General features: G+C 68.1%; 51 protein-coding genes, 1 tRNA gene and 2 riboswitches (1 of these 54 cut by a window edge). Of the genes, 26 read left to right on the top strand and 26 right to left on the bottom strand.

Annotated elements, in window-relative coordinates; genetic code table 11:
* The 5 genes from queA to ACFFDA_RS13390 all read right to left on the bottom strand — a co-directional run.
* On the bottom strand, positions 1–655 hold the 5' portion of the coding sequence (gene queA, locus ACFFDA_RS13410) for a tRNA preQ1(34) S-adenosylmethionine ribosyltransferase-isomerase QueA (RefSeq protein WP_404480954.1). The gene continues 386 nt to the left of window position 1, outside the view; 655 of the gene's 1041 nt are visible here — the first part of the coding sequence; the start codon lies at positions 653–655; its stop codon lies beyond the left edge, outside the window.
* Between the two features lie 178 nt (positions 656–833).
* Complete coding sequence (locus ACFFDA_RS13405; protein ID WP_404480953.1) at positions 834–1514, bottom strand: peptidylprolyl isomerase; 681 nt, start codon at positions 1512–1514, stop codon at positions 834–836.
* 130 nt (positions 1515–1644) lie between these two features.
* On the bottom strand, positions 1645–2169 hold the full coding sequence (gene coaD, locus ACFFDA_RS13400; protein WP_404480952.1) for a pantetheine-phosphate adenylyltransferase: 525 nt from the start codon (positions 2167–2169) through the stop codon (positions 1645–1647).
* Positions 2169–3077 (bottom strand): polyprenyl synthetase family protein, encoded by a 909-nt coding sequence (locus ACFFDA_RS13395; RefSeq protein WP_404480951.1) that lies wholly within the window; start codon positions 3075–3077, stop codon positions 2169–2171. The genes coaD and ACFFDA_RS13395 overlap by 1 nt, the downstream gene beginning before the upstream one ends.
* Positions 3074–3319 carry an exodeoxyribonuclease VII small subunit gene (locus ACFFDA_RS13390; protein WP_404480950.1) on the bottom strand — a complete coding sequence of 82 codons (246 nt, stop codon included), beginning with the start codon at positions 3317–3319 and terminating at the stop codon, positions 3074–3076. Before ACFFDA_RS13390 ends, ACFFDA_RS13395 begins: the two co-directional genes overlap by 4 nt.
* A 337-nt stretch (positions 3320–3656) precedes the next feature.
* Here ACFFDA_RS13390 and purL point away from each other — a divergent pair, with 337 nt between their 5' ends.
* Positions 3657–5828 carry a phosphoribosylformylglycinamidine synthase subunit PurL gene (purL, locus tag ACFFDA_RS13385; RefSeq protein WP_404480949.1) on the top strand — a complete coding sequence of 724 codons (2172 nt, stop codon included), beginning with the start codon at positions 3657–3659 and terminating at the stop codon, positions 5826–5828.
* 41 nt (positions 5829–5869) lie between these two features.
* On the opposite strand, the gene ACFFDA_RS13380 is transcribed toward purL, so the two are convergent.
* Both ACFFDA_RS13380 and serB read right to left on the bottom strand, forming a co-directional pair.
* Positions 5870–6496: a DUF1345 domain-containing protein gene (locus ACFFDA_RS13380; RefSeq protein WP_404480948.1), complete on the bottom strand. Its 627-nt coding sequence runs from the start codon at positions 6494–6496 to the stop codon at positions 5870–5872.
* 109 nt (positions 6497–6605) lie between these two features.
* Positions 6606–7418, bottom strand: a complete 813-nt coding sequence (gene serB / locus ACFFDA_RS13375) for a phosphoserine phosphatase SerB (protein WP_404480947.1) — start codon at positions 7416–7418, stop codon at positions 6606–6608.
* Between the two features lie 62 nt (positions 7419–7480).
* On the opposite strand from serB, the gene miaA reads away from it, so the two are divergent.
* The 4 genes from miaA (at position 7481) to ilvC (ending at position 12084) form a co-directional block, all read left to right on the top strand.
* Positions 7481–8461: a tRNA (adenosine(37)-N6)-dimethylallyltransferase MiaA gene (gene miaA / locus ACFFDA_RS13370; protein ID WP_404480946.1), complete on the top strand. Its 981-nt coding sequence runs from the start codon at positions 7481–7483 to the stop codon at positions 8459–8461.
* 194 nt (positions 8462–8655) lie between these two features.
* On the top strand, positions 8656–10398 hold the full coding sequence (gene ilvB / locus ACFFDA_RS13365; RefSeq protein ID WP_404480945.1) for a biosynthetic-type acetolactate synthase large subunit: 1743 nt from the start codon (positions 8656–8658) through the stop codon (positions 10396–10398).
* 16 nt (positions 10399–10414) lie between these two features.
* Complete coding sequence (gene ilvN / locus ACFFDA_RS13360; RefSeq protein ID WP_404480944.1) at positions 10415–10933, top strand: acetolactate synthase small subunit; 519 nt, start codon at positions 10415–10417, stop codon at positions 10931–10933.
* A 131-nt stretch (positions 10934–11064) separates the two neighbouring features.
* Positions 11065–12084 (top strand): ketol-acid reductoisomerase, encoded by a 1020-nt coding sequence (ilvC, locus tag ACFFDA_RS13355; protein WP_404480943.1) that lies wholly within the window; start codon positions 11065–11067, stop codon positions 12082–12084.
* Between the two features lie 99 nt (positions 12085–12183).
* Here ilvC and ACFFDA_RS13350 read toward each other — a convergent pair whose 3' ends face one another.
* Positions 12184–12462, bottom strand: a complete 279-nt coding sequence (locus tag ACFFDA_RS13350) for an HNH endonuclease (protein ID WP_404480942.1) — start codon at positions 12460–12462, stop codon at positions 12184–12186.
* Positions 12463–12601: 139 nt separating this feature from the next.
* On the opposite strand from ACFFDA_RS13350, the gene ACFFDA_RS13345 reads away from it, so the two are divergent.
* Positions 12602–14134 carry a CpaF family protein gene (locus ACFFDA_RS13345; protein ID WP_404480941.1) on the top strand — a complete coding sequence of 511 codons (1533 nt, stop codon included), beginning with the start codon at positions 12602–12604 and terminating at the stop codon, positions 14132–14134.
* Positions 14135–14178: 44 nt separating this feature from the next.
* Here ACFFDA_RS13345 and ACFFDA_RS13340 read toward each other — a convergent pair whose 3' ends face one another.
* Together ACFFDA_RS13340 and ACFFDA_RS13335 are read right to left on the bottom strand one after the other, a co-directional pair.
* Complete coding sequence (locus tag ACFFDA_RS13340) at positions 14179–14787, bottom strand: YceI family protein (protein ID WP_404480940.1); 609 nt, start codon at positions 14785–14787, stop codon at positions 14179–14181.
* A 209-nt stretch (positions 14788–14996) separates the two neighbouring features.
* Complete coding sequence (locus ACFFDA_RS13335) at positions 14997–15203, bottom strand: hypothetical protein (protein ID WP_404480939.1); 207 nt, start codon at positions 15201–15203, stop codon at positions 14997–14999.
* Positions 15204–15248: 45 nt separating this feature from the next.
* Between ACFFDA_RS13335 and ACFFDA_RS13330 the strand changes: the two genes are divergently transcribed.
* The 3 genes from ACFFDA_RS13330 to ACFFDA_RS13320 all read left to right on the top strand — a co-directional run bounded on the left by ACFFDA_RS13330 (position 15249) and on the right by ACFFDA_RS13320 (position 16686).
* Entirely contained in the window at positions 15249–16202 is a 954-nt protein-coding gene (locus ACFFDA_RS13330; RefSeq protein ID WP_404480938.1) for a DMT family transporter, read from the top strand.
* Positions 16203–16274: 72 nt separating this feature from the next.
* Positions 16275–16409 (top strand): entericidin A/B family lipoprotein, encoded by a 135-nt coding sequence (locus tag ACFFDA_RS13325; protein WP_404480937.1) that lies wholly within the window; start codon positions 16275–16277, stop codon positions 16407–16409.
* A gap of 145 nt (positions 16410–16554) precedes the next feature.
* Complete coding sequence (locus ACFFDA_RS13320) at positions 16555–16686, top strand: entericidin A/B family lipoprotein (RefSeq protein WP_404480936.1); 132 nt, start codon at positions 16555–16557, stop codon at positions 16684–16686.
* Between the two features lie 36 nt (positions 16687–16722).
* Here ACFFDA_RS13320 and ACFFDA_RS13315 read toward each other — a convergent pair whose 3' ends face one another.
* From ACFFDA_RS13315 to ACFFDA_RS13275, 9 genes are all read right to left on the bottom strand, one after another.
* Positions 16723–17250: a DUF1453 domain-containing protein gene (locus tag ACFFDA_RS13315; RefSeq protein WP_404480935.1), complete on the bottom strand. Its 528-nt coding sequence runs from the start codon at positions 17248–17250 to the stop codon at positions 16723–16725.
* Positions 17251–17254: 4 nt separating this feature from the next.
* On the bottom strand, positions 17255–18856 hold the full coding sequence (gene gcvPB / locus ACFFDA_RS13310) for an aminomethyl-transferring glycine dehydrogenase subunit GcvPB (RefSeq protein ID WP_404480934.1): 1602 nt from the start codon (positions 18854–18856) through the stop codon (positions 17255–17257).
* A complete protein-coding gene (gene gcvPA, locus ACFFDA_RS13305; RefSeq protein ID WP_404480933.1) occupies positions 18853–20223 on the bottom strand; it encodes an aminomethyl-transferring glycine dehydrogenase subunit GcvPA in 1371 nt (456 codons plus the stop codon). Before gcvPA ends, gcvPB begins: the two co-directional genes overlap by 4 nt.
* A 175-nt stretch (positions 20224–20398) precedes the next feature.
* Positions 20399–20770 carry a glycine cleavage system protein GcvH gene (gcvH, locus tag ACFFDA_RS13300; protein WP_404480932.1) on the bottom strand — a complete coding sequence of 124 codons (372 nt, stop codon included), beginning with the start codon at positions 20768–20770 and terminating at the stop codon, positions 20399–20401.
* Positions 20771–20780: 10 nt separating this feature from the next.
* Positions 20781–21938, bottom strand: coding sequence for a glycine cleavage system aminomethyltransferase GcvT (gene gcvT / locus ACFFDA_RS13295; protein WP_404480931.1), 1158 nt, complete (start codon positions 21936–21938; stop codon positions 20781–20783).
* 35 nt (positions 21939–21973) lie between these two features.
* Positions 21974–22093: riboswitch (glycine riboswitch) on the bottom strand.
* Between the two features lies 1 nt (position 22094).
* Positions 22095–22204: riboswitch (glycine riboswitch) on the bottom strand.
* Between the two features lie 68 nt (positions 22205–22272).
* Positions 22273–22953: an NAD(P)H-binding protein gene (locus ACFFDA_RS13290; protein WP_404480930.1), complete on the bottom strand. Its 681-nt coding sequence runs from the start codon at positions 22951–22953 to the stop codon at positions 22273–22275.
* 12 nt (positions 22954–22965) lie between these two features.
* Positions 22966–24126, bottom strand: coding sequence for a deoxyguanosinetriphosphate triphosphohydrolase (locus ACFFDA_RS13285; protein ID WP_404480929.1), 1161 nt, complete (start codon positions 24124–24126; stop codon positions 22966–22968).
* Positions 24127–24271: 145 nt separating this feature from the next.
* Entirely contained in the window at positions 24272–24589 is a 318-nt protein-coding gene (locus ACFFDA_RS13280; RefSeq protein WP_404480928.1) for a hypothetical protein, read from the bottom strand.
* Between the two features lie 127 nt (positions 24590–24716).
* On the bottom strand, positions 24717–24842 hold the full coding sequence (locus tag ACFFDA_RS13275; RefSeq protein ID WP_404480927.1) for an aa3-type cytochrome c oxidase subunit IV: 126 nt from the start codon (positions 24840–24842) through the stop codon (positions 24717–24719).
* 303 nt (positions 24843–25145) lie between these two features.
* Here ACFFDA_RS13275 and ACFFDA_RS13270 point away from each other — a divergent pair, with 303 nt between their 5' ends.
* Both ACFFDA_RS13270 and ACFFDA_RS13265 read left to right on the top strand, forming a co-directional pair.
* The gene (locus ACFFDA_RS13270; protein WP_404480926.1) at positions 25146–26570 is read left to right on the top strand and encodes a sigma-54-dependent transcriptional regulator; all 1425 of its coding nucleotides are present in this window, start codon (positions 25146–25148) and stop codon (positions 26568–26570) included.
* A 144-nt stretch (positions 26571–26714) separates the two neighbouring features.
* Positions 26715–27470 (top strand): SDR family NAD(P)-dependent oxidoreductase, encoded by a 756-nt coding sequence (locus ACFFDA_RS13265; protein ID WP_404480925.1) that lies wholly within the window; start codon positions 26715–26717, stop codon positions 27468–27470.
* Positions 27471–27480: 10 nt separating this feature from the next.
* Here the strand turns inward: ACFFDA_RS13265 and ACFFDA_RS13260 are convergent, their stop codons facing one another.
* Entirely contained in the window at positions 27481–30654 is a 3174-nt protein-coding gene (locus ACFFDA_RS13260) for a hypothetical protein (protein WP_404480924.1), read from the bottom strand.
* A 355-nt stretch (positions 30655–31009) separates the two neighbouring features.
* Between ACFFDA_RS13260 and infA the strand changes: the two genes are divergently transcribed.
* The 8 genes from infA (at position 31010) to ACFFDA_RS13220 (ending at position 39219) form a co-directional block, all read left to right on the top strand.
* Entirely contained in the window at positions 31010–31261 is a 252-nt protein-coding gene (infA, locus tag ACFFDA_RS13255; protein ID WP_103729615.1) for a translation initiation factor IF-1, read from the top strand.
* A 46-nt stretch (positions 31262–31307) separates the two neighbouring features.
* Positions 31308–31877 (top strand): Maf family protein, encoded by a 570-nt coding sequence (locus ACFFDA_RS13250; RefSeq protein WP_404480923.1) that lies wholly within the window; start codon positions 31308–31310, stop codon positions 31875–31877.
* Positions 31870–32844, top strand: a complete 975-nt coding sequence (locus ACFFDA_RS13245) for a ribonuclease (RefSeq protein ID WP_404480922.1) — start codon at positions 31870–31872, stop codon at positions 32842–32844. Before ACFFDA_RS13250 ends, ACFFDA_RS13245 begins: the two co-directional genes overlap by 8 nt.
* On the top strand, positions 32841–33008 hold the full coding sequence (locus ACFFDA_RS13240) for a DNA gyrase inhibitor YacG (RefSeq protein WP_404480921.1): 168 nt from the start codon (positions 32841–32843) through the stop codon (positions 33006–33008). Before ACFFDA_RS13245 ends, ACFFDA_RS13240 begins: the two co-directional genes overlap by 4 nt.
* A 100-nt stretch (positions 33009–33108) precedes the next feature.
* Positions 33109–33184 (top strand) — tRNA-Phe (locus ACFFDA_RS13235).
* Positions 33185–33426: 242 nt separating this feature from the next.
* Positions 33427–34602: an efflux RND transporter periplasmic adaptor subunit gene (locus ACFFDA_RS13230; protein WP_404480920.1), complete on the top strand. Its 1176-nt coding sequence runs from the start codon at positions 33427–33429 to the stop codon at positions 34600–34602.
* 7 nt (positions 34603–34609) lie between these two features.
* Positions 34610–37810, top strand: a complete 3201-nt coding sequence (locus ACFFDA_RS13225; protein WP_404480919.1) for an efflux RND transporter permease subunit — start codon at positions 34610–34612, stop codon at positions 37808–37810.
* Complete coding sequence (locus ACFFDA_RS13220) at positions 37807–39219, top strand: efflux transporter outer membrane subunit (protein WP_404480918.1); 1413 nt, start codon at positions 37807–37809, stop codon at positions 39217–39219. The genes ACFFDA_RS13225 and ACFFDA_RS13220 overlap by 4 nt, the downstream gene beginning before the upstream one ends.
* Before the next feature lie 87 nt (positions 39220–39306).
* Here the strand turns inward: ACFFDA_RS13220 and ACFFDA_RS13215 are convergent, their stop codons facing one another.
* From ACFFDA_RS13215 to ACFFDA_RS13205, 3 genes are all read right to left on the bottom strand, one after another.
* The gene (locus ACFFDA_RS13215; RefSeq protein ID WP_404480917.1) at positions 39307–40347 is read right to left on the bottom strand and encodes a dihydrodipicolinate reductase; all 1041 of its coding nucleotides are present in this window, start codon (positions 40345–40347) and stop codon (positions 39307–39309) included.
* Positions 40348–40454: 107 nt separating this feature from the next.
* The gene (locus tag ACFFDA_RS13210; RefSeq protein ID WP_404480916.1) at positions 40455–42686 is read right to left on the bottom strand and encodes a TonB-dependent receptor; all 2232 of its coding nucleotides are present in this window, start codon (positions 42684–42686) and stop codon (positions 40455–40457) included.
* A gap of 158 nt (positions 42687–42844) precedes the next feature.
* Positions 42845–44530, bottom strand: coding sequence for an MFS transporter (locus ACFFDA_RS13205; RefSeq protein ID WP_404482909.1), 1686 nt, complete (start codon positions 44528–44530; stop codon positions 42845–42847).
* A 255-nt stretch (positions 44531–44785) separates the two neighbouring features.
* Here ACFFDA_RS13205 and ACFFDA_RS13200 point away from each other — a divergent pair, with 255 nt between their 5' ends.
* A complete protein-coding gene (locus tag ACFFDA_RS13200) occupies positions 44786–46039 on the top strand; it encodes an acetyl-CoA C-acetyltransferase (protein ID WP_404480915.1) in 1254 nt (417 codons plus the stop codon).
* Between the two features lie 23 nt (positions 46040–46062).
* Positions 46063–46551, top strand: coding sequence for a MarR family winged helix-turn-helix transcriptional regulator (locus tag ACFFDA_RS13195; protein ID WP_404480914.1), 489 nt, complete (start codon positions 46063–46065; stop codon positions 46549–46551).
* A 100-nt stretch (positions 46552–46651) separates the two neighbouring features.
* On the opposite strand, the gene ACFFDA_RS13190 is transcribed toward ACFFDA_RS13195, so the two are convergent.
* Positions 46652–46960 (bottom strand): hypothetical protein, encoded by a 309-nt coding sequence (locus ACFFDA_RS13190; RefSeq protein WP_404480913.1) that lies wholly within the window; start codon positions 46958–46960, stop codon positions 46652–46654.
* Positions 46961–47309: 349 nt separating this feature from the next.
* On the opposite strand from ACFFDA_RS13190, the gene ACFFDA_RS13185 reads away from it, so the two are divergent.
* The 4 genes from ACFFDA_RS13185 to ACFFDA_RS13170 all read left to right on the top strand — a co-directional run bounded on the left by ACFFDA_RS13185 (position 47310) and on the right by ACFFDA_RS13170 (position 52047).
* The gene (locus ACFFDA_RS13185) at positions 47310–48539 is read left to right on the top strand and encodes a CaiB/BaiF CoA transferase family protein (RefSeq protein ID WP_404480912.1); all 1230 of its coding nucleotides are present in this window, start codon (positions 47310–47312) and stop codon (positions 48537–48539) included.
* Between the two features lie 40 nt (positions 48540–48579).
* The gene (locus ACFFDA_RS13180) at positions 48580–48870 is read left to right on the top strand and encodes a hypothetical protein (protein ID WP_404480911.1); all 291 of its coding nucleotides are present in this window, start codon (positions 48580–48582) and stop codon (positions 48868–48870) included.
* 19 nt (positions 48871–48889) lie between these two features.
* Positions 48890–50404, top strand: a complete 1515-nt coding sequence (locus ACFFDA_RS13175) for a class I adenylate-forming enzyme family protein (protein ID WP_404480910.1) — start codon at positions 48890–48892, stop codon at positions 50402–50404.
* A 170-nt stretch (positions 50405–50574) separates the two neighbouring features.
* Positions 50575–52047: an amidohydrolase family protein gene (locus ACFFDA_RS13170; RefSeq protein ID WP_404480909.1), complete on the top strand. Its 1473-nt coding sequence runs from the start codon at positions 50575–50577 to the stop codon at positions 52045–52047.
* Here the strand turns inward: ACFFDA_RS13170 and ACFFDA_RS13165 are convergent.
* Positions 52005–52952, bottom strand: coding sequence for an enoyl-CoA hydratase/isomerase family protein (locus tag ACFFDA_RS13165; protein WP_404480908.1), 948 nt, complete (start codon positions 52950–52952; stop codon positions 52005–52007). The genes ACFFDA_RS13170 and ACFFDA_RS13165 overlap by 43 nt on opposite strands.
* Before the next feature lie 321 nt (positions 52953–53273).
* Here ACFFDA_RS13165 and ACFFDA_RS13160 point away from each other — a divergent pair, with 321 nt between their 5' ends.
* A complete protein-coding gene (locus ACFFDA_RS13160) occupies positions 53274–54089 on the top strand; it encodes a helix-turn-helix domain-containing protein (protein ID WP_404480907.1) in 816 nt (271 codons plus the stop codon).
* A 189-nt stretch (positions 54090–54278) separates the two neighbouring features.
* On the opposite strand, the gene ACFFDA_RS13155 is transcribed toward ACFFDA_RS13160, so the two are convergent.
* A complete protein-coding gene (locus tag ACFFDA_RS13155; protein WP_404480906.1) occupies positions 54279–55619 on the bottom strand; it encodes an amidohydrolase family protein in 1341 nt (446 codons plus the stop codon).
* Positions 55620–55825: the final 206 nt, after the last annotated feature.

The raw sequence follows: 55825 nt of genomic DNA, 5'->3' as shown, positions 1-55825 counted from the left end.
TGACCGGCAGGAACGTGCCCGCGCCGACGTGGAGAGTCAGCGTTTCGCGCGCGATCCCGGCAGCGTCGAGCGCCTCGACCAGTCCGGGCGTGAAGTGCAGCGCCGCCGTGGGGGCGGCGACGGCGCCCTTCTCGCGGGCGAACATCGTCTGGTAGTCGCTGGCGTCGGCCTCGTCGGTAGGGCGCTTGCCGGCGATGTAGGGCGGCAGCGGCATGCGGCCGGCGCGTTCGAGCAGGACTTCGACCGGCTCGTCGCCGCCGAAAGCCAGCGTCCAGCTACCGTCGTCGTGGCGTTCCTCGGCGATGGCGGTGACGTTGGCGGGGAAGGCGATGACGTCGCCAGCCTTCAGGCGCTTGGCGTTGCGGATGAACGCCTGCCAGCGACGCAGGTCGATGCGCTTGTGCAGGGTGGCGCCGATGCGGGCCTCGCCCTGGGCACTGGGGCGCACGCCTTCGAGCTGGGCGGGGATGACGCGGGTGTCGTTGAACACCAGCACGTCGCCGGGACGCAGTGCCCCGGGAAGGTCACAGACCTGGCGGTCGAGGAAATCGCCCTGCCCGTCCACCACCAGCATCTTGGCGGCATCGCGCGGGCGCGCGGGGCGCAGGGCAATGCTCTCGGGCGGAAGGTCGAAGTCGAAAAGGTCAACGCGCATGGCCGGGCGCGCTAGACCAGTGGGGGGCATTGGGCAAGCGAGCGCGCGCGTCGTCCCGGGTGCGACCCGGGCCCCTGGGCCGTTCCCGAGGAAAATCGCGCGCTGGTACGCGCTGCCGCGCGTGATCGCCTCGAGGGTCGCCCACGGTCCCGGGTCGAGCCCGGGACGACGCAAACCTTCAGTTCGAGGTCGAGTTGTTCAACTGCGCCGCGGTCGGCACTGCGGGCGCCGCCGGGGCGACCGGCGCGGCCGGGGCCGGCTTGTTCTCCGAGGCGAGCGAGGCCTGGAGCACCTTGGTCGGGTTCTGCGGCGGTTCGCCGCGCTGGATCGCGTCGACGTAGTTCATGCCGGCGATCACGCGGCCGAACACGGTGTACTTGTGATCGAGCGCGAAGCGCGGGTAGAATACGATGAAGAACTGGCTGTTGGCGCTGTTCGGCTCGTTGGTGCGGGCCATCGACACGGTGCCGCGCAAGTGCGGCATCGAATTGAACTCGGCCTCGAGGTCGGGCAGCGGCGAGCCGCCTTGGCCGGTTCCGGTCGGATCGCCGGTCTGCGCCATGAAGCCTTCGATCACGCGGTGGAAGATCACCCCATTGTAGAAGCCCTGCTTGGTCAGCGTCTTGATCCGCTCGATATGGTGCGGGGCCCACTGCGGCATCAGGCGGATGGCGACGCGGCCCCCGTCCGACAGGTCGAGCAGCAGGACATTGTCGGGATCGTGGGTGATGTCGGTGTCGATCACCGTCGGCAGCGCGGTAGGCGTCGGCGTGACCGGCTCCTTGTCCTTCGCGAAAGCCGGTGCGCCCACGAGCGCAGCGCCGAGCATCAATGCAGTCAGGGGGAGACGAAACTTCATGGATTACTCACTGGCCAATTATGTGAAGGACCCGGCCGATCCCAGGATTGGGGCGATAGAGCGCGGCCGCTGTCGATACAATGAACGAATTTGCGAATGAATTCGGCCAGGCCCGCCAACCTGCGCAAACTCAGTAGTCCCCGAGGAGCCCGTTCTGGGCGATCCGCGACACCACGTCCTCGCGCACCGCGGGGCTTACGAACTTGGCGATGTCCCCCCCGAACATCGCGATTTCCTTCACCAGCTTGGAGGCGATCGGCTGCAGGCCGACGTCCGCCATCAGGAATACCGTCTCGATGGTGGAGTTGAGCTGCTGGTTCATGCCCGCCATCTGGTATTCGTATTCGAAGTCCGCCACCGCGCGCAGGCCGCGCACGATCACGTTGGCGCCCTGCACTTGCGCGAACTTCATCAGCAGCGCGTTGAACCCCACCACCGAGACGTTCTCGATACCCAGCGCCGCCGCTTCGCGCTCGACCATGGCGATGCGCTCCTGCGGCGTGAACAGCGGGTTCTTCGACGGATTGGTGGTGACGCCGATAATCAGCTTGTCGACCAGCTTGGCGCCGCGCCGGATGATGTCGGCATGACCCAGGGTGATAGGGTCGAACGTGCCGGGATAGACGCCGATACGCCCGGATTCCTTGACGCTCATCAGTGATCCCTCTCGATGATGTAGCGCGCCACGGCACGCAGCAGGTCGGCCTCGCGCCCGTGCTGGGCGAGATGCCCGACCGCCTGTTCGACGAGCATCCGCGCCTGCTCCCGCGCGCGCTCGGGGCCGAGCAGGGACACGAAAGTCTCCTTGCCCGCCACCGCGTCCTTGCCCACCGCCTTGCCGGCGACGGCAGCGTCGCCCTCGTGGTCGATGAGGTCGTCGGCGATCTGGAAGGCCAGGCCAATGTCGCGGGCGTAGCCGCGCAAGTGCGTGCGTGCCTCGGGCTGGATGCGCCCCAGGATAGCGCCCATCTCCACCGCCGCGCCGAGCAGCGCGCCGGTCTTGAGCTGTTGCAGGCGAGTGACGGTCTGCAGGTCGAACTCGCTGGTTTCCGCCACGAGGTCCATCATCTGGCCACCCGCCATCCCCTGCGCGCCGCTGGCGTGCCCGAGCGTGCGGACCAGTTCGATCTGGGTGAACGGATCGGGGCTGGTGGCGGGATCGGCGAGCACCTCGAAAGCGAAGGCATGGAGCGAATCGCCCGCCAGCACCGCCGTCGCCTCGTCGAAGGCCAGGTGGAGCGTCGGCTTGCCGTGGCGCAGGGCATCGTCGTCCATGCACGGCAGGTCGTCGTGGATCAGCGAATAGACGTGGATCGCCTCGATCGCGATGCCGGCCCGGATCGCCGCCTCGCGCTGGACGCCGTACATTTCGGCCACCGAGGCCAGCAGCAGCGGCCGCAGCCGCTTGCCGCCGCCGATCGCGGCATAGCGCATCGCCTCGACAAGGCGCGCACGGGCATCGTCGGGAACGGGAAGCAGCGCGTCGAAGGCGCTGTCGATCTCTTCGGCGATGCGCGCGAGGCCTTCGGCCAACAGCGAATCGGTGACGCCCACGGCGTTCACAGATCGAAGGGCTGAGTGCCGGTCGCCGTACCGTCCGGCCCGGCGACGATCCGCTCGATGCGCGCCTGGGCAGCGTCGAGCCGCTTCTGGCAGTGGAGGCGCAGCTTCTCGCCCTTTTCGTAGAGCGAGATCGAATCCTCCAGCGGCACGTCGCCGCTCTCGAGCTGGCGCACGATGGTTTCCAGCGCCCTCAGGGCGTCTTCGAAGCTCAGGGTATCGATGGTTTGCGGTTGGGAAGCCATGCCGCAGCAATGGCGGGCCGGATGGGGCCGGTCAAGGTGGCAGCCGGGGAAATTACCAGCAGTGGGGGTACGGGAAGACGGGTCTCGCGCCAGGACGCAAACAGTTCGTCCGGCCCGGCGCGGCCGTTTTTCATGCGAACGCAGCACGACCCGCCGCGCTCGGGAGAGCGGACCAAGGGCTGCGGCGCGGCACGCCGTCTCTGCGCCTTCACGCCTTCGCGTGAGCTCCTCTCTCCTTTCATGCTCGCGTGAAAAGCACGGCCCGGCCGAACATCGTCGCGCCTCGATGCCAAAGCCATCTAGCGCAGCCGCACCGACATGGCTAAGGCGCACCCCCATGAGCACGATCACCCCTGAAGTCGTCGAGGCACATGGCCTCAACCCCGAGGAATACGAGCGCGTCCTGCATGCGCTGGGACGAGAGCCGAACCTCGTCGAACTCGGCATCTTCTCGGTCATGTGGTCGGAGCACTGCTCCTACAAGTCGAGCCGCTTCCACCTCAAGAAGCTCCCCACCGAGGCGCCCTGGGTGATCTGCGGCCCCGGCGAGAACGCCGGCATCATCGACATCGGCGACGGCCAGGCGGCGATCTTCAAGATGGAGAGCCACAACCACCCCAGCTACATCGAGCCCTACCAGGGCGCGGCGACGGGCGTGGGCGGCATCCTGCGCGACGTCTTCACCATGGGCGCGCGCCCGGTGGCGAACATGAACGCACTGCGCTTCGGCCGGCCCGACCACCCGAAGATGAAGCACCTCGTCAAGGGCGTGGTCGCAGGGATCGGCGGCTACGGCAACTGCGTGGGCGTGCCCACCGTCGGTGGCGAGACCAACTTCCACAAGGCCTACGACGGCAACATCCTGGTCAACGCGATGACCGTGGGCGTCGCCGATACCGACAAGATCTTCTACTCGGCCGCGACCGGGGTGGGCAATCCGATCGTCTACGTCGGCTCGAAGACCGGCCGCGACGGCATCCATGGCGCCACCATGGCCAGCGCCGACTTCGGCGACGACATCGACGAGAAGCGCCCGACCGTGCAGGTCGGCGATCCCTTCGTCGAGAAGCTGCTGATCGAGGCATGCCTCGAACTGATGGCGACCGACGCGATCGTCGCGATCCAGGACATGGGCGCGGCAGGCCTCACCTCCTCTTCGGTAGAGATGGCCAGCAAGGGCGGCGCCGGCATCCGCCTCAACATGAACAAGGTGCCCTGCCGCGAAGAGGCGATGACGCCTTACGAGATGATGCTCTCCGAATCGCAGGAGCGCATGCTGATGGTCCTCAAGCCGGGCAAGGAAGCCATGGCCGAGGCGATCTTCACCAAGTGGGAACTCGACTTCGCGGTGATCGGCGAAGTGACCGAGGCCGGGCCGGACGGGGGCCACATGGTCCTCGAATTCAACGGCGAAGTGGTCTGCGACATCCCGCTTGGCCCCCTTGCGGACGATGCGCCGGAATACGAGCGCCCTTACGTCACCGCCGAGGAATACAAGGCCTGGGCCGCCGTCCCGGCGCTCGGCGACGTGCCCGCCACGACCGATATCGGCGCGGACCTGCTCAAGCTCATGGGCGGCGCGGACCTGGCCTCGCGGCGGTGGATCTGGGAGCAGTACGACAGCCAGGTCGGCGCCGACACGATGCAGAAGTCGGGCGGCGACGCGGCCGTGGTGCGCGTCCACGGCACGAAGAAGGCGCTGGCGATCAGCACCGACTGCTCGCCCCGCTACTGCTACGCCGATCCCTACGAGGGCGGCAAGCAGGCGGTCGCCGAGACCTACCGCAACATAAGCGCGGTCGGCGGGTTGCCGCTCGCGATCACCAACTGCCTCAACTTCGCCAACCCGCAGCGGCCCCAGATCATGGCGCAGATCGTCGGCTGCCTGAACGGCATGGGCGATGCCTGCCGCGCGCTCGACTACCCGATCGTCTCGGGCAACGTGTCGCTCTACAACGAATCGAAGGCCACCGGCGGCGGCTCGGCCATTCTGCCGACCCCCGCGATCGGCGGCGTCGGCCTGCTGGTCGACCATGAAAAGATGACCACCATCGCCTTCAAGGCCGAGGGCGAGGACGTGTTCCTCTTCGGCGGCGAAGGCACGCACCTGGGCCAGTCGCTGTGGCTCAAGGACATCGCCGGCCGCGAGGCGGGTGACGCGCCGATCGTCGACCTCAAGGCCGAAAGCGCCAACGGCGGCTTCGTGCGCGGCTGGATCGGCGAAGGCAAGGTCACCGCCGTCCACGACGTCAGCGATGGCGGCCTGATCGTCGCGCTCGCGGAAATGGCGCTCGCCAGCGGCCTGGGCTGCACGCTCGATGCGGAGCTGACCACGGCGCAGGCCTTCGGCGAGGACCAGTCGCGCTACGTGCTGACGGCACCTGCCGGGACGGAACTGCCGGGTGCGGTCAAGATCGGCACCGTCGGCGGAACCAAGGTCGCCGGCGTGGAAATCGAGGCCCTGCGCAAGGCCAACGAGGCCTTCTTCAAGGACTGGATGGAAGCCTGATACTCTCCGTCGTCCCGGGCTCGACCCGGGACGACGTGGCTCTACCCGCTCGCCAGCACGTTCACGCTCAACGCCAGTATCCCGAGGTTGAAGGCAAACGCGAACAACCCGTGAAACGTCGTGATCCGCCGCACCGCCGCCTTGGTGATGGTGATGTCGGCGGTCTGGCAGGTCATCCCGATCACGAACGAGAAGTTCACGAAATCCGAGAAATCCGGCGTGCAACCACCTGGAAAATCGAGACCTTCGTGATCCCCGCCGCCATGGGGCGAATAATAGAGCCGCGCGTAATGGAACGCGAAGATGAGGTTGGTGAACGTCCAGCTCGCCATCAGCGTCACCACCAGCAACGCGATCCCGCCCACGCCGAGACTGTTCTTGTCGAGGATCAGCAGGCTGAGCGCCACCAGCACCACGACGCTCACCAGACCGCTGAGCACCAGCAGAAGGGCCTGCCCGGCATCGTCCCGCCGCGCCTGCCGGCGCATGACTTCGGCCTGACCCGACCGCCACAGCGGCACGCAGGAGGCGGCGAAAGCGAAGACCGCCAGGTCGAACCCTGCGATCACCGCCTCCTCCCCCCGCAGCAGCAGCGTGAACGCCGGCGCGGCGAGCGCGAGTACGCCCAGGAACAGGAAGTATCGGGGATGCTTGAGGCCGGCCGACATGCGCGCTCCTGCGACGGGGTTCGCAGGAGTTAAAGCATGAAACGGGGCCGAGTTCGAGCGGAGCGGGCGCCCATCGTCCCGGGCTCGAACCGGGGACGACGCCGTCTTCTCACCCCACCCACTGGCTTTGCGGGATGCCCAGCAGGCGCAGCACGCTGGTGAGGTCGCCGCGATCGATCCAGCCGTTCGCGGCGGCGCGGGCCTTGGGCTTGGCGTGGTAGGCGATGCCGTAGCTCGCCGCTTCCAGCATCGGGATGTCGTTGGCGCCGTCGCCGGTGGCAAGGCTCGTCGCGCTTTCGCCCAGCATCGCCATTTCGGCGAGCAGCGTCGCCTTCTTGACGGCGGAATCGACGATCCCGCCCGCAAGGCCCCCAGTCAGCTTTCCGCCCGCGACTTCGAGACGGTTGCCGACGACGTGCTCGAAGCCGAGCTGCTCGGCCACGGGATCGGCGAAGTGGTGGAAGCCGCCGGTCACCAGCACGGTGCGGCAGCCCAGCTTCTTGAGCGTTTCGACCAGGACCCTGGCGCCCGGCATCGGCCGGATGCGCGTGGCGAGGCATTCGTCGATCGCGCCGGTGGAAAGTCCCGCCAGCAGCCCGACCCGCTCGCGCAGGGCCTGCTCGAAGTCCAGCTCGCCCTGCATCGCCCGCTCGGTGATCGCGGCGATGCGCTCCTTGAGGCCCGCGAAATCGCCCAGCTCGTCGATGCATTCCTGGCCGATCATGGTCGAGTCCATGTCCGAGATGAACAGGCGCGGCACGATCGGCTCGTCGGTGCAGACGAGGCCGTCGGTGGGGTGGAAATGCCCGTCGAGCGCCGCGCGCAGGGCCGCGGCATCGTCATCGGGCGAATCGATCTGCATGGTCTGGCCGCAGAAATCGAGCATCGAGGCATCGGCGATCCGTACACCGGCGCCTGCCATCTGCGCTTTCGCCGCCTCGAGTTCTTGCCGAAAGGTGGTCCGGTTCTGCTATCAGCCGGGCAATGAGCACTACGAAATTCCTCGATACGCCATACGATATCGCCGCCGGAGACCGGCCGCCGCTGGCGCTCATCGCAGGGCCGACCGCCAGCGGCAAGAGCGATTGTGCGGTGGCGCTGGCGCAGGAACTGCAACGGCGCGGCCGGTACGCGGTCGTGGTCAACGCCGACAGCTCGCAGGTCTATGCCGACCTCGCGGTACTGAGCGCACGCCCGACGGTGGAGGAAATGGGCGGCATCGAGCACCGCCTGTTCGGCGCCTGGGACGGCGCGCAAGGGTGTTCCGCCGCCGACTGGGCCCGGGCGGCGCGCGAGACCATCGCCGAAGTGCACAGCGAAGGCGCGGTGCCGATCCTCGTCGGCGGCACCGGCCTTTACATACGCACGCTGCTCGATGGCATCGCCCCGGTCCCGCCGATCGACCCCGAGGTCCGCGAGGCGGTGCGCGCCCTGCCCGTCGACCAGGCCTATGCCGCGCTCCTCCAGGAAGACCCCGAGCGCGCCGCCCGCCTCGCGCCTGCCGACACCACCCGCATTGCCCGCGCGCTCGAAGTGGTGCGCTCGACCGGGCTTGGCCTTGCCCACTGGCAGGCGCAGACCAGCGGCGGCATCGGCGCAGGCCTGGCCCTCCACCCGGCGATCCTGCTGCCCGAGCGCGCCGCCCTCTACGCCCGCTGCGACTTGCGCTTCGAGCGCATGGTCGAGCGCGGTGCGCTTGCGGAAGTCGAGGCCCTGCTCGCACGCGGGCTCGATCCCGCGATGCCGGTGATGCGCGCCATCGGCGTGCCCGAACTTGCAGGCGTCCTGGCGGGTACGTGCACTCTCGACGAAGGCCTGTCGCGCGGGGCCCAGGCGACCCGAAACTACGCAAAACGGCAGTTCACCTGGTTGCGACACCAGCCCCCATCCGAATGGCCGCGATTTGGCTTTCAAAATTACAATGAAATGCCTTTCGACGATATTTTATTTCGCTTTCTGGGTTGACGCGCCATATCGACGCCCTTAGAGGCCCTTTCACCTGCTGATTGGAAGTTATGCAGGGAGGAGAGGACGACCCGGTACGGCCAAGCCGTCGTGCCGGGTCGCATTCATTAGGGGGCCCGGGCTTCGCATCGAAGCCGCGCTCCCTGAAACCGGCCCCCTGAAATCGGCCGAGACGGTATGAGAAGGAACGTGGTGTGAGTGAAGAGCGCAGCGGCGCGAACATCCTGGTCGAAAGCCTGGTCAAGCAGGGGGTCGAATTCGTATTCGGCTATCCCGGCGGTGCCGTGCTCCCGATCTACGATGCCCTCTTCGGTGACGAGCGCCTGCGCCACATCCTCGTGCGCCACGAGGCCGGCGCGGCCCATGCCGCCGAAGGCTACGCGCGCTCGACCGGCAAGCCCGGCGTCGTCCTCGTCACCTCCGGCCCGGGCGCGACCAACGCCATCACCGGCATTGCCGACGCGTTCATGGACTCGATCCCGCTGGTCGTCATCACCGGCCAGGTCCCGACCGCGCTGATCGGCTCGGATGCGTTCCAGGAGGCCGACACCGTCGGCATCTCGCGCCACTGCACCAAGCACAATTACTTGGTGAAGGACCCGGCCGACCTCGCCGCGATCATCGACGAGGCGTTCCAGATCGCCACCACCGGCCGCCCCGGTCCGGTGCTGATCGACATCCCCAAGGACGTCCAGATCGCCACCGCGGTGTGGAACGAAGGCCCGACCCAGCGCCGCCAGCGATACGCCCCGCGTACCGAGGGATCGGCCGAGGAGATCGCACAGGCCGTCGAACTGCTGGCCAACGCCAAGGCGCCCGTGTTCTACACCGGCGGAGGCGTCATCAATTCGGGCCCGCGCGCCACCGAACTGCTGCGCACGCTGCAGGCCAGGACCGGCGCGCCCGTCACCTCGACGCTGATGGGCCTCGGCGCCTTCCCGGCCGACCACGCCGACTGGCTGGGCATGCTGGGCATGCACGGCACTTACGAGGCGAACCTGGCGATGAACCAGGCGGACCTGATCCTGTGCGTCGGCGCCCGCTTCGACGACCGCGTGACCGGGCGCCTCGACGCCTTCGCGCCCAATTCGAAGAAGATCCACATCGACATCGACCGCTCGTCGATCAACAAGACCGTCCGCGTCGACCTGCCGATCGTGGGCGACTGCGCGACCGTGCTCGAGCAGATGCTCACCGAATGGGGCAGCCGCAAGGGCCAGGACCTGACCGCGTGGAAGGCCCGCATCGACGGCTGGCGCGAGAAGAAGAGCCTCTCGTTCCCGCTGAACGACGAGGCGATCATGCCCCAGCTCGCGATCCAGCGCCTCTACGAGCTGACCAAGGACAAGGACCCGGTGATCTCCACCGAGGTCGGCCAGCACCAGATGTGGGCGGCTCAGCACTTCCCGTTCTTCAGCCCCAACAAGTGGCTGACCTCGGGTGGTCTGGGCACCATGGGCTACGGCCTGCCCGCCGCGATCGGCGCGCAGTGCGGCAACCCCGACAGCCTCGTCATCGACATCGCCGGCGACGCCTCGATCCAGATGAACATCCAGGAGCTGGGCACCGCCACGCAGTACCGCCTGCCGGTCAAGGTCTTCATCCTCAACAACGAGTGGATGGGCATGGTCCGCCAGTGGCAGGAGCTGACGTACGAGAGCCGCTTCTCGAACTCGTACTCCGACAGCCTGCCCGACTTCGTCAAGCTGGCCGAGGCCTATGGCTGGAAAGGCATCCGCATCGAGAACGAGAGCGAACTCGACGCCGGCATCCAGGCGATGATCGACCATCCCGGCCCGGTGATCGTCGATTGCCTGGTCCACAAGGAATCGAACTGCTTCCCGATGATCCCCTCGGGCGCGTCGCACGTCGACATGATCCTCTATGGCGACAACGTCGCCGGGACCATGGACGACGAAGCCAAGGCGCTGGTCTGAGGAAGGCACGAGGACAATGATGCACATCCAGCAAGAAGCCGAGGAACGCCACGTCCTGACCGTCACGGTCGACAACGAGGCGGGCATCCTGGCGAAGATCGCCGGCCTGTTCACCGCGCGCGGCTACAACATCGACAGCCTGACCGTGGCCGACATCACCGACAACCACGAGGTGAGCCGGATCACGATCGTGACGCACGGCCCGCCCAGCCAGATCGACCAGATCCACGCCCAGCTCGAACGGCTGGTCCCGGTGCACAAGGTCGTCGACCTCACCGAAGTGGGCCCGCACGTCGCGCGCGAACTGGCGCTGGTGAAAGTCGCCGGCACCGGCGAGAAGCGCGTCGAGGCGCTGCGCCTCGCCGACATCTTCCGCGCCAAGGCGGTCGACACCACGACCGAGAGCTTCATCTTCGAGCTGACCGGCGCGCCCGACAAGATCGACACCTTCGTCACGCTTATGCGCGACCTGGGCCTCGTCGAAGTGGGCCGCACCGGCATCGTCGGCATGATCCGCGGCGCCAGCGAAGCCTGAACGAATTCACGTCGTCCCGGGCTCGCCCCGGGACCGCGGGCGGTCTCTAGGCGCAAGCCATGCCGACAGCCCCCGCCCGAAGCCAAACCACGACCCCGGATCAGTCCGGGATGACGAACGAGGAAAGAACGATGAAGGTCTATTACGACGCCGACAGCGACATCAACCTGATCACCGACAAGAAGATCGCGGTGCTCGGTTACGGCAGCCAGGGCCACGCCCATGCCCAGAACCTGCGCGACTCGGGCGTCAAGGACGTCGCCATCGCCCTTCGCGAAGGTTCGGCCACCGCGAAGAAGGCCGAAGGCGCCGGCTTCAAGGTGCTCTCGAACGTCGAGGCGGCCAAGTGGGCCGACATCATCATGATCCTCGCGCCCGACGAGCACCAGGCCGCGATCTACGCCGAGGACCTTCACGCGAACCTGAAGCCCGGCGCGGCACTGGCCTTCGCCCACGGCCTCAACGTGCACTTCGGCCTGATCGAGCCGCGCGCCGACATCGACGTCATCATGATCGCCCCCAAGGGCCCGGGACACACCGTCCGTAGCGAATACCAGCGCGGCGGCGGCGTGCCCTGCCTCGTCGCGATCCACCAGGACGTGACCGGCAACGCCCACGACATCGCTCTCGCCTACGCTTCGGGCGTCGGTGGCGGCCGCTCGGGCATCATCGAGACCAACTTCCGCGAGGAATGCGAAACCGACCTGTTCGGCGAGCAGGCCGTGCTCTGCGGCGGCGCCACCGCGCTGGTCCAGGCCGGCTTCGAGACGCTGGTGGAAGCCGGCTACGCTCCCGAGATGGCGTACTTCGAGTGCCTCCACGAGCTGAAGCTGATCGTCGACCTGATGTATGAAGGCGGCATCGCCAACATGCGCTACTCGATCTCGAACACCGCCGAGTACGGCGACATCACGATCGGCCCGCGCATCATCACCGACGAGACCAAGAAGGAAATGAAGCGCGTTCTGGAAGATATCCAGTCGGGTCGCTTCGTGAAGGCCTTCGTCATGGACAACCGCGCCGGCCAGCCCGAGCTGAAGGCCGCCCGCAAGGCCGCCCTGCGTCACCCGATCGAGGAAACCGGCGCCAAGCTGCGCGCCATGATGCCCTGGATCTCGGCGAACGCGCTGGTCGACAAGACCAAGAACTGATCCTTCGGGTCATATCCGCAACAGGCGGGCGGGTGGCTGGAAGGCCGCCCGCCCGTTTGCGTTAAGGCCCGGCACGATCGTCGCGCCCATGTCTTGGGATCACCCCCGCTTCCGCGTCGGCGCATGGAAATCGGGCGGCTTGGCCGCGACCCAGCGCACGAAGCGCGCCACATCCTCCACGGCCAGCAAGGCCGCCACGTCGGGTCCCAGCTTCGCCAGTTGCGCATTGGTCAACGCGGCATGGATGGTGCGGTGGCAGATCGGATGGAGCGGCACGGTCTCGCGCCCTCCCCGGCTTTTCGGCACCGGATGATGCCGCTCGACCCGCCGCCCCAGCGGGCGGGCGCAGAGCCAGCAGACCTGCTCGTCCTCGTTCACGCGCGTCCCTGTCCTGCGATAGTGGTCCTGCAATCGTGCGCCATTAGTAAGTTATCAAAGTTTCAACCTTAATCATCGCCTTCATTCGCAGTGGTTCACGCCCGGATTGACGACGGGCGCCTGAAGGGTTGAAGGTTTCATGACGGCATTCGGTCGGCGTAACGGTGTGGGCGGTATGGGCCAGGGAGCCCGTCCCGCATTCGGTGTGGCCAAGCCGCTCAAGGGCGGTTCGGACAAGCCTGCTGCGGCACCGGGCGGCGCGGTGCCGATCCCGGGCGGCGGCGACCAGTTCCCGCCCCTGCCCGGCAGCGACGGCGCGCCGACCACGGCCGCGGCCATGCGCGACGACGCCATGTCCCGGCTCGCCGATCGCGCCAATGCGGTCCACGAGCCATCGGAACAGAACGGCTTCGAAGCATCGATCCACAAGATCAAGGAACAGGTCCTCCCCCGCCTGCTCGAGCGCGTCGATCCCGAAGCCGCCGCCACGCTGACCAAGGACGAACTCTCCGAGGAATTCCGCCCGATCATCGTCGAGGTCCTCGCCGAGCTGAAGATCACCTTCAACCGCCGCGAGCAGTTCGCCCTGGAAAAGGTGCTGATCGACGAACTGCTGGGCTTCGGCCCGCTGGAGGAGCTGCTCAACGATCCCGACATCTCGGACATCATGGTCAACGGCCCGAACCAGACCTACATCGAGAAGAAGGGCAAGCTGCAGCTCGCCCCCACCAAGTTCCGCGACGAGCAGCACTTGTTCCAGATCGCCCAGCGCATCGTCAACCAGGTCGGCCGCCGCGTCGACCAGACCACGCCGCTGGCCGACGCCCGCCTCAAGGACGGCAGCCGCGTCAACGTCATCGTGCCGCCGCTCAGCTTGCGCGGCACCGCGATCTCGATCCGCAAGTTTTCCGAAAAGCCGATCACCATCGACATGCTCAAGGACTTCGGTTCGATGAGCGAGAAGATGGCGACCGCGCTCAAGATCGCCGGCGCCTGCCGCATGAACGTGGTGATCTCGGGCGGTACGGGCTCGGGCAAGACGACGATGCTCAACGCGCTGTCGAAGATGATCGACCCGGGCGAGCGCGTGCTGACGATCGAGGACGCGGCGGAACTGCGCCTGCAGCAGCCTCACTGGCTGCCGCTCGAAACCCGCCCGCCCAACCTCGAGGGCCAGGGTGCCATCACCATCGGCGATCTCGTCAAGAACGCCCTGCGCATGCGCCCCGACCGGATCATCCTGGGCGAAATCCGCGGCGCCGAATGCTTCGACCTGCTTGCCGCGATGAACACCGGCCACGACGGCTCGATGTGCACGCTGCACGCCAACTCCCCGCGCGAGTGCCTGGGACGTATGGAAAACATGATCCTGATGGGCGACATCAAGATCCCCAAGGAAGCGATCAGCCGCCAGATCGCGGAGTCGGTCGACCTCATCGTCCAGGTCAAGCGCCTGCGCGACGGTTCGCGCCGTACCACCAACATCACCGAAGTGATCGGCATGGAAGGCGACGTCATCGTCACCCAGGAACTGTTCAAGTTCGAGTACCTGGACGAGACCGACGAGGGCAAGATCATCGGCGAGTTCCGCCCCTCGGGCCTGCGCCCCTACACCCTGGAAAAGGCGCGCCAGTTCGGCTTCGACCAGGCCTATCTCGAGGCCTGCCTGTAGGAACCGTCGTCCCCGGCCCGCCCGGGGACGACGGCCTGGCCCTCTTACTGCTTCTCGAACGCGGCGGTTATGGCGATCGTCGTCTCGTCGCTCACCAGCGGTGCATACTTGCTCACGCCGAACTCGGTCCGCTTGATGACGCCGGTGGCGTTGAAGCCGAGCGTGTAGACCTTCTTCATCGGGTTCACCGCCGCGGCCTTGAAGGTCGCCTTGAGCGTCACCGGGCGAGTGATGCCATGCAGCGTCAGGTTTCCGGTCACGTCCGCGGTGCGGGTGCCGGTCTTGACCACCCTGGTCGAGACGAACCGCATCGTCGGGTACTTCGCGGCGTCGAACCAGTCCGCGCTCACCAGTTCCTCGTCCAGCGTCTTGTTGGTGGTCGAAACCGTGGCTACCGGGACAGAGACGTCGAGCTTCGCCGAACCGATCGCCTTGGGATCGAGCGACAGGGTGCCGCTGGCGCCGGGAAGCGTGCCGAAGAATTCGCTGATGCCGAAATGATCGACGGTGAAGCGCACCAGCGTGTGCGCGCTGTCGAGGGCATAGTCGCCCGCCTCGACTTGCACGGCGTTCTGGTTGGCCTGCTGCGCGATGATCGGCGCGGACACGGCGAAGGAGGCGGCCAGGACGGCCGTCGCAAGGATACGCTTCATTGAAATCTCCAGCGGAGTGAGGGGTTTGTGGCTGTTCCCACCGAAGGTAGCCGCTGCCCAGCCGGATAAATTCGACCGACTTGTTCCACTTTCTTGAACGGTGGCATGTTCGAGAAAGTTGAACGTGCGGATTTGGTCGTCAGGGAGGCTCCCCATTCCGCTGGCGAAGCAGGGAGGATCACGACCGTCGCTTCACATTACTTCGGTGCCTAGGTCCCCAGCACCTTGCGCGCCGAAAGGCCGAGCAGCAGCACTGCTGCCAGCAGCGACCAGAAGAAGATCGGCGTCCAGGGCATGAAGCCCACGCGATCGATGTGCTTGCGGTTATGGCGCCGACGGTCGCCCAGCCACGCAACGAAGGCGAGCGCCGCCGCGAGGCTGCCGAAAATGACCATGATGCGGGTCGAATTGTCCATGGCCCGCCCTTGCCTCCAAGCGCTAGCGAGTTAAAGCGCGATCTCGTGACATCCACCCACAAAACCGCCCGCGCCGAGCGCCCGATGCTCGCGATCGTCTTGCGACTGGCGGCCATGGCAATGCTCTCGACGATGTTCATGCTGGTCAAGATCGCGGGCGAGGCCGGCGTCTCGCTGCCCGAGCTGGTGTTCTGGCGCCAGGCGATGAGCCTGCCGATCATCGGCCTCGTGCTGCTGGCGACGGGCAAGCTCGGCCTGCTGAAGACGCGGCGGATGGGCAGCCACGCCTTGCGCGCGACCAGCGGCACGGCGGGCCTGTGCTGCAACATCGGCGCGGCCACGCTGCTGCCGCTGCCGGTCGCGACGACGCTCGGCTTCACGACGCCGCTGTTCGCGGTGCTCATCACCGCACTGGTGCTGCGCGAGCACGTGGGCCAGTGGCGCTGGGCGGCCGTCATGCTGGGCTTCGCCGGCGTGCTGGTGATCGCCGGGCCCGCCGCCGCGCCCGTCCCGCCGCTGGGCCTCGCCGCCGGGCTCGGCGCCGGAGTGCTGGTGGCGATCATCAGCTTCCAGATCCGCGATCTCGCCCGGACCGAGGCACCGATCGCCTGCGTGTTCTGGTTCGCCTTCTACGGCTCGCTGTTCAGCGCCGTCCTGCTGCCCTTCTACGCCCGCCCGCACGGCCTCCACGAATGGCTGCTGCTCCTGGCGATAGGCCTGTGCGGTGCCTGCGCGCAGTTCCTCCTCACGGCCGCACTGCGTTTCGGCCAGGTGGCGACCGTCGTGGTGATGGACTACACCGCGCTCATCTGGTCGACGCTGTACGGCTGGGTCCTGTGGGACCACCTCCCCGGATACGCGACCTGGCTGGGCGCACCGCTCGTCGTCGCCGCAGGGCTCATCATCACTTCGCGCGAGCATTTCCTCGCCCGTCGCATCTCGCCGACCTCCGCGCTCGACGAAAGCGCGACCGAAGAAGCGAACACCGAGGGAACCTGACCACGACCCGCGTGTTCTGTCGAGTGCGCGCACCGGGCCCTCCCGGACGCACCGGAAAAAAGGAACACGAACATGGTCAAGAAGCTCGTTCTCGCGCTCGTCGCCGGCGGCATCGTTCTCTCCGCCTCGGCCTGCAACACCGTCAAGGGCGCCGGACGCGACGTGGAGTCGGTCGGCAAGGCCGGCGACGAAGCGATCAACAACTAATCCGACGGGACATGCAGGCGGCTTTCACGCCACCGACCGAAGGTCGCCTGCATCCTTGTCGACGGGCCTTCCCTTGCGCCCATACCTGGGATAATCGACCGGTTTCCGAACAGGTCCCAGTCTACAGCAAGGGAACGCGTACCAGATGACCAAGAAGATTATCGTCGCCCTCGTCGCCGGCGGCATCCTGATGACGGCGGCAGCCTGCAATACCGTCAAGGGCGTGGGACGCGACATCCAGTCCGTCGGCCAGGCCGGATCGGACGCCATCCACTGACCCCCGCACCACGGCGCCTGGAGGGTCGATCGACCCTCAGGCGTCGAAGACGTGCGCCACGACCATGGCCCGGGCCCGCTGCCACAGCACCAGACGGCTCAGGACCACCATCCCCACGGCCAGGCCGAGCATCGCGTCGGTGACGAGCAGTGCCGTCGCTGCAGGATGGCCGCCCTGCATCGCCATGCCGCCGCCCGGTATCAGCAAGCGCCGGCCTGCAAAGACCACCAGGATCAGCATCAGCGCGAGCGGAGACTGGCGCACCATCACGCGCGCCTCGTCCCCTTCGCCCTCGACGTGCAGCCGCATCAGCCGCGAGCGCTGCATGCCGATAGCGCCGCCCACCGCGACGCCGGCCGCCAGCGCCAGCCACCCGAACAAACTCGGCGGCATGGCGGCGAGCGCGAAGCACACCGCCGCCGTCACGATCAGCGGCATGATCCACAGCAGAGGCAGCCGCAAGGGCCGCGCCCGCTGGAGGTTGCGCAAGCGCCAGGCCATGATCCCTGCGAAGATCAGCAGCGGCAGGTAGGCCTGCCAGCCATGCCCGGCGCCTGCGTTCATGCCGTCAGCTCCCGCCGATCTCGCTCAGCGAAGGGGTGCGCGCAGCGCCTGGCTCGCCCTGCCACACCAGTACGGGCTTGCGCGCGGCGAGAGTCTCGTCGAGGCGGCGGCGCGGCGCGAAGTGCGGAGCGGAGTGCAGGCTCTCGTCACCCGCCTTGGCCCGCTCGGCAAGCGAGCGCAGCGAGGCGATGAAGCGGTCGAGGCCGGCCTTGCTCTCGGTCTCGGTCGGCTCGACCAGCATCGCGCCACGAACCACCAGCGGGAAGTAGACCGTCATCGGGTGGAAGCCCTCGTCGATCAGCCCCTTGGCGATGTCGAGCGTGGAGAAGCCCTCGGCCAGCCCGGCGTCGCTGAACAGCGCCTCGTGCATGCACGGGCCGCTGTCCGCGAAGGGCGCGGGCAAAAGGTCCTCGCACGAGCGCAGCACGTAGTTGGCGTTGAGCACCGCATCCTCTGCGACCTGGCGCAAGCCGTCGGCGCCGTGGCTGAGGATGTAGGTCAGGGCGCGCGTGAACATGCCCATCTGGCCGTGGAACGCGACCATGCGGCCGAACGCCTGCGCATGGCCTTCGCTGGCATTTTCCTCCTCGACGAGATGGATCGAGCCGTCCTGCCCGCGCGTGACGAAGGGCAGCGGCGCGAACGGCGCCAGCGCTTCGGACAAGACCACCGGGCCGGCACCGGGACCGCCGCCGCCATGGGGCGTCGAGAAGGTCTTGTGCAGGTTGATGTGCATGGCATCGACACCGAGGTCGCCCGGACGAACCTTGCCGACGATGGCGTTGAAGTTCGCACCGTCGCAGTAGACATAGCCGCCCGCCGCGTGGACCGCGTCGGCGATCTCGCGCATGTCGGGCTCGAACAGGCCGCAAGTGTTGGGGTTGGTAATCATCACCCCCGCCACGTTCGGCCCCAGCTTGGCCTTGAGCGCCACCACGTCGACCCGGCCCGCAGGGGTGGCAGGAATCGATTCGACCTTGAAGCCGGCAAAGGCGGCGGTCGCCGGGTTGGTGCCGTGGGCGCTCTCGGGCACCAGCACGACGTCGCGCACTTCGCCGCGCGCGTCGAGCGCGGCGCGGATGCACAGCAGACCGCACAGCTCGCCATGGGCGCCCGCCTTGGGGCTCATCGCCACCGAAGCCATGCCGGTGAGGGTGATGAGCCAGTCGGCAAGCTGCTCGATCACTTCGAGCGCGCCTTCGATGGTCTTCTGCGGCTGCATCGGGTGCACGTCGGCAAAGCCCGGCAGGCGCGCCATCTTCTCGTTGAGGCGCGGATTGTGCTTCATGGTGCACGAGCCGAGCGGGAACGGGCCGAGGTCGATCGCGTAGTTCTGGCGCGAAAGGCGGGTGTAGTGGCGCACCGTTTCCGGCTCGGTCAGGCCCGGCAGCGCCGGCGCCGCCTTGCGCAGGAATTTGCCGAGACCCGCGACGGGCCCCCGGTCGGCCGCGTCGAGGTCGACGCCGCACTTGTCGGGCGAGCCCAGCTCAAAGCTAAGGTCTTCTTCGAGCATCAGCCCGTAATCACCTGAGGAGGTTGCGAATTTGGCATCGCCGGAACCTTCGCCCATCGACGGGCGCCATCCGCCTGCGTTCACTGCGCTCATGCCGATGCTCCTTCCAGCACTGCTTCCAGTTCGAGGGCGAAAGCCTCGATATCCTCGTCGCTGGTCGTTTCGGTCGCGGCGACCAGCAGGCCGTTGTGAAGGCCGTCCGCCACCGGGAACAGGCGCCCCAGCGACACGCCGCCCAGCACCCGCCGCTCGGCCAGTTCGCGAACGATCTCGCGCGCGTCGCGCGGCAGGATCAGCGTCGCTTCGTTGAAGTAGGCGGTGTTGAGGAGCGACACGCCGGGAATGCGGGCCAGCCGTTCGAACGTCGCCTGCGCGCGGGCGTGGTTGACGGCGGCGAGCCGCGCCAGGCCCTCGCCTCCAAGCAAGGTCAGGTGAATACTGAAGGCCAGCGCGCAAAGGCCTGAATTGGTGCAGATATTGCTCGTCGCCTTTTCGCGGCGGATGTGCTGCTCGCGAGTCGAGAGGGTGAGCACGAAGCCGCGCTTGCCGTCGGCGTCGACCGTCTGTCCGCACAGGCGCCCCGGCATCTGGCGCACGAACTTCTCGCGGCACCCGAACAGGCCGAGATAAGGACCGCCGAACTGGAGGCCGACGCCCAGCGACTGGCCCTCGCCTACGACGATGTCCGCGCCCAGCGCGCCCGGCGCCTCGATCAGCCCCAGGGCCACCGGCTCGGTGACGACCGCGACCAGCAGCGCGCCGCTGGCGTGCGCAGCCTCGGCGATGGCGGCGAGGTCGGGAATGCGGCCCAGCACGTCGGGGTACTGGACGACGACGCAGGAGGTCTTGTCGTCGATCGCGGCGATGATCGCCGCGTCGTCGGATTCCGCCGTCAGTTCGGGAGCGAGGCTGACGATGTCGTCCCTGGTGAACTTGGCCATGGTGCGCACCACTTCGCCATAGTGCGGGTGCAGGCCGCCCGAGAGCACGGCGCGGCCCTTGCGGGTGACGCGCGCGGCCATCAGGATCGCTTCCCAGCACGCGGTCGAGCCGTCGTACATCGAGGCATTGGCGATGTCGGTGCCGAACAGGCGGGCGACCTGGGTCTGGAACTCGAACAGCACCTGCAGCGTGCCTTGCGCGATTTCCGGCTGGTACGGCGTGTAGGCGGTGAGGAACTCGCCGCGCTGGATCAGGTGGTCCACCGAGGCCGGGACGTGGTGGCGATAGGCCCCTGCCCCCAGGAAGAACGGCGCGGACCCCGCGCTCACGTTCTTGGCCGCCAGCGCGGACATGTGGCGCTCGACCGCCATCTCGCTCGCGTGGGCGGGCAGGCCCGCGATCGGGCCGTCGAGGCGGGCGGCGGCGGGCACGTCGACGAACAGGTCGTCGACCGTGGCGGCGCCGATGGTCTCCAGCATGGAGGTGCGGTCGGCCGCGGTGAGGGGAAGATAGCGCATCAGGGACGGGTTCCCGAGTGAAGGTCTTGGCAAATCCTCCCTGTCGACGCAGTCGACGGGGAGGTGGCAGCCTGCAGGGCTGACGGAGGGCTAGTCGGCCCCTCCACCACCACCCGGCCTTGGCCGGGGTGGCGGTCCCCCTCCCCATCGCTTCGCGACAGGGAGGATCTGGGGGTCAGAGGCTGTCGACGTAGGTCTTGTAGGCGGCCTCGTCCATCAGGGCGCCCAGTTCGGCGGCGTCGGACAGGGTGACGCGGAACAGCCAGCCGCCGGTTTCGGCTTCGGTGTTCACCAGTTCAGGCGCATCCGCGAGCGCGGCGTTCACTTCGGCGATGGTGCCCGAAACCGGCGTGTAGACGTCCGAGGCGGCCTTGACCGAATCGACCACCGCGACGGAATCGCCCTTGCCGACGCCGGCGCCCTCGGCAGGCAGGTCGACGAACGTGATGTCGCCGAGCTGGCCCTGCGCATAGTCGGTGATGCCGACGGTCCCGAGGTCACCCTCGACTTCGATCCATTCGTGGTCTTCGGAGAAATAGCGGGTCATGGAACGCTCCTCAGCGGTGATAGCGGTGGGGGACGAAAGGCATCGGCACGACTTTGGCGTCGAGCCGCTTGCCGCGCATTTCGATGGTAAGGGCCGTGCCCTCGACGGCGAGGCCCGCGTCGACGTAGGCCATGGCGATGGGTTGCTGCAGCGATGGTGAGAATCCACCTGAGGTTACGATCCCAACCTCTTGATCGCCTTGGAAAACATTGGCGCCCTCGCGGGCAGCCATGCGGCCTTCGAGAGTCAGGCCGATACGGCGGCGCGGAGTACCTTGCGCGAAGTCGGCCAGGACACGGTCGGCGCCGGGGAAGCCGCCTTCGACGCGACGGCGCTTGTTGACGGCGAACCTGAGGTCGGCATCCACCACACTTGTCTCCGGCGAGAGATCATGGCCGTAGAGCGGCAGGCCCGCTTCGAGGCGCAGGGAATCGCGCGCGCCCAGGCCGATCGGCTTCACTTCCGGCTCGCCGCAAAGCAGGGTGGCTACCGCTTCGGCGGCATCGGCCGGGATCGAGATCTCGAACCCGTCCTCGCCGGTGTACCCCGAACGGCTGATCCAGGCATCGACGCCGCCCAGCGTGAACTGCCCGCCCTTCATGAAGGTCAACGCCGACAGCGGATAGTCGCCCTTGGCGTGCCGCTCCAGCGCGGCGAAAGCCTTGGGGCCCTGCAATGCGAGCAGCGCATTTTCGTCGAGATGGTTGAGCGTGACCTCGTCCGGGAGCAGCTCGCGCAAAGTGCCGATATCGTCCCACTTGGTCGCGCCGTTGACGACGAGATAGAACCCCGTCTTCCAGCGCGTGACCATGAGGTCGTCAAGAATGCCGCCCTCATCGTCGAGCAGCAGCGAATAACGAACCGCCCCCAGCTTCAACGTGGACAGGTCGATGGGTAGCGCGGTTTCGATGGCGGCTTCGAGGTCGGGGGTGATCCCCTCCTCGCTCGAGACGTAGACCTGGCCCATGTGGCTGACGTCGAACAGGCCGGCGTTCTCGCGCGTCCACAGGTGCTCGGCCATGATGCCTTCGTATTGGACGGGCATCATGTAGCCGGCAAATTCGACCATGCGGCCACCCTGCTCGCGATGCCAGGCATCGAGCGGCAGGGTCAGCGGGGCGAGGTCTTCGGCGCCGTCTTGGTCATCGGAAACAGGGTATTCGCTCAAGACACGACTCCGCAACAAGCATGGCACACCATTTCGGTGCCCCCTCTGTCACGGAAACCTGAGAGCTTCCCCGGCACTATCCCCATGGGGCGGACCGGGTTACACCGTCGGCGGCCACGACCTTGAAGGACGGGGCACTTTCCAGAGTATCGCTGTCGACCCCGCGCGGTCCTTTTGCCTGAGAGATTCCGGGGCGGTTGCTCCTTCGGCGCCTTGTCCGCCGCGCCCATCGGGCGAATCGGCAAGGTCTCTCCCGCGCGTGTCAGCGAGTTCACCTGCCTTGGTTCAGGCCTCCCGCCAAGTCAACGCCGGGTTTCGGGCAACCGCAAGGGTATCAACGGAATTGTCGAGCCAGTCGGCGCATCGCGTCGTGTTCGTGGACGAAGCGCCCTTGTGCCCTTTCGTGAGCGAGGGCGAGGATGGCCTTGGCCAGGCGACTGGCACGGATCGAGCGGTAGCGGGTGAAGCGGCCGCGCAGGAAGCGGTCGACCAGCGGCGCGAGCAACTGCCCGGCCCGCTCCAGCCGCCGCCGCTCCTCGCGCGCGCCGCGCAGCAGGCCGGGACGCAGCAGGTCGAGCCGGCGGAAACCGAGCTTGGCCAGGGCCTCCTCGGTCTCGCCCTTGACGCTGAGATAGAAGTTCTGGCTCCCCCGCTCGGCGCCGACGGAGGAGACCAGGACCATGTGCCCGATCCCCGCATCGCGCGCCGCTTCGGCGCTGAAGCGGACGAGGTCGTGGTCGATCGCGCGAAACTGCTCCTGGCTGCCTGCCGCCTTGATCGTGGTGCCCAGCGCACAGACCAGCACGTCCGCGCGCGCCGCCCTGATGAGCTGCGGCCAGTCGATCGGCTCGCCCACCAGCATCTCCATACGAGCGCCGCGCGGCAGCGTGGCCTCGCGTCGGCCGACGCCGATCACGCGCACGCCCTCGCGCCCGACCGCTTCCGCGATCAGCGCGGAACCGATCAGCCCGGTCGCCCCGACCAGGCAGATGCGAATACCCCCTTGCTCGCTCATCCCCGGACGGGTTTACACATTGCTGAGGCCTTCGGGGGTGCGGCCGTAGATCTCGGCATGGCGGGCGATGGCGAAGCGGTCGGTCATGCCGGCGATGTAGTCGGCGATGTGGCGGCTGCGGTCCGGCTCGAACCGGGGCATGTTGTCGATCCAGCTTTCCTCCATCAGCACCGTCTCCTGCGAGTAGGCGGCGTAGAGTTCGGCCAGCACCGCGCGGGCGCGCCGGGCGGTGTCGAGCTGTTCGGGGTGGTAGTAGAGCTTGTCGTACATGAACCGCTTGAAGGTGCGCTCGGCCTCGGCCATTTCCGGCGAGAAGGCGACCAGCGTGCGGCCGGCGTGGCGCACGTCCTCGACGCTGCCGATGCCCACGAGGTTGGCCCGGGTCTGCGCGACGAGATCGTTGACCATGACGCCGATCTGGCTGCGGATCAGTTCGGCGAGCTGCCGGTCGATCGGCACGCCCGGATAGCGGCGCTCCACTTCGGCCCAGTGCGCGGCGACGAAAGGCTGCTCGAGCAGTTCGTCGAGGTCGAGGAAACCGGCGCGCAGGCCGTCGTCGATGTCGTGGTTGTCGTAGGCGATGTCGTCCGAGAGCGCCGCCACTTGCGCCTCCAGCGAGGCATGGGTGCCCAGATCGAAGTCGTAGGCCTCGTTCAGTTGCGCCAGCGCCCAGGTCGGCTCGGCCACCGGGCCGTTGTGCTTGGCCAGGCCCTCCAGCGTCTCCCATGTGAGGTTGAGGCCGTCGTGCTCGCAATAGGGGCTGTCGATGCGCATCAGCGTGCGCAGCGTATGGGCATTGTGGTCGAAGCCGCCGGCCTTGTGGAGCGCGGCGTCCAGCGCGTCCTCGCCGGCATGGCCGAACGGCGGATGGCCGATGTCGTGGGCGAGCGCGAGCGCTTCGGTCAGGTCCTCGTCCAGCCCGAGGATACGCGCGATGACGCGGGCGATCTGCGCCACCTCGAGGCTGTGGGTGAGGCGCACGCGGTAGTGGTCGCCATCGGGCGCGACGAACACCTGGGTCTTGTAGCGCAGGCGGCGGAACGCGATCGAGTGGATGATGCGGTCACGGTCGCGCTGGTAGGGGCTGCGGGCACCGCGCGCGAGGCCGTTCTCGACGGAAAATTCGCGCCCGCGCGAACGGGCCGGGTCGGAAGCGTAGGGAGCTAGGGTCAAGCGCGCGGTCTCCGCGTGTGCGACGAATGGCAGTGGGATTGCCCTAGAGCGATTTCCAGTCAGATGGAATCACCTGATGACTCGGAGATAGCGTCAAAGCAAAAGCCGGGATCGGTTGTTCCGATGCAATCGGATCGCAGCCGCTCTAGCGGGCAAATCCCGCCGTGCACAAGAGGGCCGACGTGCCCGTCACGTCGACGATCCGGGGGTCGTCCATGCGGCGCACCGCCTTTACCAGGCCGTGAACGGTGTGCTTTTCTTCCTGCAGCGCGGTCAGCTTTTGCAACTGGGCGAGCGAAAGATGCTTCACCAGCCGGCGTCCCATGCAGGCGGCCGCCTTGTCGCTCATGCCGGCTTGCGCAAAGGCATGGCGCACGCGGTATTCGGCATACCAGTGCGCACCGAACCAGAGCGCTGCGGCAAGGCCGGCGACGAGCAGGACGGTCTTGACGAGGCGGGTCATCGGCAACTTTCGGATACCGCCTTGGTAGCGCGGCGAGCGGGGCAGCGTCTGCCGGTCCGCATCATGGATTCCCGCAGTATAGCGATGCCCGCAGGATGCCTTCGCGGCACCTGCGGGGCGCAAAGACTCAGGACGCGATGAGCGCGACGACGCCGGCCACGACGACGATGCAGAAAGCCGTGCCCCAGGTCGCAGCCTTGATGAAGCCGTTGTAGGTGGCGGTCGCGTCCTTGATGTCGTGGCTCGAAGTCATCTTGCTGTATCCCCTGTCCGTTCGAATTTTCCGGCCCATGCTCTAGCCGGGCCACGACGCGTGCTCAAGTGGCAAGCTTGCCTTCCGCGAACGGCGCCACAGGCTCGCCACGGACTTGCGCGGACGACCGGACATCGCGCCACCCGCCCATTGAAAAGGCACGACAACGCCATTTCCGAACGAAGTCCCAACAAGGGTCACGAAAAGGCTTCGCGGGCCCGAAGTTCACGCTTAATCCGCTCTTTACCCATTGCCGCTATTGGTGCTCGCTCAACCCGAGGAGGCTCGAAAAAGCAACGGAAAATGGCGGAACTGGATCAACGCCTTCTCATGCTCATCGACGATGAGCCAGCGCAGAGCCGGCTCATCTCGGCGCTCGCTTCGCGCGAAGGCTGGCGCACGCTCATCGTGCGCGACGCCGAAACCGCGATCGCGACGCTGGGGACACGGCAGGGCATGCAGCTTTCGGCGATCGTGCTCGACCAGTGGGTGCCCGGCGACGACGCCTGCGCGCTGATCGCCGAGCTGAAATCCCGGCGCCCCGCGCTGCCGATCCTCATGCTGACCGCCAGCACGTCGCCGCTGCTCGCGGTCGAGGCCATGCGCGCGGGCGCGACCGACTATCTGGTCAAGCCCGTCGCGCCCGACCGCCTGATGCATGCGCTGCGGGCGGCGACAACTCGCGAGGCCCCGCGCGACGAACTCGCGCCGCTGACCGAGAAGATGACCGCCAATCCCGATTTCGAATCGATGATCGGCGCCGCTCCCAACTTCCGCAAGGCGCTGGCCGTGGCCGCCAAGGCGGCGCGGGGACATTCGCCGGTGCTGATCGAGGGCGAAAGCGGCTCGGGCAAGGAAATGCTGATCCGCGCGATGCATGCGGCATCCCCGCGCACGCGCATGCCGCTGCGCATCGTCAACGTGGGCGGAATGCCGGCGAACTCGATCGAGTCGGTGCTGTTCGGCCACGAGAAAGGCGCCTTCCCCGGCGCCTTCGATCGCCAGATCGGCGCCTTGCAGCACTGCGACGGCGCCACGCTCGCGCTCGACGAGATCGACAGCCTGCCGCTCTCGGTCCAGGAGCGCCTGCTCGAAGCGGTGCGCAAGGGCGACTGCCGCCCGATCGGCGCGCGCCACTCGTTCCGCGTCGACGTGCGGATCATCGCCGCCAGCAACCTGCCGCTCGCCGACATGGTGAGCCAGGGGCACTTCCTGCCCGAACTGCTGGAAGCTCTGTCGGCCACCAAGGTCCACCTCCCCGCCCTGCGCGAGCGGACCGGCGACCTGCCCGCGCTCACCCGCTATTTCCTGGCGCGCATCGGCGAGCAACCGGGCCTGCGCGAACTGGGCGTGACCGACGGCGCGCTGTCGCTGCTGGCGGCCTACGACTGGCCGGGCAACGTGCGCCAGTTGCAGGCGGTACTGTTCCGCGCAGCCGTTTTCTGCGACGGCGACGCGCTGACCGCGGAAGATTTTCCACAGCTTCTCAACATCCTTGGCACAGGTTCACCCACAGTCACCGGGAACCCTATGCAGGAAAGCTCGGGGGTCATGCTCTACACCCCGGACGGCCACTTGCGCCCGCTCGAGGAGATCGAGGCCGACGTCATCCGCCTCGCCATCGGCCTCTACCGCGGCCGCATGACCGAAGTGGCGCGGCGCCTGGGAATCGGCCGCTCCACGCTCTACCGCAAGCTCAGCGAACTGGGCATCGACAACGCCGCGTGATCGCGCGATAATCGCCGGGCGAGCCGTGCAGGCCGTCGACGACAGGAGTTCCCGACTTGGTCCAGTGACACCGCTTCTTGCGGATGATGTCCATGCGATGATGGCGATGCGCCATCCGGCCCAAGTCATAGCCAGGGAACTTCCATGCCCCCTCTTCCCGAAAAGACCGCGCTCGTCACCGGCGCGGCATCCGGTATCGGCGCCGCCGTCGTCGCGCTGCTCTGCGCGCAAGGCGTTGGCGAGTTCGTGCTCGTCGACCTCGACGAGGCGGCCCTCGATGCGCTCGACCTGCCCGTTCCGGCCCGGCGCTTCGCCGGCGACGTCGCCGATCCCGCCTTGTGGGACGCGATCGAGAGCGCCTGTCCCCGGCTCGACCTTGCCGTGCTCAACGCCGGGATCGCCCAGGCGGCACCGATCGTCGATCTCGACTTCGCGCAGTGGCGGCGGGTCCTGGCGACCAATCTCGACGGCATGATGCTCTCGCTGCGCTGCGCGATGCGGGCCATGAGTGCACGGGGCGGCAGCGTGGTGATGACCGCGTCGGTCAGCGGCATCAAGGCCGAGCCGGGCACCGCCGCCTATGGCGCCAGCAAGGCCGGCGTGATCCAACTGGCGAAAGTCGCCGCGAAGGAAGGCGCGCCGCTGGGCATCCGCGTCAATGCGGTCGCGCCGGGCGGGGTCGACACGCCGATCTGGGACGCAGTGCCGATGTTCCGCGACCTTGCCGCCGAACACGGCAGCCGCGAGGCCGCCATCGCCGCGATGGGCAAGCTGGCGACCCCGCTCGGCCGCTATGCCCGGGCCGACGAAGTCGCCGCGCAAATCGCGTTCCTGCTCTCCGACGCCGCCGCCACGATCACCGGCGCGGTGCTGGTGGCCGACGGCGGCTACTCGCTTTGAGGCGAAAGCATCAGAACATCTTGCGCAAGTCGATCCCCAGCACCCGGCCTTGCGGATTGCGATAGGCGGGCTGGTAGGCGATCGGCACCGCCCCGCTGCCGTCCGTCACCTTCTGGCGCGAATCGAGGAGGTTGTCGGCCACCAGCGACAGGCGCGTGCCCTTGAGGAACGGCATCCTGGCGACCAGCGCCTCGTTGCGGCCGAGGTCGGCGAAGATCCGCAGCCCCACGTCGAACGTGCTGCCGAAGCGCAAGTCCGAACTGCCGGGCAGGCCGGTGCCGTTGACGTGCGCCGGGGCCTCCCACTCGGCCTTGAGGCGCAGCCCGTAGCCGTTCTTGAACAGCCCGCCCTCGGCCTCGATCGCATGGCGCGGCACGCCGCCCGCCGCGATGGCATCGCCGTCCAGTTCGTCGAGCACCGGCACGCCCGGTGCGATGCGGATCGTGTCGGTGAAGCGCCAGGTGTGGTAGACCGCAAGGTTCCAGCGACTGCCGCGACCGGGCCCGCCGGGGCCAATGCCGCCGCCCGGACCGCGCATGCCGCCGGGACCACGTCCGCCGGCGCTTTCCGAGCGGGTTCCGCCCGGGCCGCTGGACGGGGCCGCCGGTGGGCCGCCGGCGAAGCGCATTTCGCGCATCGCGTCGCCGGGTTGCTGGGAGGCGGCATTGCCGCTTCCCCCGGCCGTGTTGCCGGCAGGCGCGCCTTCGGCCTTGCAGAAGCGCTCGCGCAGTTCGGCCAGCTTCGCCGGATCGACCTTGCCGTCCGCGCCCATCAGGCGCTCGCGCATGCGGTCGGGCAGGCTGGCGACGTCGGGCGGGCCGCTGCCGCCCGAGCACAGTGCCGTGCGGATGCGCTCGAAGCGCTCGGGATCGAAGTTGCCCCGCCCTGCACCGCCCGGACCCTGGCCTGCACCCGTACCGTCGGCGGCGCAGGCGCGCGCCTTGAACTCGGCGAGCTTGGCCGGGTCCACCTTGCCGTCCGGTCCTGCAAGGCGTTCGCGCATGCGCTCGGGCAAAGTCGAGAGGTCGGGCGCGGCGGCACCCGGAGCGCAGAGCTGCGCCCGCATCGCCGCGAACCGCGAGGGGTCGAAGCCGGGCCGCCCACCGTCTGCCTGTCCGCCTCCAGCCTGTCCGCTCGGCCCCTGCCCGCCCAGCGTCTGGACGCCGGGCATCGGTCCGGCCGGGCCGGTGACGGGCGCCAGCGGGGCGGACGATCCGCGCGGGGAGAAGCCGGAGCCCTCGCCCCTACCCGGACCGGCGCCAGGAGGGGCAGCGGAACTTCCCCCGGAGCCCGACGCACCGCCGAGGCTGCCCGACAGGTTGAGGCCCCAGCGCAGCGACGAGGTCTTCACTTCGTCGAACGTCACCGCGCGCCGGTCGATGGCGATCAGGTTGCCTTCGTCGTCGCGCGTCACGCGGCCGGGGAATGCCGCCTCGATCGCCGGGGTCAGAAGCGGGAACGCCTGCGTCACGTCGCTCGAGCGATTGCGGAAGTACTCGACGATCAGGTTCGAGCGCTGCAGGAACGGCAGCTTCCACTGGCCCGAGATCTTCCAGTCGCGCTGGGTTTCCTTCTTCAGGTCGGGATTGCCGCCGCTGGTCTGGGTGACGAGCGCGGTGGTCGAATTGGTGAAGTCGTATACCGCGACGTTGTAGGTCAGGATGTTGGGCGCCGCGAGCTGGGTCAGCTTGGGCGCCGCCTCGTCGACGATGTAGCTGGCCTGGAAGGTCAGCGTTCCGGTGGGCGACCAGGTCACGCCCGCGCTCCAGTCCTTGAGCGTGCCGAAGTCCGAGAGGTGGTCCAGCCCGCCGCTGAAGTTGAGCGTGATGTCGCCCACGGCGCCGAGGAAGTCCTCGCCCTTGCTGGTCAGCGGCAGTGCCAGGTTGACCCCGCCCAGCACGTCTCCACGCTTGAGCGTGACGTTGCCGAAAGTGTTGCGCGTGTCCTCGCTCATCGAGCGGTCGAAGTCATAGCCGGCCTTGACGGTCAGGTTGGCCTCGCCCGCCGGCATCCGGAACGGCTTGCCCGAGAGCGTCGCGAGGTTGGACAAGGTCAGTTGCCGCGTGCGTGCGACATCGACCCCGGCGCCCGGAACGAGGGGCAGCGCTGCGTCGATCGCCAGCGCGCCCGAGGCGACGGCGGCACGCAAGTCGGCGGTGTCGTCATCGCCGCGCCGCCGGTCGACGCGGGTGTTGGCATCGACGTACGTGGCGTTGGCGGTGGCGCTGAACTGCCATTGCCCGATCATCGTGCTGTAGCCCAGGCCACCTTCGAAGGTGTCCGAGACGGCGCGGCTGGTCAGCGGGTCGGGCAGCGTGCGCCGCAGGGTCTGGCCGTCGTAGTCGAGTTCGACGGTATCGAGCCCCGAGAGCGAGGTCGTCTGCGATCGGGTATAGCCGCCGGTCGCGGTGATCGAGCCGGCGAGGCCGTTCTCGCCCAACCCTTGCGTCATCGTGCCTTCGAGCGTCAGCTCGGAATCCGCGGCGGCCAGGCTACGGTAGCGCGCCGGGTCGGGGTCGCCCGCGATCTGCGAGGTGCGCGAGGCCTCCTGAGCAATACCCCGCTCCGCCTCGGTGAGCATCGAGGTCTCGTCGAGCTTGGCGGTGACGTTGTAGCGGCGCGGGCCGGCGATCTTGAACAGGCCGCTTTCCAGCTCGTAGTTGTCGTAGCCGCCGCGCGTCGGGCGGTTGTATTCGCCGGAGGACGTGACGGCCGCGAACTGGTCCTTGAGGATCACGTTGACCACGCGCTGGTTGGCCGAATAGCCGAAGCGCAGGGCCACTTCCTCGGGCAGCACTTCGAGGCGGCGGATCGCCTCGGGCGGGATGTTGCGCATCTCGCGGAAGCTGGTGATGCGCTGGCCGTTGAGCAGCATCACCGGCCGCCCGTCGCCGCGCCCGCGGCCGCTGCCGGTCTGCGGGCTGATCGCGTCGAGCAGTTCCTCGATGGAACTGACACCGTAGGAGGCGATGTCGTCCTCGGTGAAGACCTCGATCGGCTGCTGCGGCACGTCGATCTGGCCGATGATGCGCGGCGCCAGGACGAGGATCTCGTCGCCCTTCACTTCAAGAGGATCGTCGCCGTTCTCGTCTTTTTCGATCACCGGGGCCGCGGCTTCGGCAGCCAAGGCAGGCACGGGCATGGCAAGGCACGCCACCAGGCTGACCAGAGGTAAGGAACGCAAGTGCAGTCTCCGCCAAGAGCATTTGTTCAGGTTTTCAGTGTTCCATTCCCCGTTCGCTCCCTTGCCTCGGCCTCTCGTCGACCACAAGCCGCAGCGCGGTATCATTTTGTCGCAATCATCTTGCGGGCCGATGAACTGGCGAGACGCGCCTGACGCCGGCGAGCGGCGCGTGGGGACGGGTCTCGCACGGGTCGATCTGACATCCCGCAGCCAATCGCCCAGTCGCTCCCGGGCACGCCAGGTCCCCGCCAATCCGCTCTCGCCGGATTTCCAGAATACCGCCGAGGCTTCCATTTTAGGCGAGTCGCGATTATGTCGCGGCGCGACGACAGCGAAACAACGGACCCGATCGCCGATGGCGAAAGAAGAACTCCTCGAAATGCGCGGCCGCGTGGTCGAGCTGCTCCCCAACGCGATGTTCCGCGTGGAGCTGGAGAATGGCCACGAAATCCTGGGCCACACCGCCGGCAAGATGCGCAAGAACCGCATCCGAGTATTGGTGGGAGACGAGGTCCTCGTCGAACTGACGCCGTACGACCTGACCAAGGGTCGTATCACTTATCGCTTCATGCCCGGTCGCGGCGGCCCGGGTCAGTTTGGCAGCTGACCTGCCCGCCGGCAGCCTGGCCGCCCATTACCCGGAGAACTGCCTTTTGCCGAAGCTCGTCCTGGCCTCGGCCAGCCCACGGCGCCGCGAACTGATCGCGCGCCTTGGCCTCGTTCCAGACGCCGTCGAAGCCGCCGACATCGACGAGACCCCGCTCGCCCGCGAGGTGCCGCGCGACTATGCCCGGCGCATGGCCCGCGAAAAGGCACTGGCGGTGAACGCGCCGGGCGCCTGCGTGCTGGCGGGCGACACCGTGGTCGCCTGCGGTCGCCGCATCCTGCCCAAGGCAGAGGACGAGGCGACCGCGCGCGCCTGCCTCGCGCTGCTGTCCGGCCGACGCCACCGCGTCCTTTCCGCCATCGCCCTGCGCGATGCAGACGGTACCGTGCGCGAGCGCCTGAGCGAGACGGTGGTGCGCTTCAAGCAGCTCGACCACGCCGAAGTCGAAGCCTACATCACCGGCGGCGAATGGGAGGGCAAGGCCGGTGGCTACGCCATCCAGGGCAGCGCCGAGGGGCTGATCGTCTCGATCGCCGGCAGCCATTCGGGCGTCGTCGGCCTGCCGCTGTTCGAGACCCGCGCCCTGCTGCGCGCGGCGGGATTCGCGATTGCCTGAGTGGCTCGTCGAGGAGGGGATCGGCGAGACCCGCGCGATCCTCGTCGCCGATGGCGAAGTGCTGGCCGCTAGGCTCGACTGGCCGGGCGGCCTCGTCGCCGGTGAAGTGGCGGACGCAGTGCTGATCGCCCGCCGCGCCGGCTCGCCGCGCGGCACCGTCCGCTTCGATTCGGGCGAGGAAGCGCTTGTCGACGGCCTGCCCGCGCACGCCAGCGAAGGCGCCCGCCAGCGGGTGATCGTCACCCGCGCGGCGATGGCCGAAACCGGCCGCTTCAAGCGCGCCCAGGGCAGGGCCTGCGATTTGGCAGTGCGCCCTGCCCCGACGCTCGCCCAGGCACTGCGGGCGACAGGCGTGGCGGTGCGCACCGTGCGCCGGTTTCCCGAGGACCCCTGGCCCGACATCGTCGCCGAGGCGCTCGACGGCGTCATCGCGTTCGACGGCGGCACGCTGGTCGTCACCCCCACCCCGGCGATGACGCTGATCGACATCGACGGCCCCCTGACGCCCCGCGCGCTGGCGCTGGCCGCCGTGCCCGCGATCGCCGCCGCCGTCGGTCGCCTCGACCTCGCCGGCTCGATCGGCATCGATTTCCCCTCGCTGGAGCGCAAGGACGACCGCCGCGCGGTGGACGAGGCGCTGGCCGCCGCGCTCGACCACTGGCCGCACCAGCGCACGGCGATGAACGGCTTCGGCTTCGTCCAGCTCGTCGCCCGGCTCGAGCGTCCCTCGATCGCCCAGCGCGTGCGCGCCGATCCCGCCGCCGCCGCCGCGCGCCTGCTGCTGCGCCGGGCCGAGGCGGTGACCGAACCCGGCGCCCTGCTGCTCAGTGCACACCCGGCGGTGCGTGCCGCCGTCAGCGAGGCATGGCTGGCGCAGCTCGCCCGCCGCACGGGCCGCGCGCTGCGCTGGAACGAGGATCGCGCCCTTGCGCTCGTCGGCGGATTCGCGCAGGCGATATCGCCATGACCCTATCCGGACGCAAATGCCCCATCTGCGGCAAGCCCCGCTCGGCCGAGCACACCCCGTTCTGCTCGAAGCGCTGCCGCGACCGCGACCTGCTGCAATGGCTCGAGGACGGCTACGCCCTCCCCGGACCGCCAGCCTTTCCGGACAATCCACAGGACGATTGAAATTTCTTCGCCACAAAGGGGTTGCCAAGGTGCGCAGGCTTCGTCATAGGCCCGCCACCAACCGCTGGCAGCTCCTTAACGAAGCCGTCGCGGAGGCAGTGCCCGGGTAGCTCAGTTGGTAGAGCATGCGACTGAAAATCGCAGTGTCGGCGGTTCGACCCCGTCCCCGGGCACCATTTTCCTCCCATCGCAATCGACATCCGGGCTCTAGCCAGACCTCGTCTCGCCGTGCCCTGCCCGCGCCGGCCACACCGTCTGTCGGTGGGATGATTGATCTTTGGTCGCAAATTGTCGCACCTGCGAAATGCACGCTTGCGAGCTTGCGGCATTGCTTCAATAGAACGAAGCAAGACCCAGCAAGGCGTACGCATTGAAAATCAATTCCCCCAAGTCCCTCCGTTGGCGGCATCGCGGGTGCTTGCCCCTCCTTCTCGTGGCGGCGGCATCGCTTTCCGCGTGCTCGAGTGAATCGGCCGGAAACAGCAAGCAGAAGCCCCCCGCCGCGGTGGGCTACATCGTCGCAGGCACGAGCAGCGTCCCGGTGGCCGTCACGCTCAGCGGCCGCACCGTCGCTTTCGAGACGTCGGAAGTGCGTCCGCAGGTCGCCGGCGTGATCCGCAAGCGCCTCTTCACCGAAGGCAGCCTGGTCCACGCCGGACAGCCGCTGTTCGAGATCGACCCCAGCCTCTACCGCGCGGCGGTGAACCAGGCCCAGGCCAACCTCGCCAGCGCCCGCGCCTCGGCCGAGGCCGCGTCGGTCAAGGCGGAGCGCTATCGCCCGCTCGCCGACATGGAGGCGATCGCCAAGCAGGACTATACCGACGCGCTGTCGCAATCGCGCGTCGCCAAGGCCGCCATCGCGCAGAACGCCGCGACGCTCGACACCGCCCGCATCAACTTGCGCTTCACCACCGTGCCGGCCCCGATCACCGGGCGCATCGGCCGCTCGCTGTTCACCGTCGGCGCGCTCGCCAGCGCCAGCCAGACCGATCCGCTCGCGGTGATCCAGCGCATGGACCCGATCTACGTCGACATGCAGCAGTCCGCCAACGACCTGACCGCGCTGCGCCGCAAGCTCGCCCAAGGCGGCGTGACGGCGGGCACCACCGACGTCCATCTCCAGCTCGACGGCGGTACGCGCTATCCGCTGACCGGCACGGTGCAGTTCTCCGAAGTCACGGTCGACCAGACCACCGGCACCGTCACCTTGCGCGCGCGCTTCCCGAACCCCGACGGCGCCCTGCTGCCCGGCATGTTCGTGACCGCCATGTTCGACCAGGCGACCGACCCGAACGCGATCCTGGTGCCGCAGAACGCGGTGCAGCGCGATTTCGACGGCAGCGCCTACGTCATGCTCGCCGGCGCCGACGGCAAGGCGGTGCGCCGCAAGGTCACGGCCGAACGGACCTACGGCGTCAGCGCCGTCGTCACCGCCGGTCTCGTCAAGGGCGACAAGGTCATCGTCCAGGGCCTCAACGGCCTGCGCCAGGGCGCCGCCATCAAGGCCGTGCCCAGCACCGCCCCGCAGAAGGTGGCGCCGCCGCAGGGCGACAAGTCCGGCGGCATCGGCGCCGCTTCCAGGAAGGGCGGCTGAGCCCTCCATGTCGCGGATTTTCATCGACCGTCCGATCTTCGCCTGGGTGCTGGCGATCATCGTCATGCTCGCCGGGCTCGGCGCGCTCAACTACCTGCCCAACGAGCAATACCCGGACATCGCGCCGACCCAGGTGAACATCCGCGCCAACTACCAAGGCGCCTCGGCCCAGACGATCGAGAACTCGGTCACCCAGATCATCGAGCAGCAGCTCACCGGCATCGACGGCCTGCTCTACTTCAGCTCGACCTCGAGCAACCGCGGCCAGGCGAGCATCAGCGCCGTCTTCGCCAAGGGCACCGACCCCGACATCGCCCAGGTCCAGGTCCAGAACAAGGTCCAGTCGGCCCTCCCGCGCCTGCCGCAGACGGTGCAGGCGCAGGGCGTCACCGTCACCAAGTCCAACCCCGACCAGCTCCTGCTCGTCGCGGTCTACGACGAGACCGACACGCGCTCCAACCAGGACGTGTCGGACTATCTGACCTCGAACATCCAGGACCCGCTTTCGCGCGTGCAGGGCGTGGGCGACGTCAACGTCTTCGGCGCACCGCACGCGATGCGCATCTGGCTCGACCCGCGCAAGCTCGCCGCCGTCGCGCTCATGCCCAGCGACGTGACGTCCGCGATCACCGCGCAGAACACCGAGGTCGCGGCCGGCGAGGTGGGCGGCCTGCCCGCTCCCGCCGGCCAGGCGATCAACGCGGTGCTTACCGCCGGGTCGCGCCTGCAGACCGCCGAGCAGTTCCGCAACATCGTGCTCAAGACCAACACGGACGGTTCGGCCGTGACCATCGGCGACGTCGCCCGGGTCGAGATCGGCGCGGAAAACTACAGCTCGGTCAGCCGCGTCAACGGCCATCCCGGCGCCGGGATCTCGATCTCGCTCTCGCCCGGTGCCGACGCGCTCGCCACCGCCGATGCGGTCAAGGCGAAGATGCAGGAACTCGCCGTCGACATGCCCGACGGCGTGAAATACATCTACGGCAGCGATTCCACCGAGTTCATCAAGCTTTCGGTCGAGGAAGTCGAAAAGGCCCTGTTCGAGGCGATCGTGCTGGTCGTCATCGTCATGTTCGTGTTCCTGCAAAGCTGGCGCGCCACGCTGATCCCGGCGATCGCGGTGCCGGTCGTGCTGCTCGGCACCTTCGCGATCTTCTATCTCGCGGGGTTCTCGATCAACACGCTGACGCTGTTCGGCCTCGTCCTCGCCATCGGCCTGCTGGTCGACGACGCGATCGTGGTGGTCGAGAACGTCGAGCGCCTGCTGGAGGAAAACCCCGGCATGACCCCGCGCGACGCGACGATCAAGTCGATGGAGGAGATCCAGACAGCGCTCGTCGCCATCGCCCTGGTGCTCTCGGCGGTGTTCCTGCCGATGGCGTTCTTCGGCGGCTCGACCGGCGTGATCTACCGCCAGTTCTCGCTGACGATCGTGGCGGCCATGGTGCTCTCGGTGCTGGTCGCGCTGATCCTCAGCCCGGCGCTGACGGCGACCCTGCTCAAGCCCAAGGTTCCCGAGGAAGAGCGCGAGCCCACCTGGATCGAGCGCCGCCTGCCCTGGCTGGCGCGCGGGTGGGAGAAGTTCCACATCTGGTTCAACTCCAGCTTCGAGCGCATCACCGCCGCCTATGGCCGGCGGGTCGAGCGCGTAGTCGAGCACAAGTGGCGCTGGCTCGCCCTGTTCGCGGTCACTTGCGTCGTCACCCTGGTGATGTTCCAGCGCCTGCCGACCGGCTTCCTGCCCAACGAGGACCAGGGCAACATCATGGTGCAGTGGCGCCTGCCCGCCGGCACCCCGCGCGCCCGGACCGAGGAAGTGCAGCGCCAGGTCGAAAAATACTTCATGACCTACGAGAAGAACAACTTCGCAGGCATGTTCACGATCTCGGGCGGCGGCCAGGGCGCGGCCGGCCAGAACAGCGGCCAGGGCTTCGTCAACCTCACCGACTGGTCCCAGCGGACCGATGCAAAGGACAGCGCCGACGCCATCGTCAAGCGCGCCGCGGCCGCCTTCCGCGGGCTTCGCGACGCGCAAGTCTTCGCGCTCGTGCCCGGATCGGTGCGCGGCCTGGGCACCTCGTCCGGGTTCACCCTCGAACTGCAGAACGCCAACGGCCTGAGCACCGACAAGTTTGCCGCAGCGCGCGACAAGCTGCTCGCCGCCGCCAACGGCAACGGGCAGCTCTCGGGCGTGCGCCTGAGCAACCTGCCCGACGTCTCCACGCTCAAGATTAGCACCAACACGCGCGCCCTGACCGCCTACGGCCTGACGCCGGCCAACGTGAACTCCACGCTGTCCACCGCCTGGGGCGGGTCCTACGTCAACGACTTCATCGACAAGGGCCGCGTCAAGCGCGTCTACGTCCAGGGCGACGCACCATTCCGCTCGCGGCCCGAGGACCTGGCGCAGTGGTTCGTGCGCGGTTCCAGCGGGCAGATGGCCCCGTTCTCCGCCTTCTCGACGATCGGCTGGTCGACCGCGCCCAGTTCCACCTCGCGCTTCAACGGCCTGCCCGCGTTCGAGTTCTCCGGCGACGCGGCCTCCGGCGTCAGTTCGGGCACGGCGATGAACGTGATGGAAAAGCTCGCCTCCGACATCCCCGGCGTCAGCGTCGCCTGGGCCGGCTCGTCCTATCAGGAGCGGCTGTCGTCCGGCCAGGGCCCGGTGCTCTACGCGCTGTCGCTGCTGGTGGTGTTCCTGTGCCTCGCCGCGCTCTACGAAAGCTGGTCGATCCCGGTGGCGGTGATCCTGGTCATTCCGCTCGGCCTGCTCGGCGCGATCGCCTTCGTGACGCTGCGCGGGCTGGAGAACGACGTCTACCTGCAGATCGGCCTGCTCACCACGATGGGCCTCGCCGCCAAGAACGCGATCCTGATGATCGAGTTCGCCGAACAGGCAGAGCGCCAGGGCAAGCGCGTCATCGACGCCGCGCTGGAAGCCGCGCGCATCCGCCTGCGCCCGATCCTGATGACCAGCTTCGCCTTCATCTTCGGCGTGCTGCCGCTGGCGGTCGCCACTGGCGCCGGCGCCAACAGCCGCGTCGCGATCGGCACCGCGGTGGTGGGCGGCATGCTCACCGCGACGCTGCTGGCGATCTTCTACATCCCGCTGTTCTTCGTGATCGTGCGCCGTTCCGTTCGCGACGGCCTCGCCAAGGCGCGCGAGAAGCTCCAGCAACGCCGCCAGCGCTCGGGAGATTCCGCATGAACCGGGGCATGACCCTCAGGCTGATCGCCGGCGTGCTGCCGGCCCTAGCGCTGGGCGCCTGTTCGCTGGCGCCCAGGTACGTGGCACCGACCCCGCCGGTGCCGGCCTCGTGGCCGGTGGGCGACGCCTATCTGGCGCAAAGCGAAGCGACGCTGCCGCTGGTCTCCTACAAGGAGGTGTTCCGCGATCCGCGCCTGCAATCGCTCGTCGAGCAGGCCCTGCTGAACAACCGCGACCTGCGCGTCGCGGCCGCCAACATCGCCGCCGCCCGGGCACAAGTGCGCGTCACCCGCGCCAACCAGTTCCCGGCGGTCGGCGTCAGCGGATCGGCCACCGACAGCGAGACCGGCGGCGGGTTCGGCCAGAACGGCATGAACTATTCGCTGCAGGGCGGCATCTCGAGCTTCGAGATCGACCTGTTCGGCAAGCTCGCCAACGCCACCCAGTCCCAGCGCGACACCGCACTGGCGACCGAGGCGGCGGCGCGCACCGTGCGCCTCGGCCTCGTCGCCGACCTCGCGCTCGCCTGGGCGACCTATGCCGCCGACCGCGACCTGCTGGCGATCGCGCAATCCACCGCCACCAACGCGACCGACAGCGTACGCCTCTCCACCGCGCGCCTGCGGGGCGGGGTCGCCGCGCGCACCGAACTGCGCCAGGCGGAACAGGTGCTGGAAACCGCCAGGGGCGATGTCGCGGCGCAGACCGCGCTGCTCGCGCAGGACGTCAACGCCATCCGCCTGCTCGTCGGCGCCGACTTCGACCAGGCCCTGCTTCCCGCCGGGATCGACGAGGTGAACGCCAGCCTCGCCGAGCTTCCCGCAGGCATGAGCACCCAGGTCCTGCTGCGCCGCCCCGACGTGGTCGAGGCCGAGTACCAGCTACGCGCCGCCAATGCCGACATCGGCGTCGCCCGGGCGGAGTTGTTCCCCTCGCTCTCGCTGAGCGCGCTGATCGGGTTCGCCAGTACGTCGCTCTCCTCGCTGTTCGACGCCGCCTCGCGCACGACGACGCTGGGCGGCGATGCGAGCTGGTCTGTGTTCAACGCCGGCGGGCGCACCGCGAACGTCGAGGTGACCAAGGCCCAGCGCGACGCCGCGCTGGCGACGTACGAGAAGGCGATCCAGACCGCGTTCAGCGAGACCGCAGACGCACTGGCCGACCAGGGCACGCTGTCCGAACGGTTGCGCGCGGCGGCGGCGTTCAGTGCGGCCGCGCAGGATACCGCACGGCTGACCGAGGCGACCTATCGCCGCGGCATCGCCAGTTCGCTCGACAACCTCGACGCCCAGCGCAGCCTCTATTCGGCACGCCAGGCCGAGATCGCGGCGCGCCTGCGCCTCGCAACCAACCGCGTGACCCTCTACCGCGTCCTCGGCGGCGACCAGGCAACCGCGCCGGCAAGCTGAGCGGGGGACCATTTTCCACCGTCACGCTGAACTCGTTTCAGAGGGACGGGGAACGGAAACCCGCCGGGCGCACCGACCTTCGGCCTTTCAGCCGAAGAGCGGGACGATCTGCGGCAGGTCCACCGTAGTGCGTATCCCCGGCGCGGCGGCGCAGACGGCGGGGATCGCGTTGATCGGCCGGTGCGCGGTCAGGCCCGGCGTGTAGGCTGCGTAGTCCTCGGGCGCGACCGGGAAACAGATGTCGACCTTGACCGGCGTGTCGCCTTCGGTCGCGATGCGCCAACCCGATTCCCGCAAGCCCCAGTCGTGCTCGATATCGGTCGTCACGTACCAGTTCGCCCGGAAGCGCAGGATCGGCCGGCCGCCGTGCTTGCAGGTGATCGTCGTGCGCATCGCGCCCACGGTGCCGGCCGGTACGGTGCCCGCCGCGATCTCGAGGTCCTGCCGGGTGGCCGAGAGTTCGCCCACCGCCTCGATCTCGTCGCAGGACAGGCCGATGGCCTCGGCGACCTGCGAGAGAGAGCTGCCGAAATCGCCCTTGAGATGCTCCGCCCGACGCTGGTCGAACGGGCCCAGCGGCTCCGCGAAGCCCATGACCTGGAACAGCATCTCGGGAGAATTGCGGCTCGATACGTCGGCATATTCGTCGATCGTCAGCAGCGTGTGCTCGCGCTGGAGCGCAAGGAGCGGGATCGCCAGCGCCTCGGTCACGAAGCCGGGGCTGGAGCCGGTGGAATGGATGGAGGTATTGCCCGCAGCGCAGGCCTCCTCGATCCGCGCGCGCTTCCGAGGGTCCAGCAGCGGCGGATAGTGAAAGTCGCCGCGGGTGGTGACCACGTTCTTGCCCGAGGCGAGCAGCGCGCACAGCGCATCCCAATCGGTGCCCTGCGGCATGAACAGCACGCAGTCGGCATCGAGCGCGACGATCTCGTCGAGCGAGTTGGTAGCCTTGACGCCGGTCGTGGCCAGTCCCGCAAGCTCGCCCGCATCGCGCCCGACCTTCTCGGGCGAACTGACCCACAGGCCGACCAGTTCCATGCGCGGATGCTCGATCACCATGCGCAGCGCGCGGCTGCCGATATTGCCCGTGGCCCACTGGACGACGCGCCAGGTCTTGTCTTGCGGCATCGGTTCTCTCCGTTGTGCTGCGGCCCGCTCGTATCGGCGGACGATCGCGTCCGGCTTGCCGGACTGGGGCGGATGGCGGCATTCCCGCCTGGGAACGCCGCGACCGTTCAGAACCTCACGCCGGCCTCGATGCCGTACGTCGCCGGCTTGTTCCAGTTGGCGCCGATTCCGAAGCTCGAATACTGGGCCTGCGTCAGGTAGCGGCTGTTGGTGACGTTGTCGCCGAACGCCGCGAGGTAGAACCTGTCGTCAGGGGCGCTCCACTGTGCGCGCAGGGCCAGGGTGGCGTAGCTGCCCTGCCTGAACTGCACGCCCGAAGGCCCGAAGAAGAAGCTCGACGAGTAGAACAGGTTGCCCGACAGCGCGAGTTCGCCGCCGCCCAGGTCCGCCTCGTAGCGGGAACCGAGGAAGCCGGTGAACTCGGGCGTGCGCTGCATCGTCACGTCCTCCAGCGTCGTGGGCACCACCACGAAAGTCACGCCGTTCGCCGCGCAACCGGCCGCCGCTTCCGCGCCGAGTTCGGCGCAGCGCACGTAGACCGGCGCATTGTTGAACTGCTTGTAGCGCGCATGCACCCAGGAAGCGCCGGCGGATACCTGGAAGGCGGGCGTCACCTGGTAGCGCGCCGAGCCTTCGAGGCCGTATATCTCCGAGGTCGCGGCATTGATGATCTCGGCCGTGCCGGTGCGGTAGATCGAGACCTGCAGGTTCTTGTAGTCGTAGTAGAACGCCGCGCCCTCGAACGAGAGGCCGCGCGCCTCGTACTTGAAGCCCGCTTCGTAGGCGTTGATATCCTCGGGCTTGACCTTGTTGCAGGTATAGTTGGTGTCCGGGATCTGGCACGATCCGCCGACGTCCGAGATCGCCGCCTTGTAGCCCTTGGTGAACGAGGCGTAGATGCTGGTCCGGTCGGTCGGCTTGAAGCGCAGCACGGCGCGCGGGGTCAGCTTGTTGTTCGAGATGTCGGGCACCGGCATCACCGTGGTGGTGAATTGCTGGTTCCAGTAGGCATCGACGATCTTGTCCTGCGAATAGCGCGCGCCGGCGGTCAGGAACAGCCGCGGGGTCAGCTCGTAGGTCGCGTCGAGGAAACCGGCGTAGCTCTTCACCGTCGTGCTCGACCCGCCCAGGCGAAGGCGTTCGTTGGCGCCGTTGCCGGCGTTGTTGATGTAGGTGATGTAGGTGTCGGTGTTCTGGAAGTAGAACAGGCCGGCAGTCCACTGCAGCTTCGGGCCGGCTTTCGAGGTCAGGAGCAGTTCCTGGCTCCATGTCTCGTTGATGTTGGGCAGGCCGAGCTGGAAGATGTCGAGCCCCGAATAGTCGAGGTCCTGCGACATCAGCGAGTTTTCGCTGCGGTACTGGCTGTAGGATGTCAGGTTCGCGAAGCCGAGATCGGCGCGGATCGTGCCCTGCACGACGTCGCTGTTCGACCGGAAGATCTCGCCGACCGAGCCCGTGGCGATCCTGTTCTTGGCCGTCGTGTAAGTCCCCGGAATGCCGCCGAAAGGCGCGCCGAGGCCGAAGTCCGCAGTGTCCAGCGTCGCGGCCAGCATGGTCGAGGGATCGTCGGTCTGCCCGTGCTTGTAGCGCAGCAGGACGTCGACGTCGTCGGTGAGATCGGCCTTGAGGCCGAGGCGCACCGACCAGTTCTCGTAATCGCCCACGCGCTTGCCGGTGGAGATGTCGTGCTGCCAGCCGTCGCCGCGCCGGTACTGGCCCTCGACGCTCAGCGCCACACGGTCGGAAAGGACGTAGTTGCCGAAGGCCTCGGCGCGCGCCTCGTTGTAGCGGCCGTAGCTGACGCGGCCCTCGAAGGCATTGCCGTTGGTCGATGGCTCACGCGTCGAGACGAGGATCGCGCCGCCTGTGGTGTTGCGGCCGAACAGCGTGCCTTGCGGGCCCTTGAGGACCTGGATGCTGTCGACGCTGATGAGGTCGAAGTCGGCCGCCAGCGGGTTGGGCGAGTAGAACCCGTCGATGTAGATGCCCACGTTGCCGCCGCCGCCCGACGTCGTCACCGCAGTGCCGATGCCGCGGATGGTGGGCTGGAAGAAGCCGCCCGCGAAGTCGAAGCGCAGCGCCGGGGTGACCTTGCCGATGTCGGCGAGCTGCTGGACGCTGGCGGTTTCCAGCGCGTCGCTGGTGAGGTTGGTGATGGAGATCGGCACATCGACTTGCGCCTCGGCTCGGCGCTGTGCGGTGACGATGATGGCCCCGTCGTCGATCGCGGCGGCATCCTGAGCTGCGGCCTGAGTTGCGGCCTGAGTTGCGGCCTGAGTTGCGGCCTGTGCGAAAGCCGGCAGCGGCGCCAGTGCGGACAGCCCCGCAAGCGCGATCATGGACGCGTGAGTCCTCGGCATCGGTATCCCTCCCCATGTTCTTGCTCTTTTGACGCGTTCTACATCCGATGCGCCGCGCGGTTCCAGCGAACCGCTGAACATGGGTCCAGATATCGCGAGGGCAGATTCGGCGGTGGGAGGCGCACCTCGTCGAGGGTTCAGGGGACGATGTAGCCGATCGTCTCCTGCTGCGGATCGTAGGAATCCGCCTGCCGGCGCACCGACCCGAAAGGGCGCTCCAGACGGCGGCGCACGCGGCGGGCATCGCGGGTGCGGTTGAAGGCGTCGGCCTCGGCCTGCACGTCGAGGTCGCGCTGGGTGTAGCGTCCGCGCATCCGCAGGTAGTCGCCCCAGGTCGGGCAATGGTAGCGCTCGGTCCAGAGCGCCGGGTTCTCGATGTCGCGTGCGATCGTCCAGTCGAAGGCGCCGATGCGCTTTCGCACCCGCTGCACACGGCTCATCACCGCGTGGAATTCCCGCGCGCGCTCGGGATCGACGTCGTAGTCCACCTCGACGACCACCGGGCCCGAGCGCAGCGTCAGCGGCAGGGCGACTTCGGGTTCGCTGCCGATCTCGACGGAATCGGTGTCCGCCTCCGGGTCCTTGGCGACGGGAAGGAGGAGGCCGAGCAGCGAACTGGCTCCCACCGCGATGCCCGAGGCGACCAGCGCGAAGGCGACGTCGTGGGCACCCGCCACCATGCCCCAGGCCCAGGCACCGATGCCGACGCCGGCGGTGATCGCGGAGGAGAACAGCGACAGCGCCCGTGCCGTCACCCAGCGCGGGGCGGAAAGCTGCACCGTCACGTTGAGCATCGCGACCGTCAGGATGTTGCAGGCGCCCACCACCAGGAACGCCGCGCAACTGGCCACGAGCGAATGGCTGAAACCGATGGCGACGAGCGCGATGCCGGTGCCCACGGCGAAGAGGCGCAAGGCCCATTCGGTCGAGATCGCCGCGCGGATCTGGCTCACGAACAGCGCCCCGGCGACCGCGCCGACGCCTTGCGCGCCGAGCAGGATGCCGAACGTCGCGGCATTGCCGTCGAGCAGGTCCTTGGCGATCAGCGGGGCCAGTGCCGAGGCGGTGGCGGTGGTCAGCCCGAAGATCGCCACCCGCAGCAGGGCGGTCCGCACGGCCGGGGCGTGGAGCGCATAGCGCGCGCCGGTGAGGATCGCGCGGTCGATGCGCTCGGGCGGCAGGCGCGAGGGAACGTGGCGGCGCTGCCAGAAGAAGAACGCGGTCAGCAGCGGCACGTAGAGCAGCGAGGTCATGCCGAACACCGCCTTGACCCCGTAGAGCACCACGATCACCCCGCCCAGCGCCGGCCCGAAGCTGCGCGCGACGTTGTAGCTGATCGTCCCCAGCGCCACGGCGGCCGGCAAGTGGGTGCGCGAGACCTGCTCGGGTATCGAGGCCTGCCAGGAGGGCGAGAACAGCGCCACGCCGCCGCCGATCAGCACGCAGAACGCCAGCAGCACCCAGGGCGTCGTCAGTCCCAGGAACGTGATTGTCGCCAGGACCGCGGCGGCGACCATGCTGAAGGCGAGGCCGGTCATGGCGATGCGGCGGCGGTCGAACATGTCGGCGATGGCGCCGGCAGGCAGTGTCACCAGCATCAGCGGGATCATCATCGCGGTCTGCACCAGCGCGACCATGCCGGGCGAATTGCTCAGCCGGGTCATTTCCCACTGCGCCCCCACGCCCAGGAAAAGCTGTCCGAAGTTGGAGAACAGGCTGGCGGTCCAGATGTTGCGGAACGTGCGTTCGCGCAGCGGCGCGAATGCCCCTGTGCCCCCTTCGTCCCGTTCGGCTCCTGCGCCGCCCGCCCCCGCACCTGACATCGCCACTCGCCCCCTGTTTCCGTGTTCGGTTGTTCTATGTTTGGTCGACGATCTTGTCCGGCACGCCGCCCCCGTCAAGCCGCCCATCGCGAAGACGATCGATTGACGCGGGAAGCCTGCGTTCCAATATACTAACCATAGTCAGCAATCGCTGCGGCGATAGAGCCCCCGGCCCTGATTGCAATTCCTCCGGGCGCCCCGCATGCCGCCGGAAAATGGCGCTTTGCGGCGCGAGCGAATGCGAGGAGACCAGTCGTGACCGAAGCCTATATCATCGATGCCGTGAGGACCCCGCGAGGGCTCGGGAAGATGGGCAAGGGCGCGCTTTCGCAGATGCATCCCGAGCACCTGTCCGCCTCCGTCCTCGCCGCGCTGAAGGAGCGCAACCAGTTCGACACCGCCGAAGTCGACGACGTGATCTGGGGCGTCTCGGCCGCGCTCGGCCTGCAGGCGGGCGACATCGGTCGCATGGCCGCGCTCGATGCGGGCTACGACGTCAAGGCCGGCGGCGTCACGCTCAACCGCTTCTGCGGGTCGAGCATCACGTCGACCAGCCTCGCCGCCGCGATGATAAAGTCGGGCATGGCGGACCTCATGGTCGCAGGCGGCATGGACATGCTCTCCTACGCCAACATGTACGGCACGAAGATGCGCGAGGCGGGCGTGGGCAGCGCCGGCATGGGCGCCGGCAACCCGCGGCTCCAGGCAAGACATCCGCAGTCCAACCAGGGCGTCGCCGCCGACGCGATCGCGGCGATGGAAGGCATCACCCGCGAGGAACTCGAAGCGCTCGGGGTCGAGAGCCAGCGCCGCGCCGCCCTCGCCATCGCCGAGGGGCGCTTCGACAGGTCCACCATCGTCGTGAAGGACGACGATGGCAACGTCATCCTCGACCACGAGGAATATCCCCGCCCCGAAACCACCGCCGAGAGCCTGGCCCAGCTCAAGCCGGCCTTCGCGATGTTCTACGACATGCCCTCCGCGCCCGGCGGCAAGACCTACGTGGAGCTTATCAAGCAGGTCTATCCGGAAGTGGAGATCAAGCCCGTCCACCACGTCGGCATCTCCTCGGGCGTGGTCGACGGTGCCTCGGCTATCCTGCTGGCGTCGGAGGACTATGCCGATGCCCACGGCCTCAAGCCCCGCGCGCGCATCGTCGCCATGGCCGAGACCGGCGACTGTCCCACTCTGATGCTCAACGGCCCGGTTCCGGCCGCGCGCAAGGTACTTGCCAAGGCCGGGCTGAGCGTGGACGATATCGACGTCTTTGAAGTCAACGAGGCGTTCGCCGTGGTCGTCGAGAAGTTCATCCGCGACCTTGACCTCGATCGCTCGAAGGTCAATCCGAACGGAGGGTCCATGGCACTGGGCCATCCGATCGGCGGCACCGGGGCTATGCTGATCGGCACCGCTCTGGACGAACTGGAGCGGACAGGCGGGCGTTATGGCCTTATCACGATGTGCGCGGCGGGCGGCATGGCCCCGGCCATCATCATCGAACGCGTCTGACGGCGTGGCACAAGGAGCATTGAGTGGCGACTGAAGCGGACGACAAGCCGGTGGGTACGATCAGCGACCCCTTCACCATGCGGGACGAAACCCCGACGCGCCAGGTGGGCCTGCGCATGACCATCATTGCCCGCCTGCAGCGCAACAATTTCGACCGCAAGGTCGCCGCTCTCAACGTCACCCGCTCGCAATGGGCGATGATCGCGATCGTCGCCCGCTATCCGGGCTCGACCCAGCGGACCATCGCGGAATACCTCGAGATGTCGGAAGCCTCGGCCGGCCGCCTGATCGACCGCCTCTGCGCCGATGGCCTGCTCGAACGACGCGACCGCCGCGACGATCGCCGCGCACGCGCCGTCTACCTCACCGACCAGGCCAGGCCCCTGCTCGACCAGCTCGGCGCCATCGCCACCGAGAGCGAGAAGCGCATGTTCGCCGGCTTCACCGAGGAGGAAGTCGCCCAGTTGCTCGCGTACATGACGCGGATCTACGACAACGTCAGCCGGGGTTGACGCGTTCGATATCCGCAACATCGCTTGCACACACCGCGACCAACGAAAAAGGGCGGCGCCATCGGCACCGCCCTTTCTTCTTGAGAGATTGCGCCCCGGCTTACTTGGCCGAAGCGATTTCCTTCTTCGACAGCGACGAGGTCACCTTGCCGCTCACGTCGCTCAGGGTCGACGCCGGAACGGTCACGAGACGCCCGTTGAGGATGACCTGCGGGTTGCCCTCGGCAGTGACGCGGTAGATCGGCGCGATGCGGTAGCCGTCGGCGGCGTAGAGCATCTTGCCGGCGTTCAGCGCGACCGGCGAGGCAGCTTCCTCGGTCGCTTCGCGGACCTGGGTGGTCTCGGCGAAAGCCACGGCGGGAACGGCCGCGACAGTGGCAAGGGCGACGAGCGTGGCGAACTTCTTCATTCTATTGTCTCCGAACCTGACGAACTGGTGCGTAATCGGTTTTTCCAACTTACTAACCTAGGTTAGGAGTTGGTCGCGCGAGAGTCAAATGTAATTTGTGCAACTGCGAGGGCGCTTTTGGCAACCTTATCGCCGAGGCGTCGTTTCCCGCAAAAAGGTCTCGCCACCCCCTGCGCCAGCGGCGCAAAACCGCGCCGAGCGGGCCATGATCGTCCCTACGATGGGGTGCCCGGTTGATCCTCCCGGGCTTTGCGCGCACATCGAAGTCATTGGCGCAAACGGCTGAAAAGCGGGCAGCCAGAGCAATTCACACGCAGCAAGCGACAACGATAAAGACAGGGACTGGCAGATGTCGACAAGGGTCATGGAGGGCGTGCGCGTCCTCGAAGTCGCGCAGTTCACCTTCACGCCCGCCGCCGGTGCCGTGCTGGCCGACTGGGGCGCCGACGTCATCAAGATCGAGCACCCGGTCCGCGGCGACACCCAGCGCGGGTTCCTGAACATGGGCGGCGTCACGCTCGACCCGCTGCGCCACACGCTGTTCGAGCACCCCAATCGCGGCAAGCGCAGCGTCGGCATCGACCTGTCCACGCCCGAGGGCCAGGAAGTGCTCTACGAACTGGCCAGGCACTGCGACGTGTTCCTCACCAACTACCTTCCGCAAGTGCGCCAGAAGCACAAGTTCGACGTCGAGCACATTCGCGCGGTCAACCCGAACATCATCTACGCACGCGGCTCCGCGCTGGGCAACAAGGGCCCCGAGCGCGAGACCGGCGGCTTCGACGGCACCTGCTTCTGGGCGCGCAGCGGCATCGCCTATTCCATGACGCCCGAGGAACTGGGCGCCCCGCTCTCGCAGGGCATCCCCGCCTTCGGCGATTCCATCGGCGGCATGTTCATCGCCGGCGGCATCTCCGCGGCGCTGTACCACCGCGAGAAGACCGGCGAGGCGACCGAACTCGACGTCTCGCTGCTGAGCACGGCCGCCTGGGCCTCGGGCGCGGTGATCGCGCAAGTCGCCGAGACCGGCGTGCTGACCCGCAACCCGATGCCCGGCAGGGGCGGAGCCGCCCGCAACCCGTTCATGGGCAACTACCAGACGAGCGACGAGGGCACGATCAACTTGTGCACGATCTCGCCCACCGGCCACATCCGCAGCCTGTTCGAACACATCGGCGTGCCCGAGGCGGCGCAGGACCCGCGCTTTTCCGAACCGCGCGCACTGTTCGAGAACGCCGGCGCCGCCAGCGACATCCTGGTCAAGGCCTTCGGGGCGCGGCCTTTCGCGTACTGGCGCCAGCACCTCAAGACCTACTCGGGCCAGTGGGCGCCGGTGCAGAGCTTCCACGACCTGCTGACCGACGAACAGGCCATTGCCAACGACCTGATCGTCGAGGTCGAGGGCGCGGACGGCGGCGCCCCGCTCAAGCTGGTACGCGGCCCCGTGCAGTGGAACGGCGAGCCGACCCGGGCCACGCGGTCGCCGCAGGCCTCCGAGCACACCGAACTGGTGCTCATGGAACTGGGCATCGAGTGGGACAGGATCGAGGAATGGAAGACCAGGGGCGCCATCGCCTGACGCCCTCCCCCCGGAACCGGAAAACACCAAGGAACCCGAAATGAAGCCTGGAACCCGCCTCAAGAGCGCCGCCTGCGACACCGAAGTCATGGTGATCCGTGCCGCCGACGGCCGGATCGAATGCGGCGGCTCGCCGATGGGCGAGGCCAAGCCCGCCGAGCCCGCGCCCCTCGCTGCCGACTTCTCGGCCGGCACCCTGATGGGCAAGCGCTACGTCGATGCCGACGGCAAGTACGAACTGCTTTGCGTCAAGCCGGGCAAGGGCTCGCTCTCGGTCGACGGCATCGCGCTGGTCGTCAAGGACGCCAAGCCCCTGCCGGCTTCCGACTGACCTGTAGCCGGACGCCCCGATGAACATCGCTCTCCTTCTCGAAATGGCCGCCGAAGCCGCGCCCGACCGCATCGCCCTCGTGTGCGACGGCAAGCGCTGGACTTACGGCGACCTCCTGGCCGCCGCGCGCGGCGCGTTCGCGCTGATCCAGGACAGCGGCGCGGACTATGTCGCGCTGCTCGACGAAAGCAGCGAGGCGGCGGTCATCGCGGTGTTCGGCGCGGCCCTGGCGGGCGTGCCCTACTGCCCGCTCAACTACCGCCTGCCCGACGCCGACCTCGCCGCGCTGCTGGGCCGCATCTCGCCCGCGCTGGTCATCGGCGACGAGGAGCGCGTGCTGCGCCTGGCCGGCAACCAGGACCACACCATCCTGGCGCGCGAGGAATTCACCCTCAAGGTGCAGGAGACCGTCCCCGGCGACGACGCGCGCGAGTACGACCCGGGCGCCGACGAATCCGGGGGGGGCGTGGCGATCCAGTTGTTCACCAGCGGCACCACCGCCGCGCCCAAGGCTGCGATCCTGCGCCATTCGAACCTTCTCGGATACATCCTGGGCACCGTCGAGTTCGCCAGCGCCGACGAGGCCGACGCCGCGCTGATGGTGGTGCCGCCCTACCACATCGCCGGAATCTCCGCCCTGCTCTCCTCGATCTACGCGCAACGCAGGATCGTGATGCTGCCCAACTTCTCGCCCGAAGGCTGGCTCTCGCTGGTCGCGGGCGAGGCCATCACCAATGCCTTCGTCGTGCCGACGATGCTCGCGCGGATCGTCGACGCCATCGAGAAGGGCGCGGGCCCAGCGACCACCAGCCTGCGCGCCATCGCCTATGGCGGCGGCAAGATGCCGCTGGAAGTGATCCACAAGGCGCTCGAACATTTCCCGGACGCGGGCTTCACCAATGCCTACGGTCTCACCGAGACCAGTTCGACGGTCGCCCTGCTCGGTCCCGAGGATCACCGCGAGGCCCTGGCTTCCGACGACCCCAGGGTGCGCGCGCGGCTGACCTCGCTCGGCAAGCCGATCCCCACAGTCGAGATCGAGATCCGCGGCGAGAACGGCGAAGTGCTGCCTGCGGGCGAACCTGGCGAGATCTACGTGCGCGGCGAGCAAGTCTCGGGCGAGTACAAGGAAAGAAGCGCGCTCGATGCCGAGGGCTGGTTCCCCACCCGCGACGCCGGCTACATGGACGAGGACGGCTACCTGTTCCTCTCCGGCCGCGCCGACGACGTGATCGTGCGCGGGGCCGAGAACATGTCGCCGGGCGAGATCGAGGACGTCCTGCTCACCCACCCCGCCATCGCCGACGCCTGTGCGTGCGCGATCCCCTCGATCGAATGGGGCGAGACGGTCGGGGTTGCCGTCGTGACCCGCGACGGTCACGAGGCGCCGGGCGAAGGCGAGTTGAAGGACCTCATCCGCTCGCGCCTGCGCTCCTCGCGCGTGCCGGAGAAAGTCGCCTTCGTGACCGAGCTTCCCTACAACGAGATGGGCAAATTGCTGCGCCGCAAAGTCAAGGACGTCCTTGCCGGCTGACGGTCTTCCCGGCCCGGCCATCGCCGAATTGCCACCTACCGCGGCGGGCCCTGGCAGCGTATAGGCCTGTCGATGAGCGCAATCACCGCCATGGGCAGGGCCGGGGAACGGGCGCACGACCGCCTCGCGATCGACCGTCGCCTCCGCGTCTGTTCAGGACACCCCGCGCAGTGCTGATCCGCAACGCCGAAATGCCGGGCGGCGCGCGCCGGGACTTGCGCATGGAGGGCTCGCGGATCGCCGAGATCGGGCAGCTTGCCTCCCGCCCCGGCGAGCGCGTGATCGAGGCCCGTGGCGGCGCGCTGCTGCCGGGCCTGCACGACCATCACATCCATCTCGCGGCGCTTGCCGCGCGGCGCAGCTCGGTCGAGTGCGGCCCGCCGCAAGTCCACGACGCCGAGGCGTTCGCCCGCGTACTCCGGGCGCCGGGCACAGGCTGGCTGCGCGCGATCGGCTTTCATGAAAGCGTGCTGGGCGGCGCCCTGCCCGATGCCCCAGCGCTCGACCGCATCGTCCCGGACCGCCCCTTGCGAGTGCAGCATCGCACCGGGCGCATGTGGTTGCTCAACACGCGCGGGCTGGACGAACTGCTCGCCATCGCCGCCCCGCCGCCCGGTCTCGAGCGCGAGGGAGGGCGCTACACCGGCCGCCTGTTCGACGAGGATTCGTGGCTGCAGCAAACGCTCGGAAGCCTGCCTCCCGACTTTGCCGAAACCGGCGCGGAACTGGCCCGCCACGGCGTCACCGGCGTGACCGACATGTCGCCCCGCAACGACCCGGTGATGGCCCGCCATTTCGCACGGCAACATAGGGAGGGCCGGCTTCCGCAACGCCCGGTACTGGCCGGGAGCCTCGCACTGGCGGAGGCGGAGGCGGAGGCGGAGATGGAGACGGGGAGGGAGACTGGGGCAAGGCCGGGCGGCTGGCGGCTCGGCCCGCTCAAGCTCCATCTGCACGAAGCCGCGCTGCCCGACTTCGACGAGGCGCTCGCCTTCGTGCGCGCCGGCCATGCCCAGGGCCGCGCGCTGGCGGTCCATTGCGTCACCGAAGTGGAACTGGTGTTCACGCTGGCCCTGCTCGATGCGGCCGGAACCGTGGCCGGCGACCGGATCGAGCACGTCTCGGTAGCCTCGCCGGACCTCGTCGCGCGGATGGCCGAACTCGGGCTGCGGGCCTGCGTCCAGCCTCACTTCGTCGCCGAGCGGGGCGACCGCTACCTCGCCGACGTCGAGCCGCGGCATCACCCGGACCTCTACCGCCTGCGCACGCTGCAGACCGCCGGCCTGGTCATGGCGGGCGGCAGCGACGCGCCTTACGCCAGCGCCGATCCGTGGCGGGCGATGGCCGCCGCCGTGCGCCGCACCACGCCGAGCGGCGCGGTGATCGGCCCGGACGAGGCGCTGACCCCGGAAGCGGCCCTCGCCCTCTACCTTGCCGACCCGCTCGACCTCGCGCGCCAGCGCCGCGTCGCGGTGGGCGAGCCTGCGGACTTGTGCCTGCTCGACCGGCCCTGGGCCGCAGCGCGCGACCGGCTCGACGGGGCGGACGTCGCGATCACGATCATCGACGGTATCCCGGCCTTCTCGCGTGCCCCGACCGCTCAATCCACCAGTTCGTCGACGAGCCCCCACTCGAGCGCCTGACAGGCGCCGATGCGGCGCCCCGACAGCACCAGCAGCGCCGTGCGCTGCGCACCGATGCGGCGAGTCAGCGATACGCAACCGCCCGCTCCCGGAATGATGCCCATCGCCAGTTCGGGGAGCTGGAACCACGAACGCCGGGTCGCGGTGACGCGGTGGGCGAATGCCGCCAGTTCCAGCCCGGCACCGACGCAGCCGCCGTCGATCTCGACCGCGAACCGATCCGCGCAGTGCACCGCCTCGCGTGCGGGCAGGGTACGGCAACGGATCATATGCGCCGTCGCAGGGTCGGTGGTGGTGCCGAACTCGGCAAGGTCCGCACCCAGGCTGAACGCCTTTCCCCTTGCCCGCAGTGTGATCCGCGCGATGCTGTGGTCCAGGTTCGCCAGCGCGAAGGCCTCGTGGAGCGCGTCGCGCATGGACACGTCGATCGCGTTGCCAGCGCCGGGCCGATCGAGCGTGGCGACCACGTCGTCACCTTCTCGGGACAAGCCGACCCGGCCCGGTTCGTGGCGACGCACGAGCGGCGTCCGGCGCATGATCCAGTCCCGGTGCGCGGCACTTCCCTGCAGCGTCGCATAGGCGAGCGATTCCGCCGTCAGCCCCTCTTCGGCCGAGAGCGCGGGCAGCACACGCAGCAGTTGCACCAGAGTCGCGGCGGCCAGCGGCTGGCTCGTCACGGCGCGGATGATCGCATCGGTATCGAAACCCGCTTCGACCACCGTATCCAACTTGCAGGCGAGCGGGTGGTCCCTCCCCCCGCTTCCGACGACCGGCCAGGGGGGCAGCCGCAGCCCGCGGGGATGGTGCGGCGCAGTATCGAGATCGATGAGCGCAAGCGGCTCGGGCCAGGCGAATCCGCCCTGGGCCAGGTCACCGTTCGATACCGTCAATCCCGAGAAATCCATGGTTTCCTGTCGCTAGAAGTCGATTCCGTCCGTCGCTCGAAAGGCATGAACCGGCGCATCGTCGTTGGCTAGTCCCCCAACGCGCCGGTCGGGGTGGCCAGATCGCGTCCGGCCGCCTTGCGAGCGTATTTCGCGCGCTGCCCGGCGCCCGGTAGATTTCTGCCGTTCGTATACAAAAAAGAGCCTTGATGAACAGTGGTGTTGATGCTAACCAAAGTGAGCAAAAAACGAGCATGACTCAGTTATCTGGGCAACGACTCCGGGATAGAGGCAAACTCGTCGAAGCGAGTCCATCAACCAAGCAGAGGGAGGAGAGACCTCATGTCTGGCAAGACGTCGTCATCATCGAACAAGGCCAAGATTGCACGGCGGGTTATCGAGGTACTGGAGTACTTCGACGATGCGCACCGCGAAGCGACCGTCATGGACATCGTCCGGCGTTACAATCGACCACAGTCGAGCACGTCGGAACTGCTGTCGAGCCTCGTCGAACTGGGCCTGCTTCACAAGGACCCCTACTCGCGCGCCTATTGCCTGACGCCCCGCGCCGCGCTGATCGGCACTTCCGGCCAGCCCGAACTGGTCCGCGACGGGCGCATCGTGCGCCTGATGGACCGCCTCGTGGCGCAGACCGGCCTGTCGGTCGCGCTGCACTCGATGGTCGGGCTCGACGCACAGATCGTCAACTGGCGCCACGGCCCGCGCGCCCTGGCGGCGACCCGCGAACTGGCGGGCGGCGTCAAGGAACCGCTGGCCCGCAGCACGGCCGGCTGGCTGATGCTCTCGACCATACCGCGCCAGCGCTGCGAAGGCATGGTGCGCCGGCTCAACGCCGAGGCCGCCGAGCACGAGAAGTTCGCCTTTTCGGAAATGATGGCCCGCATCGACGCCTGCCGCGAACCGCGTCACCTGTTCGGTCCGGCCGGTTTCGGCACCGGCGCCGAGGCGCTGAGCGGTCTCGTCCCGCGCCAGCCCGAAGGCCACCCGCTGGTCATCAGCGTGGTCTACGGCAAGGACGACAAGGTCACTCCCGAGGCGCTTTTCCAGTGCCTGAGCGACGCCATGCGCGCTTGCCTGCCCGACCCGGTGGCGCAGCATGCCCAGGCCAGCGTGGAGCAGTTCTCGCACGCCGCCTGACCCATTACGGACCCAACGGGAAGGGCCCCGCGAGACACCTCGCGGGGCCCTTTTCCTTTTCCGCTTCTCCTTGCTGCGCAGCAATGGGCAAGTGGCAGCCGCGTAGCAGGTGACGGAGGGGTGTTCCCGCCCTCAACCCTTCGGACGCCCCCCTTCCCCGTCGACCGCGTCGACACGGGGAGGGTCGGATCATGCCTCCTGGCCGGTCAGGCGGCTCAGGCGGTCGGCATCGTCATGGCGCTTGAACATCTGCATGATGTCGCCCGAGGTGACCGGCCGCACTTCGCCCTGCGCCAGCGGGCGTTCGCCCAACGAGGACTTGGGCGTGGTGTCGACCCTTTCCGCCCTGGCCCTGGCGCGCAGCGCGCCGACCGTGAGGTCCGCCCTGGCGTGGTGCGCGAACGGGTCGAAACGGAACCAGCGCATGGCGTTGCCGTGGGTGATCTTGTCGATCTGCGCGTCGGTGAGGTGGTTGATCGTGGGCCACAGGCGTTCGGGCACTTCGGGCCAGAGAGTGTCGGAATGCGGGTAGTCGCATTCGTAGGCGATGTTGTCCTCGCCGATGAACCCGATGTTCTGCAGGCCGAAGGCGTCGTCGATGAAGCAGTTGAGGAAGTGGCGACGGAACATCTCGCTGGGCTTGAGCTGCTGGAAGCGCGAGTTGGTCCAGTACTTGTGGCGCGAGTTCGAGAAATCGGCGCGCTCGGTGAAATAGGGGACCCAGCCGATCGAGCCCTCGGACAGCGCGATGCGCATGTCGGGGTAGGTGTGCAGCGCCTCCAGTTGCAGCCAGTCCGAGGCCGCATAGGCGATGGTCATCGGCATCGTCGAGATCCATGCCTCGATCGGCGTCTCCATCGAGGCATGCGGGGCCGGATTGCCGCCGCCGATATGGATGCAGATCGTCATGTCGAGGTCGTTGATCGCCTTGTAGAACGGGTCCCAGTAGGCGTTGTGGATCGAGGGCAGGCCCTGGCAGGTCGGGTTCTCGCTGATCGAGACGGTGTGGCAGCCCTTGGCGCTGACGCGCTTCAGCTCGGCGATCGTCGCGTCCATGTTCCAGGTCGGAAGGATGGCGCAAGGGATGAAGCGGCCCGGATGGGCACCGCACCATTCGTCGATGTGCCAGTCGTTGTAGGCGCCGACGTGCTTCACCGCGAGGTCCCGGTCGGGCACGCGATGGAGCCGCCCGCCCGCGAAATCGAACACCGATCCGAAGTTGAGCGAGGCAGCGATGCCGTTGACGTCCATGTCCTTGACCCGCTCGTCCACCCGGTAGACGCCCTCGCGCAACTGGTCGAGCGAGGTCGGCTCCATCCCGTATTCCTCGAAAGGCCGGCCGACCACGGCATTGAGGGCGACGGACGCGAAAGTCTGGCCCTGGTAGACCCAGACGTCCTTGCCGTTCTCGTCCTTCACCATCCTGGGCGCGCTCTCGAGCAAGGCGCCGGAGAGATGGTTCTGGAACATGTCCGGCGGCTCGCTGATGTGATCGTCGACGCTGACGATCACCATGTCGTTCATTTCCATCTCTCGTCTCCCATCCGTTGCGGTGCTGCCGGTGCTTCTTCCCGATCTCGTGCCGTTCCTGGTATTCGTTGCGGCCGGACCGTGCGGGGCCGCTCGCAGTGGCGCCGGATAGTGGAGACTATCCTTCCTGCGCACCGCGGGCCAGCCGGCCCGGGCGAGCCATCGCTTGTGCGATTGCCATCCCCGAACGGGAACGCCCGGCCGGT

It is taken from the genome of Novosphingobium sp. BL-52-GroH, assembly GCF_044813085.1.
In the GTDB taxonomy this organism is placed as follows: domain Bacteria; phylum Pseudomonadota; class Alphaproteobacteria; order Sphingomonadales; family Sphingomonadaceae; genus Novosphingobium.
The sequence above is the reverse complement of the archived record's forward strand: the minus strand, read 5'-3'. Positions and strand labels throughout refer to the sequence as shown.

Excerpts from the sequence above, each read along its gene's own strand:
- ACFFDA_RS13405 (WP_404480953.1), bottom strand. The coding sequence starts at position 1,514 with ATGAAGTTTCGTCTCCCCCTGACTGCATTGATGCTCGGCGCTGCGCTC.
- coaD (WP_404480952.1), bottom strand. The coding sequence starts at position 2,169 with ATGAGCGTCAAGGAATCCGGGCGTATCGGCGTCTATCCCGGCACGTTC.
- ACFFDA_RS13390 (WP_404480950.1), bottom strand. The coding sequence starts at position 3,319 with ATGGCTTCCCAACCGCAAACCATCGATACCCTGAGCTTCGAAGACGCC.
- purL (WP_404480949.1), top strand. The coding sequence starts at position 3,657 with ATGAGCACGATCACCCCTGAAGTCGTCGAGGCACATGGCCTCAACCCC.
- ACFFDA_RS13380 (WP_404480948.1), bottom strand. The coding sequence starts at position 6,496 with ATGTCGGCCGGCCTCAAGCATCCCCGATACTTCCTGTTCCTGGGCGTA.
- serB (WP_404480947.1), bottom strand. The coding sequence starts at position 7,418 with ATGGCAGGCGCCGGTGTACGGATCGCCGATGCCTCGATGCTCGATTTC.
- miaA (WP_404480946.1), top strand. The coding sequence starts at position 7,481 with ATGAGCACTACGAAATTCCTCGATACGCCATACGATATCGCCGCCGGA.
- ilvN (WP_404480944.1), top strand. The coding sequence starts at position 10,415 with ATGATGCACATCCAGCAAGAAGCCGAGGAACGCCACGTCCTGACCGTC.
- ilvC (WP_404480943.1), top strand. The coding sequence starts at position 11,065 with ATGAAGGTCTATTACGACGCCGACAGCGACATCAACCTGATCACCGAC.
- ACFFDA_RS13345 (WP_404480941.1), top strand. The coding sequence starts at position 12,602 with ATGACGGCATTCGGTCGGCGTAACGGTGTGGGCGGTATGGGCCAGGGA.
- ACFFDA_RS13340 (WP_404480940.1), bottom strand. The coding sequence starts at position 14,787 with ATGAAGCGTATCCTTGCGACGGCCGTCCTGGCCGCCTCCTTCGCCGTG.
- ACFFDA_RS13335 (WP_404480939.1), bottom strand. The coding sequence starts at position 15,203 with ATGGACAATTCGACCCGCATCATGGTCATTTTCGGCAGCCTCGCGGCG.
- ACFFDA_RS13325 (WP_404480937.1), top strand. The coding sequence starts at position 16,275 with ATGGTCAAGAAGCTCGTTCTCGCGCTCGTCGCCGGCGGCATCGTTCTC.
- ACFFDA_RS13320 (WP_404480936.1), top strand. The coding sequence starts at position 16,555 with ATGACCAAGAAGATTATCGTCGCCCTCGTCGCCGGCGGCATCCTGATG.
- ACFFDA_RS13315 (WP_404480935.1), bottom strand. The coding sequence starts at position 17,250 with ATGAACGCAGGCGCCGGGCATGGCTGGCAGGCCTACCTGCCGCTGCTG.
- gcvPB (WP_404480934.1), bottom strand. The coding sequence starts at position 18,856 with ATGAGCGCAGTGAACGCAGGCGGATGGCGCCCGTCGATGGGCGAAGGT.
- gcvPA (WP_404480933.1), bottom strand. The coding sequence starts at position 20,223 with ATGCGCTATCTTCCCCTCACCGCGGCCGACCGCACCTCCATGCTGGAG.
- gcvH (WP_404480932.1), bottom strand. The coding sequence starts at position 20,770 with ATGACCCGCTATTTCTCCGAAGACCACGAATGGATCGAAGTCGAGGGT.
- ACFFDA_RS13290 (WP_404480930.1), bottom strand. The coding sequence starts at position 22,953 with ATGAGCGAGCAAGGGGGTATTCGCATCTGCCTGGTCGGGGCGACCGGG.
- ACFFDA_RS13280 (WP_404480928.1), bottom strand. The coding sequence starts at position 24,589 with ATGACCCGCCTCGTCAAGACCGTCCTGCTCGTCGCCGGCCTTGCCGCA.
- ACFFDA_RS13275 (WP_404480927.1), bottom strand. The coding sequence starts at position 24,842 with ATGACTTCGAGCCACGACATCAAGGACGCGACCGCCACCTACAACGGC.
- ACFFDA_RS13270 (WP_404480926.1), top strand. The coding sequence starts at position 25,146 with ATGGCGGAACTGGATCAACGCCTTCTCATGCTCATCGACGATGAGCCA.
- ACFFDA_RS13265 (WP_404480925.1), top strand. The coding sequence starts at position 26,715 with ATGCCCCCTCTTCCCGAAAAGACCGCGCTCGTCACCGGCGCGGCATCC.
- infA (WP_103729615.1), top strand. The coding sequence starts at position 31,010 with ATGGCGAAAGAAGAACTCCTCGAAATGCGCGGCCGCGTGGTCGAGCTG.
- ACFFDA_RS13240 (WP_404480921.1), top strand. The coding sequence starts at position 32,841 with ATGACCCTATCCGGACGCAAATGCCCCATCTGCGGCAAGCCCCGCTCG.
- ACFFDA_RS13225 (WP_404480919.1), top strand. The coding sequence starts at position 34,610 with ATGTCGCGGATTTTCATCGACCGTCCGATCTTCGCCTGGGTGCTGGCG.
- ACFFDA_RS13220 (WP_404480918.1), top strand. The coding sequence starts at position 37,807 with ATGAACCGGGGCATGACCCTCAGGCTGATCGCCGGCGTGCTGCCGGCC.
- ACFFDA_RS13215 (WP_404480917.1), bottom strand. The coding sequence starts at position 40,347 with ATGCCGCAAGACAAGACCTGGCGCGTCGTCCAGTGGGCCACGGGCAAT.
- ACFFDA_RS13210 (WP_404480916.1), bottom strand. The coding sequence starts at position 42,686 with ATGATCGCGCTTGCGGGGCTGTCCGCACTGGCGCCGCTGCCGGCTTTC.
- ACFFDA_RS13205 (WP_404482909.1), bottom strand. The coding sequence starts at position 44,530 with ATGTCAGGTGCGGGGGCGGGCGGCGCAGGAGCCGAACGGGACGAAGGG.
- ACFFDA_RS13190 (WP_404480913.1), bottom strand. The coding sequence starts at position 46,960 with ATGAAGAAGTTCGCCACGCTCGTCGCCCTTGCCACTGTCGCGGCCGTT.
- ACFFDA_RS13185 (WP_404480912.1), top strand. The coding sequence starts at position 47,310 with ATGTCGACAAGGGTCATGGAGGGCGTGCGCGTCCTCGAAGTCGCGCAG.
- ACFFDA_RS13180 (WP_404480911.1), top strand. The coding sequence starts at position 48,580 with ATGAAGCCTGGAACCCGCCTCAAGAGCGCCGCCTGCGACACCGAAGTC.
- ACFFDA_RS13175 (WP_404480910.1), top strand. The coding sequence starts at position 48,890 with ATGAACATCGCTCTCCTTCTCGAAATGGCCGCCGAAGCCGCGCCCGAC.
- ACFFDA_RS13165 (WP_404480908.1), bottom strand. The coding sequence starts at position 52,952 with ATGGATTTCTCGGGATTGACGGTATCGAACGGTGACCTGGCCCAGGGC.
- ACFFDA_RS13160 (WP_404480907.1), top strand. The coding sequence starts at position 53,274 with ATGTCTGGCAAGACGTCGTCATCATCGAACAAGGCCAAGATTGCACGG.
- ACFFDA_RS13155 (WP_404480906.1), bottom strand. The coding sequence starts at position 55,619 with ATGGAAATGAACGACATGGTGATCGTCAGCGTCGACGATCACATCAGC.